The organism is Mesorhizobium sp. AR07 (assembly GCF_024746815.1).
GTDB lineage: Bacteria > Pseudomonadota > Alphaproteobacteria > Rhizobiales > Rhizobiaceae > Mesorhizobium.
Window position 1 is genome coordinate 6,440,011 of the sequence record NZ_CP080525.1, and the last position, 55,777, is coordinate 6,495,787.

General features: G+C 58.7%; 57 protein-coding genes and 3 pseudogenes (2 of these 60 running past the window's edge). 36 read left to right on the forward strand and 24 right to left on the reverse strand.

Features of this window, described 5'->3' with window-relative positions; all coding sequences use genetic code 11:
• Both BPNPMPFG_RS31700 and BPNPMPFG_RS31705 read left to right on the forward strand, forming a co-directional pair.
• Positions 1-902 carry the 3' portion of a glycosyltransferase family 9 protein gene (locus BPNPMPFG_RS31700; protein ID WP_258592471.1) on the forward strand. Its footprint begins 202 nt before the window's first position, so 902 of the gene's 1,104 nt are visible here — the last part of the coding sequence; its start codon lies off the left edge, out of view; the stop codon is at positions 900-902.
• Positions 903-1,113: 211 nt separating this feature from the next.
• Complete coding sequence (locus tag BPNPMPFG_RS31705; protein WP_258592472.1) at positions 1,114-1,854, forward strand: polysaccharide deacetylase family protein; 741 nt, start codon at positions 1,114-1,116, stop codon at positions 1,852-1,854.
• A 54-nt stretch (positions 1,855-1,908) separates the two neighbouring features.
• Here the strand turns inward: BPNPMPFG_RS31705 and BPNPMPFG_RS31710 are convergent, their stop codons facing one another.
• Entirely contained in the window at positions 1,909-2,298 is a 390-nt protein-coding gene (locus tag BPNPMPFG_RS31710; protein WP_258592473.1) for a DUF427 domain-containing protein, read from the reverse strand.
• Between the two features lie 185 nt (positions 2,299-2,483).
• Complete coding sequence (locus BPNPMPFG_RS31715) at positions 2,484-2,840, reverse strand: hypothetical protein (RefSeq protein ID WP_258592474.1); 357 nt, start codon at positions 2,838-2,840, stop codon at positions 2,484-2,486.
• 211 nt (positions 2,841-3,051) lie between these two features.
• Here BPNPMPFG_RS31715 and BPNPMPFG_RS31720 point away from each other — a divergent pair, with 211 nt between their 5' ends.
• Both BPNPMPFG_RS31720 and BPNPMPFG_RS31725 read left to right on the forward strand, forming a co-directional pair.
• Entirely contained in the window at positions 3,052-4,680 is a 1,629-nt protein-coding gene (locus BPNPMPFG_RS31720; protein ID WP_258592475.1) for a fatty-acid--CoA ligase, read from the forward strand.
• Positions 4,681-4,887: 207 nt separating this feature from the next.
• A complete protein-coding gene (locus BPNPMPFG_RS31725) occupies positions 4,888-5,673 on the forward strand; it encodes a DUF1499 domain-containing protein (RefSeq protein ID WP_258592476.1) in 786 nt (261 codons plus the stop codon).
• 895 nt (positions 5,674-6,568) lie between these two features.
• Here BPNPMPFG_RS31725 and BPNPMPFG_RS31730 read toward each other — a convergent pair.
• Genes BPNPMPFG_RS31730 through BPNPMPFG_RS31745 form a run of 4 tightly spaced genes read right to left on the reverse strand, consistent with a single transcriptional unit; the run spans position 6,569 to position 9,051 of the window.
• Positions 6,569-6,928, reverse strand: coding sequence for a hypothetical protein (locus BPNPMPFG_RS31730; protein WP_258592477.1), 360 nt, complete (start codon positions 6,926-6,928; stop codon positions 6,569-6,571).
• Complete coding sequence (locus tag BPNPMPFG_RS31735) at positions 6,928-7,341, reverse strand: hypothetical protein (RefSeq protein ID WP_258592478.1); 414 nt, start codon at positions 7,339-7,341, stop codon at positions 6,928-6,930. The genes BPNPMPFG_RS31730 and BPNPMPFG_RS31735 overlap by 1 nt, the downstream gene beginning before the upstream one ends.
• A 55-nt stretch (positions 7,342-7,396) precedes the next feature.
• Positions 7,397-8,161 (reverse strand): metallophosphoesterase, encoded by a 765-nt coding sequence (locus tag BPNPMPFG_RS31740; RefSeq protein ID WP_258592479.1) that lies wholly within the window; start codon positions 8,159-8,161, stop codon positions 7,397-7,399.
• Positions 8,158-9,051 carry a hypothetical protein gene (locus BPNPMPFG_RS31745; protein WP_258592480.1) on the reverse strand — a complete coding sequence of 298 codons (894 nt, stop codon included), beginning with the start codon at positions 9,049-9,051 and terminating at the stop codon, positions 8,158-8,160. The genes BPNPMPFG_RS31740 and BPNPMPFG_RS31745 overlap by 4 nt, the downstream gene beginning before the upstream one ends.
• Positions 9,052-9,321: 270 nt before the next feature.
• On the opposite strand from BPNPMPFG_RS31745, the gene BPNPMPFG_RS31750 reads away from it, so the two are divergent.
• The 4 genes from BPNPMPFG_RS31750 to BPNPMPFG_RS31765 all read left to right on the forward strand — a co-directional run bounded on the left by BPNPMPFG_RS31750 (position 9,322) and on the right by BPNPMPFG_RS31765 (position 14,899).
• Positions 9,322-11,088, forward strand: a complete 1,767-nt coding sequence (locus tag BPNPMPFG_RS31750) for a hypothetical protein (RefSeq protein WP_258592481.1) — start codon at positions 9,322-9,324, stop codon at positions 11,086-11,088.
• A gap of 1,551 nt (positions 11,089-12,639) precedes the next feature.
• Positions 12,640-13,578 (forward strand): nucleotidyl transferase AbiEii/AbiGii toxin family protein, encoded by a 939-nt coding sequence (locus BPNPMPFG_RS31755; RefSeq protein ID WP_258592482.1) that lies wholly within the window; start codon positions 12,640-12,642, stop codon positions 13,576-13,578.
• Between the two features lie 17 nt (positions 13,579-13,595).
• Positions 13,596-13,976 carry an SANTA domain-containing protein gene (locus BPNPMPFG_RS31760; RefSeq protein WP_258592483.1) on the forward strand — a complete coding sequence of 127 codons (381 nt, stop codon included), beginning with the start codon at positions 13,596-13,598 and terminating at the stop codon, positions 13,974-13,976.
• A 323-nt stretch (positions 13,977-14,299) separates the two neighbouring features.
• Positions 14,300-14,899 (forward strand): XRE family transcriptional regulator, encoded by a 600-nt coding sequence (locus BPNPMPFG_RS31765; protein WP_258592484.1) that lies wholly within the window; start codon positions 14,300-14,302, stop codon positions 14,897-14,899.
• A 204-nt stretch (positions 14,900-15,103) separates the two neighbouring features.
• Here BPNPMPFG_RS31765 and BPNPMPFG_RS31770 read toward each other — a convergent pair whose 3' ends face one another.
• Positions 15,104-15,613, reverse strand: coding sequence for a hypothetical protein (locus BPNPMPFG_RS31770; protein ID WP_258592485.1), 510 nt, complete (start codon positions 15,611-15,613; stop codon positions 15,104-15,106).
• Between the two features lie 876 nt (positions 15,614-16,489).
• Here BPNPMPFG_RS31770 and BPNPMPFG_RS31775 point away from each other — a divergent pair.
• On the forward strand, positions 16,490-17,842 hold the full coding sequence (locus BPNPMPFG_RS31775; RefSeq protein WP_258592486.1) for a DNA cytosine methyltransferase: 1,353 nt from the start codon (positions 16,490-16,492) through the stop codon (positions 17,840-17,842).
• A 123-nt stretch (positions 17,843-17,965) separates the two neighbouring features.
• Here the strand turns inward: BPNPMPFG_RS31775 and BPNPMPFG_RS31780 are convergent, their stop codons facing one another.
• Positions 17,966-18,169, reverse strand: a complete 204-nt coding sequence (locus BPNPMPFG_RS31780) for a hypothetical protein (RefSeq protein ID WP_258592487.1) — start codon at positions 18,167-18,169, stop codon at positions 17,966-17,968.
• A gap of 443 nt (positions 18,170-18,612) precedes the next feature.
• Between BPNPMPFG_RS31780 and BPNPMPFG_RS31785 the strand changes: the two genes are divergently transcribed.
• On the forward strand, positions 18,613-19,119 hold the full coding sequence (locus BPNPMPFG_RS31785) for a hypothetical protein (RefSeq protein ID WP_258592488.1): 507 nt from the start codon (positions 18,613-18,615) through the stop codon (positions 19,117-19,119).
• Positions 19,120-19,407: 288 nt separating this feature from the next.
• Here BPNPMPFG_RS31785 and BPNPMPFG_RS31790 read toward each other — a convergent pair whose 3' ends face one another.
• The 3 genes from BPNPMPFG_RS31790 to BPNPMPFG_RS31800 form a co-directional block, all read right to left on the reverse strand.
• Positions 19,408-19,800, reverse strand: a complete 393-nt coding sequence (locus tag BPNPMPFG_RS31790) for a hypothetical protein (RefSeq protein WP_258592489.1) — start codon at positions 19,798-19,800, stop codon at positions 19,408-19,410.
• A 99-nt stretch (positions 19,801-19,899) separates the two neighbouring features.
• Positions 19,900-20,466: a hypothetical protein gene (locus BPNPMPFG_RS31795; RefSeq protein ID WP_258592490.1), complete on the reverse strand. Its 567-nt coding sequence runs from the start codon at positions 20,464-20,466 to the stop codon at positions 19,900-19,902.
• A 130-nt stretch (positions 20,467-20,596) separates the two neighbouring features.
• Positions 20,597-20,749, reverse strand: a complete 153-nt coding sequence (locus BPNPMPFG_RS31800; protein ID WP_258592491.1) for a hypothetical protein — start codon at positions 20,747-20,749, stop codon at positions 20,597-20,599.
• Between the two features lie 245 nt (positions 20,750-20,994).
• Here BPNPMPFG_RS31800 and BPNPMPFG_RS31805 point away from each other — a divergent pair, with 245 nt between their 5' ends.
• Positions 20,995-21,519, forward strand: a complete 525-nt coding sequence (locus tag BPNPMPFG_RS31805; RefSeq protein WP_258592492.1) for a hypothetical protein — start codon at positions 20,995-20,997, stop codon at positions 21,517-21,519.
• Here the strand turns inward: BPNPMPFG_RS31805 and BPNPMPFG_RS31810 are convergent.
• Positions 21,469-21,699, reverse strand: coding sequence for a hypothetical protein (locus BPNPMPFG_RS31810; protein ID WP_258592493.1), 231 nt, complete (start codon positions 21,697-21,699; stop codon positions 21,469-21,471). The genes BPNPMPFG_RS31805 and BPNPMPFG_RS31810 overlap by 51 nt on opposite strands.
• Positions 21,696-22,010 carry a hypothetical protein gene (locus BPNPMPFG_RS31815; RefSeq protein WP_258592494.1) on the reverse strand — a complete coding sequence of 105 codons (315 nt, stop codon included), beginning with the start codon at positions 22,008-22,010 and terminating at the stop codon, positions 21,696-21,698. Before BPNPMPFG_RS31815 ends, BPNPMPFG_RS31810 begins: the two co-directional genes overlap by 4 nt.
• 143 nt (positions 22,011-22,153) lie before the next feature.
• Between BPNPMPFG_RS31815 and BPNPMPFG_RS31820 the strand changes: the two genes are divergently transcribed.
• The 6 genes from BPNPMPFG_RS31820 (at position 22,154) to BPNPMPFG_RS31840 (ending at position 26,171) form a co-directional block, all read left to right on the forward strand.
• A complete protein-coding gene (locus tag BPNPMPFG_RS31820; protein WP_258592495.1) occupies positions 22,154-22,633 on the forward strand; it encodes a hypothetical protein in 480 nt (159 codons plus the stop codon).
• A 28-nt stretch (positions 22,634-22,661) separates the two neighbouring features.
• Entirely contained in the window at positions 22,662-23,015 is a 354-nt protein-coding gene (locus tag BPNPMPFG_RS31825) for a hypothetical protein (RefSeq protein ID WP_258592496.1), read from the forward strand.
• A gap of 907 nt (positions 23,016-23,922) precedes the next feature.
• On the forward strand, positions 23,923-24,042 hold the full coding sequence (locus BPNPMPFG_RS43260; RefSeq protein WP_413776891.1) for a hypothetical protein: 120 nt from the start codon (positions 23,923-23,925) through the stop codon (positions 24,040-24,042).
• A 19-nt stretch (positions 24,043-24,061) separates the two neighbouring features.
• The gene (locus BPNPMPFG_RS31830; RefSeq protein WP_258592497.1) at positions 24,062-25,243 is read left to right on the forward strand and encodes a glycosyltransferase family 4 protein; all 1,182 of its coding nucleotides are present in this window, start codon (positions 24,062-24,064) and stop codon (positions 25,241-25,243) included.
• 461 nt (positions 25,244-25,704) lie between these two features.
• Positions 25,705-26,037, forward strand: a complete 333-nt coding sequence (locus tag BPNPMPFG_RS43265; RefSeq protein WP_413776892.1) for a class I SAM-dependent methyltransferase — start codon at positions 25,705-25,707, stop codon at positions 26,035-26,037.
• On the forward strand, positions 26,034-26,171 hold the full coding sequence (locus tag BPNPMPFG_RS31840) for a hypothetical protein (protein ID WP_258592499.1): 138 nt from the start codon (positions 26,034-26,036) through the stop codon (positions 26,169-26,171). Before BPNPMPFG_RS43265 ends, BPNPMPFG_RS31840 begins: the two co-directional genes overlap by 4 nt.
• Positions 26,172-26,296: 125 nt before the next feature.
• Here the strand turns inward: BPNPMPFG_RS31840 and BPNPMPFG_RS31845 are convergent, their stop codons facing one another.
• Together BPNPMPFG_RS31845 and BPNPMPFG_RS31850 are read right to left on the reverse strand one after the other, a co-directional pair.
• The gene (locus tag BPNPMPFG_RS31845; protein WP_258592500.1) at positions 26,297-27,388 is read right to left on the reverse strand and encodes a glycosyltransferase family protein; all 1,092 of its coding nucleotides are present in this window, start codon (positions 27,386-27,388) and stop codon (positions 26,297-26,299) included.
• 811 nt (positions 27,389-28,199) lie between these two features.
• Positions 28,200-29,537, reverse strand: a pseudogene (locus tag BPNPMPFG_RS31850) (IS5 family transposase).
• Between the two features lie 649 nt (positions 29,538-30,186).
• On the opposite strand from BPNPMPFG_RS31850, the gene BPNPMPFG_RS31855 reads away from it, so the two are divergent.
• The 3 genes and pseudogenes from BPNPMPFG_RS31855 to BPNPMPFG_RS31865 all read left to right on the forward strand — a co-directional run bounded on the left by BPNPMPFG_RS31855 (position 30,187) and on the right by BPNPMPFG_RS31865 (position 31,047).
• Positions 30,187-30,513: a hypothetical protein gene (locus BPNPMPFG_RS31855; RefSeq protein WP_258592501.1), complete on the forward strand. Its 327-nt coding sequence runs from the start codon at positions 30,187-30,189 to the stop codon at positions 30,511-30,513.
• 111 nt (positions 30,514-30,624) lie between these two features.
• Positions 30,625-30,705: pseudogene (locus BPNPMPFG_RS31860) on the forward strand (IS5/IS1182 family transposase); the annotation flags it as partial.
• A gap of 189 nt (positions 30,706-30,894) precedes the next feature.
• Complete coding sequence (locus BPNPMPFG_RS31865; RefSeq protein WP_258592502.1) at positions 30,895-31,047, forward strand: hypothetical protein; 153 nt, start codon at positions 30,895-30,897, stop codon at positions 31,045-31,047.
• A 17-nt stretch (positions 31,048-31,064) separates the two neighbouring features.
• On the opposite strand, the gene BPNPMPFG_RS31870 is transcribed toward BPNPMPFG_RS31865, so the two are convergent.
• Both BPNPMPFG_RS31870 and BPNPMPFG_RS31875 read right to left on the reverse strand, forming a co-directional pair.
• On the reverse strand, positions 31,065-31,253 hold the full coding sequence (locus BPNPMPFG_RS31870; protein WP_258592503.1) for a hypothetical protein: 189 nt from the start codon (positions 31,251-31,253) through the stop codon (positions 31,065-31,067).
• A 49-nt stretch (positions 31,254-31,302) separates the two neighbouring features.
• Positions 31,303-31,632 carry a hypothetical protein gene (locus tag BPNPMPFG_RS31875; RefSeq protein ID WP_258592504.1) on the reverse strand — a complete coding sequence of 110 codons (330 nt, stop codon included), beginning with the start codon at positions 31,630-31,632 and terminating at the stop codon, positions 31,303-31,305.
• 313 nt (positions 31,633-31,945) lie between these two features.
• Between BPNPMPFG_RS31875 and BPNPMPFG_RS31880 the strand changes: the two genes are divergently transcribed.
• Both BPNPMPFG_RS31880 and BPNPMPFG_RS31885 read left to right on the forward strand, forming a co-directional pair.
• On the forward strand, positions 31,946-32,212 hold the full coding sequence (locus BPNPMPFG_RS31880) for a hypothetical protein (protein ID WP_258592505.1): 267 nt from the start codon (positions 31,946-31,948) through the stop codon (positions 32,210-32,212).
• Between the two features lie 408 nt (positions 32,213-32,620).
• Positions 32,621-32,839, forward strand: coding sequence for a hypothetical protein (locus tag BPNPMPFG_RS31885; protein ID WP_258592506.1), 219 nt, complete (start codon positions 32,621-32,623; stop codon positions 32,837-32,839).
• Between the two features lie 339 nt (positions 32,840-33,178).
• Here BPNPMPFG_RS31885 and BPNPMPFG_RS31890 read toward each other — a convergent pair whose 3' ends face one another.
• Entirely contained in the window at positions 33,179-34,087 is a 909-nt protein-coding gene (locus BPNPMPFG_RS31890) for an MBL fold metallo-hydrolase (protein WP_258592507.1), read from the reverse strand.
• 126 nt (positions 34,088-34,213) lie between these two features.
• Between BPNPMPFG_RS31890 and BPNPMPFG_RS31895 the strand changes: the two genes are divergently transcribed.
• The 12 genes from BPNPMPFG_RS31895 to BPNPMPFG_RS31950 all read left to right on the forward strand — a co-directional run bounded on the left by BPNPMPFG_RS31895 (position 34,214) and on the right by BPNPMPFG_RS31950 (position 50,428).
• Positions 34,214-34,804, forward strand: coding sequence for a biotin transporter BioY (locus BPNPMPFG_RS31895; protein ID WP_258592508.1), 591 nt, complete (start codon positions 34,214-34,216; stop codon positions 34,802-34,804).
• Between the two features lie 37 nt (positions 34,805-34,841).
• On the forward strand, positions 34,842-35,867 hold the full coding sequence (locus BPNPMPFG_RS31900) for an NAD-dependent epimerase (RefSeq protein ID WP_258592509.1): 1,026 nt from the start codon (positions 34,842-34,844) through the stop codon (positions 35,865-35,867).
• Positions 35,868-35,998: 131 nt separating this feature from the next.
• The gene (gene rfbA, locus BPNPMPFG_RS31905) at positions 35,999-36,880 is read left to right on the forward strand and encodes a glucose-1-phosphate thymidylyltransferase RfbA (RefSeq protein WP_111542366.1); all 882 of its coding nucleotides are present in this window, start codon (positions 35,999-36,001) and stop codon (positions 36,878-36,880) included.
• Positions 36,881-37,435 carry a dTDP-4-dehydrorhamnose 3,5-epimerase gene (rfbC, locus tag BPNPMPFG_RS31910; RefSeq protein WP_258592510.1) on the forward strand — a complete coding sequence of 185 codons (555 nt, stop codon included), beginning with the start codon at positions 36,881-36,883 and terminating at the stop codon, positions 37,433-37,435.
• A gap of 22 nt (positions 37,436-37,457) precedes the next feature.
• Positions 37,458-38,528 carry a dTDP-glucose 4,6-dehydratase gene (rfbB, locus tag BPNPMPFG_RS31915; RefSeq protein ID WP_258592511.1) on the forward strand — a complete coding sequence of 357 codons (1,071 nt, stop codon included), beginning with the start codon at positions 37,458-37,460 and terminating at the stop codon, positions 38,526-38,528.
• Complete coding sequence (gene rfbD / locus BPNPMPFG_RS31920; RefSeq protein WP_258592512.1) at positions 38,525-39,418, forward strand: dTDP-4-dehydrorhamnose reductase; 894 nt, start codon at positions 38,525-38,527, stop codon at positions 39,416-39,418. Before rfbB ends, rfbD begins: the two co-directional genes overlap by 4 nt.
• A 46-nt stretch (positions 39,419-39,464) precedes the next feature.
• Entirely contained in the window at positions 39,465-40,283 is an 819-nt protein-coding gene (locus tag BPNPMPFG_RS31925) for an ABC transporter permease (RefSeq protein ID WP_258592513.1), read from the forward strand.
• Positions 40,273-41,640 (forward strand): ABC transporter ATP-binding protein, encoded by a 1,368-nt coding sequence (locus BPNPMPFG_RS31930; RefSeq protein WP_258592514.1) that lies wholly within the window; start codon positions 40,273-40,275, stop codon positions 41,638-41,640. The genes BPNPMPFG_RS31925 and BPNPMPFG_RS31930 overlap by 11 nt, the downstream gene beginning before the upstream one ends.
• Positions 41,641-42,003: 363 nt before the next feature.
• Positions 42,004-46,068 carry a glycoside hydrolase family 99-like domain-containing protein gene (locus BPNPMPFG_RS31935; protein WP_258592515.1) on the forward strand — a complete coding sequence of 1,355 codons (4,065 nt, stop codon included), beginning with the start codon at positions 42,004-42,006 and terminating at the stop codon, positions 46,066-46,068.
• On the forward strand, positions 46,058-47,128 hold the full coding sequence (locus BPNPMPFG_RS31940) for a glycosyltransferase family 4 protein (protein ID WP_258592516.1): 1,071 nt from the start codon (positions 46,058-46,060) through the stop codon (positions 47,126-47,128). The genes BPNPMPFG_RS31935 and BPNPMPFG_RS31940 overlap by 11 nt, the downstream gene beginning before the upstream one ends.
• A 73-nt stretch (positions 47,129-47,201) precedes the next feature.
• Positions 47,202-49,448, forward strand: coding sequence for a glycosyltransferase (locus tag BPNPMPFG_RS31945; protein ID WP_258592517.1), 2,247 nt, complete (start codon positions 47,202-47,204; stop codon positions 49,446-49,448).
• The gene (locus tag BPNPMPFG_RS31950) at positions 49,445-50,428 is read left to right on the forward strand and encodes an NAD-dependent epimerase/dehydratase family protein (protein WP_258592518.1); all 984 of its coding nucleotides are present in this window, start codon (positions 49,445-49,447) and stop codon (positions 50,426-50,428) included. Before BPNPMPFG_RS31945 ends, BPNPMPFG_RS31950 begins: the two co-directional genes overlap by 4 nt.
• 116 nt (positions 50,429-50,544) lie before the next feature.
• On the opposite strand, the gene BPNPMPFG_RS31955 is transcribed toward BPNPMPFG_RS31950, so the two are convergent.
• Positions 50,545-51,168, reverse strand: a complete 624-nt coding sequence (locus tag BPNPMPFG_RS31955; protein WP_258592519.1) for a class I SAM-dependent methyltransferase — start codon at positions 51,166-51,168, stop codon at positions 50,545-50,547.
• Positions 51,169-51,385: 217 nt separating this feature from the next.
• Between BPNPMPFG_RS31955 and BPNPMPFG_RS31960 the strand changes: the two genes are divergently transcribed.
• Positions 51,386-52,111, forward strand: a complete 726-nt coding sequence (locus BPNPMPFG_RS31960; RefSeq protein WP_258592520.1) for a class I SAM-dependent methyltransferase — start codon at positions 51,386-51,388, stop codon at positions 52,109-52,111.
• A 94-nt stretch (positions 52,112-52,205) separates the two neighbouring features.
• Here the strand turns inward: BPNPMPFG_RS31960 and BPNPMPFG_RS31965 are convergent.
• The 3 genes and pseudogenes from BPNPMPFG_RS31965 to BPNPMPFG_RS31975 all read right to left on the reverse strand — a co-directional run.
• Positions 52,206-52,475 (reverse strand): annotated as a pseudogene (locus BPNPMPFG_RS31965) (transposase domain-containing protein); the annotation flags it as partial.
• 69 nt (positions 52,476-52,544) lie between these two features.
• Positions 52,545-52,814, reverse strand: a complete 270-nt coding sequence (gene tnpB, locus BPNPMPFG_RS31970) for an IS66 family insertion sequence element accessory protein TnpB (protein WP_258592521.1) — start codon at positions 52,812-52,814, stop codon at positions 52,545-52,547.
• 82 nt (positions 52,815-52,896) lie between these two features.
• On the reverse strand, positions 52,897-53,067 hold the full coding sequence (locus BPNPMPFG_RS31975; RefSeq protein WP_258592522.1) for a hypothetical protein: 171 nt from the start codon (positions 53,065-53,067) through the stop codon (positions 52,897-52,899).
• A gap of 493 nt (positions 53,068-53,560) precedes the next feature.
• Here BPNPMPFG_RS31975 and BPNPMPFG_RS31980 point away from each other — a divergent pair, with 493 nt between their 5' ends.
• Positions 53,561-54,259: a class I SAM-dependent methyltransferase gene (locus tag BPNPMPFG_RS31980; RefSeq protein WP_258592523.1), complete on the forward strand. Its 699-nt coding sequence runs from the start codon at positions 53,561-53,563 to the stop codon at positions 54,257-54,259.
• Between the two features lie 119 nt (positions 54,260-54,378).
• Here BPNPMPFG_RS31980 and BPNPMPFG_RS31985 read toward each other — a convergent pair whose 3' ends face one another.
• Positions 54,379-54,963, reverse strand: coding sequence for an ABC transporter ATP-binding protein (locus BPNPMPFG_RS31985; protein ID WP_258592524.1), 585 nt, complete (start codon positions 54,961-54,963; stop codon positions 54,379-54,381).
• A 134-nt stretch (positions 54,964-55,097) separates the two neighbouring features.
• Positions 55,098-55,777, reverse strand: partial view of an ABC transporter permease gene (locus BPNPMPFG_RS31990; protein ID WP_258592525.1) — the 3' portion only. It continues 112 nt past the right edge of the window; the window shows 680 of its 792 coding nt (coding positions 113-792); its start codon lies beyond the right edge, outside the window; its stop codon occupies positions 55,098-55,100.

Genomic DNA, 55,777 nt, shown 5'->3' on the forward strand with positions numbered 1-55,777 from the left:
GTGCCCGCCTGCGCGGCACCACCCTGCAGCGCGGCCAGGAGTTTTACGCCATGCTGCGGGCGTTGCGCCGCTTCCGCTTCGACCTGACGATCGACCTGACCGATTCAAAGACGTCGCGCGTCATCACCGGGCTGGTCAAAGCAAAGACCCGCGTCGGCTACAGTCCGACCGAGAGGCCCTTGCGTCGGCTGGAGCGGCAGCCCGCCAACGTCTTTGCCAAGCCATTTGGTTTTGGTGGCGAGCATTTTGTGTACCGCTATCTTTCACCGCTCCAGGCGCTTGGCGTCGGTCTGCACGTAACTGTTCCAAGCCTTCAACCGCTGCCGTTCGAGACCGCGAAAGCGTTGGCGCTGCTGGGTAGGCATCATCTTCACCCAAACGCTTTCATCGCCGTGCATGCCGGTGCAAGCTTCGAGGGGCGACGTTGGCAGCCGGAGCGGTTTGCCGCGGCGATTGGCGAGATTGCGGGCGAAACCGGCCTGGACGTCGTCCTTGTGGGTGGCCCGGACGAGCGAGAGATTGCCGAACGTATCGTCGCCGAGACAGCGTCGCCTGTCGTCAATCTCGTTGGAACGCTGTCGCTGGAGACCTTGCTGGCGGTGCTGAAACAGGCCCGGCTGTTTCTCGGCAACGAGAGCGGCCCGATGCACATGGCTGCCGCAGCCGGAACCCCGGTTGTCGGGCTCTTCGGCTTGACGCCGCCATCGCAGTGGGGTCCCGTTGGCGTGCCCTGCATCGCGCTTCAAGCACCGATGCCTTGCAACTGCGTGGCCAGCGACCTGTGCGGCCGGCCGGATTTCGGCAAGGCCTACTGCGTCTGGCGACTCGAGGTCAAACCTGTTGTCGACGCGGTGCGAGAACTCCTCTCGCGCACCGATGTGAAGCTGGAGCGCGCCATCTGAGAGACTGTTTCGAAATTCGCTCTGGCGAGAAGCAGTCTCTGAGGTCATGCGTCGCGCGCGGGCAACCGGTATAGCCGTGCGATCAGCTGTTCACCGTGCTGACGGTCAAATTGTCGCGCCGGGCGCTTTTCTGCTATGCATCATCCCGATTTCCGCCTTCAAGCGGGTCTTGGTATGCCTGCTTGAAATTACCGGTCAGGAATTCGGTTTGATGCGCCTGCTGCAAAGAAATCTCTGCGTGATCGCCATGTCGCTGGCGGTGGTGTCCAGCGGCCATGCCGCACCGCTCGTGGAGCCGACGCTGCACATCAAACCGGATGCAGGCGGACCCGGCCGCGTCGCCTTGACGCTCGACGCCTGCGGCGGACAGACCGACGACCGGATCCTTTCGGCGCTGGTGGAAAACAAGATCCCGGCCACTATTTTCGTGACCGGCATCTGGCTGAAGCGCAACGCCACCGCCGTCGAGATCATGCGGGCGCATCCCGACCTGTTCGAACTGGAAAATCACGGCGGCCGTCATATCCCGGCCGTCGACACGCCGCAGAAAATCTATGGCATCCGCAGTGCCGGCAGCCCGGACGCCGTGCTGGCCGAGGTCGAGTCGGGGGTTGCCGCCCTCGCCAGGACAGGCGAGCCGGCGCCAAAATGGTTTCGTGGGGCAACCGCCGAATACAGCCCGTCGGCCATCGCCATGATCCGCAAACTTGGCTTCAAGATCGCGGGGTTCTCGATAAACGGCGACGGTGGCTCATTGCTCGGCGCCAAGGAAACCGCGCGGCGCATTGCGGCGGCCAAGGACGGTGACGTCATCATCTCGCACATCAACCAGCCGACCCATGCGGCCGGCGAAGGCGTGGTGCAGGGGCTTCTGGCGCTCAAGGCCAGGGGCCTGACCTTCGTGCGGCTCGACGACGCCGACGGCGTCGGCAATCACGGCACCACGGACTGACCGCGGCGGCGGCTCAGCCCGGCTGAAAATTGTTTCAGCCCGGCTGAAAATTGTTCAGCCCGGTTTTGCTTCGATGGTGACCTTGCTGGCGTAGAACGCGCCGTGGTTACGGATTTCAGCCATTTCGTCGAAAGGTCGTTCGTAGGCCCACATCGCATTCTGGCCGGTCCCGCCGGCCGGCAGCACGCTCCAATAGCTGGCATCGCCCTTGTAGGGGCAATGGGTCGAGTGCTCTGTGCTGCTGAGCTTGCCGAAATCGATGTCGGCGAACGGAATGTAGAAGGCTGTTGGATAGGGGGGCTCGGTCAGCACCTTGGCCTTCGCTGACGAAGCGATAACCGTGTCTCCAACGCGTACGGTGACGGTGCCGACATAGGGCACGATGGTGATGATCTTGTCGGGATTGCGTTGGAAGCCGGGTGCGGGATTGGCGATCTGATCCATGTGGGGGTCTCCTTGCCTCGGCTTTAAGGTGTGTCGCGCAGGCGCATTGCGCAAGACCTGCTGTCGCGAAGCGCAAGACCTATTGTCGCCAAGCGACACTCAAACCACTTGCCCAGGCGTGGCTGCCCGATCTCACCTTTTTGAAGATGGCCCAGTTCTTGAAAGACGGCCCAGTCTGTCGAGCGTCAGGCGGCGGCCTTGAACGCATCCATGAGCCCGGCATAGGCGGCTGCGATACCGGCCACCGGGTTGCTGCTTCGCGACACGGTCTCGACCTTCAAGGAGCCACCGCCGGTCGGCAAGGTCAGCAGCAGGAACTGGCGATTGCCGCCGTCGCCGACGGATGCGGCCGCGACGTGCTGGCCTTCGCCCTGGCTCTGGACGCACATTTTGAACAGCAGCGTGCCGCCGACCGCTTCGAGCGCGCCGCCGACGACTTCAACAAACTCATCTTCGGAAACAGTCTTTGTATCCGGCGCCAGATCGGCCAGACTTTCGGCAAGCGAATTTTCGAGGGCCTTATCGTCGAGTTGCGCGTCCATGCGAACCTCTTTCAGTCGCCAATCGCCCCCCTTTGCCCGTTAACGAAGCTTAACGCCGACGATGGCCGGATTGTGGCGGTTTTCTCGGTCATTTCGATCAATGCCGCGCTTGTCCGTGCTGGTGGCTGGACAATCCGCCGGTTCGCACCACAATGGCACGCAAAGCTCGGCGGCACGAAAAGCTCGGCGCAAAAGCATAGGGGAGGAACGAATGCTGGGACTGATGCAGGAATGGCCGCTGCTGTGCCACAAGCTCCTGGACAATGCCGAGCGACAGCATGGCGTGCGCGAGATCGTGTCGCGCTCGATCGAGGGGCCGATCGTGCGCACCACCTATGCGGACATCCATCGTCGCGCCCTGAAGGTGGCCCAGCGACTGGAACGCGACGGCTACGGGTTGGGCGACCGCATTGCCACACTGGCCTGGAACACCGCGCGTCACATCGAGGCCTGGTACGGCATCATGGGGGTTGGCGCCATCTACCACACGCTCAATCCGCGCCTGTTTCCCGAGCAGATCGTCTGGATCATGAACCATGCCGAGGACAAGGCTGTTTTCGTCGACCTGACCTTCATGCCGTTGCTCGAGAAGATCGCCGGCGCCGTCAAGTCGCTGAAACAGGTGATCGTGCTGACCGACAGGGCGCACATGCCGCGGACGACACTGCCGAATGTGGTCGCCTATGAAGACTGGCTTGATGAGGCGGATGGCGATTTCGCCTGGAAGACCTTCGACGAAGGCACCGCCGCCGGCATGTGCTACACGTCGGGAACCACCGGCGATCCAAAAGGCGTCGTCTACAGCCACCGTTCGAACGTGCTGCACGCCATGATCGCCGCCATGCCCGACGCCATGGGCCTGTCGTCACGCGATACGATCTTGCCGGTCGTGCCGATGTTCCACGCCAATGCCTGGGGCCTTGGCCAAAGCGGGCCGATGATCGGCGCCAAGCTGGTCATGCCCGGCTGCAAGATGGATGGCGCCTCGATCTACGAATTGCTCGATACCGAGAAGGTGACCTTTAGCGCCGCCGTGCCGACCGTATGGATGATGCTGCTGCAGCACCTGGAGGAGACCGGCAAGAAGCTTCCCTATCTGAACAAGGTGGTCATCGGCGGCTCGGCCTGCCCACGCGCGATCATGGCGAAGTTTCAGCAGAACTACGATGTCCAGGTCATCCATGCCTGGGGCATGACCGAGATGTCGCCGCTCGGCACGCTGTGTACCCTGAAGCCGGAATATGCCGGCCTTGAGGGTGAGGCACGGCTCGATGTCAAGCAGAAACAGGGCTACCCGCCCTTCGGCGTCGAGATGAAGGTGACCGACGACGACGACAATGCACAGCCATGGGATGGCAAGACGTTTGGCCGCTTGAAAGTGCGCGGACCGGCCGTTGCCCGCGCCTATTACGGCGGTGCCGGCGCGGAGCAGTTCGACGCGGACGGATGGTTCGACACCGGCGACGTCGCTCATATCGATGCCGGCGGCTACATGCAGATCACCGATCGCGCCAAGGATGTCATCAAATCCGGCGGCGAATGGATTTCGACCATCGACCTCGAGAATCTGGCTGTCGGCCACCCCGATGTCGCGGAGGCAGCGGCCATCGGGGTTCACCATTCGAAATGGGGCGAGCGGCCGTTGCTGGTCGTGGTTGCCAAGCCGGGCAAGGAACCGACCAAGGCTGATATTCTCGATTTCATGGACGGCAAGGTGGCCAAATGGTGGATGCCGGACGATGTTGCCTTCGTCGGCGAAATTCCGCACACCGCCACCGGCAAGATCCAGAAGATCACCTTGCGTCAGCAATTTAAGGACTATCGCTTGCCGACGGATTGACGGGAATGTTGCGTCTTTCGGCTTCAAGCCGCAGCCAAAAGGCTCTAGAGCAATTCAAGGAAAACTGTGAACCGGTTTTCCCGGGAAAAGCGCGTAGCGCTTTCCCTTGCGGAATTGCGTCAAAACAAAGAGATAGAGCAGTTCGTCGTTTCCGTGAACGATGGACCGCCTTAAGTCTCCGTTCGGGTTGGGGTGGTGCGGCAATCGATGGCAAGTATTCCTGAACGGCAGACGTCGAGGGCGGCCGGCTGGTCGCGGCGCACCGCGGCCTTTTCGGCGGTGCTGCTGCTGACCGTCTTCGCCGGCCATCGCTTCGACCTTGTCGAAACCCCCGTTTTCCTGTGGGTGCTGGGCATTGTCGCGCTGCTGGCGGCGCTGGCGCTGTTGTTTGCCGGGTTTGCCTTTTCGCGGTTATGGAACTTTGGCGACCTCGGCGGTCGCGCCCTGACGGTGGGCTCCCTTTTGGCGCTGCTGGTGCTCGTGCCCTTTGGCGTTGCCGCCTACTGGGCGACAATCTATCCGCCGCTCAGGGACATCTCGACGGATTTCGACGATCCGCCCGCGCTCGACGTGAGCGACCGGACGAAGGATATGAATGTGCTTGCTCCGTCGACACCAGGCGAGCAGCGGTTGCAGACCGAGAGCTATCCGCTGGTCAGCGCTCGCAGCTACGATCTGCCGTTCGACACCGTCGTGGATGCCGTCGAAAGCGTGCTCGACCGGCGCAATTGGGATCTTACCGAACCTTATCCGGACCTCAGAGGGCAAAGCGAGGTGACGATTGCCGCCGTGGCCAAGGGTTTCGTCCTCGGTCTTCCCGCCGACGTCGCGATCCGCATGACCGACGACGGGGACACGATCATCGTCGACATGCGGTCGGCGTCTCGCTACGGGCGCTACGACCTCGGCGACAATGCCGCGCGTATCGTCGATTTCCTAGCCGAACTCGACCAGGAAGTCGCCGGTCAGGTTGGCGCGGCTCCGGCCGAATAGATCCATTTGCAGTTTTGAAGCCGCATGGGCGCAATCCCTGTTAAACCGCAAAATACAGGGATCTCGACCGCAAAACCCAGTCGGCGACGATTTTCCACCCTGAATTGGTCCGTAAATTCAAGGGATACAGAAGAGTTCCCCAACAGGGAATGTTTTCTGGGTAAGAGGGAAAGAAACAGGAATATCAGTTCCATTTGCTCGATGTCCGCTACCGGCGAAACCTGCTGCGAAGGGCATCATCCGGGCGCGCCGAAGCGATTTGAAGGTAGTGTGCTGAGAGTTCTGCAAATTCGCTGAGAGATGGCGGCCATGGCAGGCTGGTGATGTTCAACGTCACCTGATTCCCGTGAAGGAACGCCACCATGACCAAGATAGAAGGTAATCCGACAGCGAACCGAAGGAGTTCCTGGGAGGCTCCCTCGACGTGGCTGATGCCCGAGGTCACCCCAGGCCGAAGAGCTTTGATGTAGACCGGAGGAGAGAACCAGTGCAGAGCCATTGGGGGGACTATCAGATATTTTGGGATCACGAGGAAAGTCTGCCGCCGTCGAGAGGATGCCGAGCGCCCTCAGGATTCTGATCCGGTCCATAGCTTCGGTCCTGCCGACGCTTTGATGAGCGCCTGCCGATCTGCTCGGGCGATGTCGCACCGGTCAAGATGTCGCCGATGCGTTCCTGTGCGAAGTCCGCCAGTTCCTCAGCCTCGGTCAATGTCGCGGCCCTAGCATCGAGAAGAGCTCGGCAAAGACGGCCTGCATATGCCTCGGGTCGTCGGCAGCCGTATTGGTCTGATACCAGGAATCGGCGGCTGCGCATTCGGGGCAGACATCGGGACGTCGCCCACGGCCCTCCGTCCTGCATTCGGTGCAGAGCCAGCGCCATTTCTTCTCGTTCGTCATTCCAGCACCTCGTCGCCAGGCTCCGGAGGCACGTCAGGAGCGCCGTCGATGATCGCGAACGCGCGCTCCGCCTTCAGGCGGTCCAGGAACACTCGCGTCAGCTGCGTCACCCGCTCGTACTCTCGAATGCGGGATTCCAACAGCTGCTCGGAGGTCTGACCGGACATCCCGGTTCCATCGGGAAACACGATCTCATGCTTGGCATCCGGGAGCCGGACCAGCACGGCGAAAGAGTCACATTCCCACCCCGCCCACATGATCGGCACGACGGCGAGAGCGTCGTAGCCAACGTCGCCGAAGCGGTCGTGCATCTCGTCGGCAAGCATTCGCAGTTGGCTGCGGTCCAGGTCCGTCATCACATCCCCGCCGACGGCGGCGCGGGCACGCCGCCTTCGGCATGGTCCTCACAGCGGGTCAGCAGCCAGGCACCGCCCTGAACGCGGAAAACGCCGGGCCTGCCGCAGACCTCGCAGGTCCCAGCCGCACGGGCTTCGGCTGCGCTATAGGCCGCGTGGATTTGAGTCTCCGCAGCGGTCGCGACGCGCTTGCCGAGGCGGTAATAAATCCGCAGGCCGCCCAGTTTTTCTTTGATCTGGAGGAGAGTGAAGTCCCTTTCCTTGCCCTTCGGGTTCACCCGTCTGACGACGGCGAAAAACTCCCGAAGGATCGGGAACCACCCAGTGTCGCACTCGAATTGCTTTGTCACGATCCCGGGGAATTCGGCTTTGATGGCTTCGTATTTCCGACTGTGCTCGGTCTCGACGGTCATCGTCAAATCTCCAAATCGGTCCGGTTGTAAAGTTTTCGCAAAAACATTACAGCGCTCAAATCTCAACGACTAAGCCGGGGTCGAACCTCGGATTCTCGTTGCCGTATCCACGCGGGTTGCAGCCCACACGCGTGTCGCGCACCCGGTAGTCGAAGGAATCATGGACGTGGCCGTGCACCCACAGCGCAGGCTTGTGAATCTCGATCATGCCCGACAGGTCTGAAGCGAATGCACCGTTGAGCGCGCTCTGCCCGTAGCGCTCATGGACCGAATTCCGGTGCGGAGCATGGTGCGTGACGACAACAGTTGGACCGTCAAACGGAGACTGCAATTCCCGCCGGATGTATGCCGCCGAGGCTTCATGCAGTTCCCTGGCTCGGCCTGCCGTGAACGCCTCATGCGGCGACTGCGTCCACGTGATTGCCCGGTAGTCTGTGAGCATGCCCTCCGCCGTCGCCATCGCCCAAGCCAGGTCGCGGGGGCTGCGGCTATCGAGCGCGAAGTCCGTCCAGAGCGTCGCCCCGACGAACCTGACGCCGCCGATGACGACGCTGGAGTTCTCAAGGAAATGCACGTTCGGCAGCCTGATCTGCCGCGCGAACGCCAGCTGTTCGACGACCGAGTAGCGGTAGAATTCGTGGTTCCCGGCAACGAAGATCGTCGGCATGAACGCGGCGATCTCGCGCCCGATCCAGTGCATGGCATTAGATACGCCGTTGGTGACGTCGCCCGCTACGATGCACACGTCCGCGTCCGCCGGCGGGATCGGCAGCATGTCCTCGTAGTCGAGGTGGAGATCGGAGAGGACCCATAGCTTCACGGCTTCGCCCTCCCAGCCTGGCGCTCTCGGAATTTCACCGCCCCGTCGCGCGCGGCGTACTGCGAGGCCTTGTTCATGAGCCGCATGCAGATGTCTTCGATCCGCTGCTCCGCATGCTCGATCGTGTAGTCGGCCTGGCGGACGAATTCTTCGGCTGCGACCGGTTTGAAATCCTGCGCGTCTACGCCGACGTCGATAGAGCCTGGCATGCCGAGAAGCTTGCCGTGACTGTGTCCAAAAGCCTGGTAGGCACCCCGATGCTGCGCATTCCACGCATAACCCGCGTAGTGCGAAAGCATGATCCTTTGTCCGTCATGCATGATCTCTGCGGCATGCGCGATCTCGGCCCATTGCAGCCGCTGCAAGGATAGGAGGATGTTGCCTTTCTTGTCCGTGTCGTGATTGCCGACGATCAGCTTCTTCGTGCCATTCAAAGCGTAGAAGATTTGGGCAACCCTGCGCTCGTCCAGCCCCATTGCGAAGTCGCCCAGATGCCAAACGGTGTCGCGTGGGTGGACGATGGCATTCCAGTTGTCGATGAGCGTCTGGTCCATCTCGTCGACGGACGAATAGGGACGATCACAAGCCTCGGGTTTGAGCATGAGTGCATGACCGAAATGGGTATCTGCAGTCAGGAAGGTACACATAGGAGAACTCCTCGAAACGATAGCGTATGTCTGCGTGCCGCAAGGCACGCGGGTGGGCTGGGTCAGCCCGCTATTCGGTTCGGGATCCTCGTCATGATGTCGTCTCCGTCTGATGCTCATTTTTAGCACCAGAGATCTAAGGAAGTGCGATCGGACTACAGGGCTCGCCTGAGGGGCGTCAAGTGTCCTTGGCGCCTTCGTGCTCAGGAGTGTCCCGATCACGCGCTTCGTGGCTTTGATCAACCGTCTGCCCGGAACCACATCCTCGGACGGAGCAGGTGTGACCGCGAAAATAATTATCGCGCCCAGTTTTGTTGACGAGGAAGTGCGGGTCCTTGGATGAACTCTTCGAGATTTGTCAGGTCGCCATTCTGATCCCTCTGCCGGCTATTGTGGCCGTCCGGTAGACGCCGAACCCTGATCCTCATGAATGGGATCGGTATGCAGGGTTCGGGTGGTAGGGCGCAGGCGTTCAGTGCCGCGTTTGCTGCTGCGCGTGCCACCAGATCGGCCTTGCTAGCCGACGAGCGCGAGCAAAAGAAGCGCCGGAAGGCCCGCAAGCGCGCCGTCATGCCTGACGGTCTGACCGAAGCCGAACAACGCACCTGGCGCCTCAAGGAACAACTCCGCTTCGAAGACGCGAAAAAGTTCGCAGAGAACGCCCGTTTCGAAAGCGGTCTCGTCGACGAGCGCCTCCGGGAAGGCTTCAAGCTCCTGTTCCCCCGAAAGATCTGCGGGCGCTGGCGCGAAGGCGTTTGCGAAAAGGGCTTGCGTAGCGTCGCTTTCGGACTCCCCGGGCAGATGCTCGTCGCGTCGACCCACAAGCGCGGCGATCTCCGGGTGTCCTGGGATAAAGCGGCTCTCGGCGTCGAGAGCCGTTCCAAGCTGCTGTCGCTTGACCTGCCGTATCTCGAAGGCAACAAAACCTTCCTCTCATTCTGGCGCATCGACCTCGACATGTCCTGGTCGTCAATCGAGTCGTTCAAGGACGACATCCATCAACTCGTGGGCTGCAAGATCCCGTTCGCGCCGCATCTCGTCGCGGGAGACGAACTCCGCGATGGCACGTTCGTGAGGCCGCACCTCTATTTCTTCTTGCCTCCGGGCGAGGCCGTCTGGAACGACCCCGAGGATCCACGGTGCAACATGTGCACGGTGAAGTTTTTCGAAGGCGTCTACTACGGCATCGTAGACGCGCTGAAGTCGATCAAGGCTGACCCGGGCGCTCCCGCGACGACCCAACGCGGCAAAAACCCACTGTCGCCGCTCCTGCTCGGTTTCACGATGAACGACCGCGAGTTCATGTCGATGTCGCGTTGGGCAGGGTGGGTCGACACTTCTCTCAACCGCGATGCACTCGTGCGACATGCCGCGGCGGAAAACGCCGGCCTCGACATCAAGACCTCAAACCAGTTCTTCACCGCGGTCCAGAAGCAGGCATACAGTCTCCTGCGTCGCTGGTACTATAACTCCGACCTTCGTCTGCGCGCCCGCGACCAGGGCGGTATCGCGGATGAGCTGCATCAGGCCCTCGAGCCTGTCGCGCAGGAGATGTCCGCGCGCATGTGCAGCCACATCTCTGAGCATCAGGTGACCCTGATGGTCGCCCGGGTCTCGTCCTACGCCGCTGGCGCGTTTGATCCAGCAAGGCTCGAGAAGGACATCGTCCGGAAAGCTCTCATGCACATCGTTGACGGCCTCACGACGGTCAGGGAACGGCAGCAGGTCGCCGCCGAATATGCATCGAAGGAGAAGGCCGAAAAGACGCTCCGGCGCCTCGTGGGCGCATGGGATTCTCTTGCCGTAGAATCCTTGCACGTCTCGAAGGCGGCGCTGGCCCGCGAGGCCAAGGTTTCCCGTCCGACCGTCTACGCGAGATGGGCGGAACTGCAGGCCGTCCTTGAGGTCCGCAACGGGTGTAAAGTTCGGTGTATAGATAAAAAGCTTCCCACTGGCACGGCCATGCCTGGATTGAAGGGCACGGCACTGCAGGACAGGAGGCCTCTCGGAAAGCTACATGGCCAGTCCGAGCACCCCATGGCCCAGACCAGAACGATGGCGGAAATCCAGCCCTTCGTGACTCGGAAACGGGAGACCGCATTCCGCATCTCTCGGGACGTCCTGCACGAAACCCATCCTGGCGCCGTCGGTCCAGCATGGTGCGGGGCTCAGTGGCTCGACGAGGAAGACGACGAGGATGCAATGCTGATTGCAATGCAGGAATCCTTCCCCGCGGAAGACTATGTCGCCGCTGCCGAGTGGCTCTGTGAAGATCCTTAGCACACCACGCCACAATGAGCATCGCGGAACGTCGCGCCTACAACCGCGCCAGGGTCGCGGAGAACCGGCAGCGCCGGCGCGAAGCCCCGCTATCGTTGAACCTGATCCGACCCCCCCGACGTGAGAGCTGCGCTCGCTGATGCTGCTCTGGCGATCAATGCGCCTGGGGCGGAAGAGATCTGGCGCGTCTTGATGGCCGCGTTTCCATCGAAGCCAAGTCTTACGATGAGCGCGAAGCTCCTAGTTGGGGCTTGTCGAGCCCGGGCTTTCGACGAGATCCTGGGGGACCCTGCATTACCCCCATCAAACCATGTTCATGGCACTATGCTGGCGGAGAGTGACGACGACCGACACGAGGCAGGGATGAGGCGCTGATGGCGCTGTCCAAGCATCTGACGGCGAGACCTGGTACATCTCAGCTCCTGCAGATCAGCGTCGTGACTAGATGTGCCGAAAGAAAGCCAAGAGCCGGGAGCGGCAGAGATCGCTGTGGACCGCGGAGAGGTTTCCCACACCGATGCGAATGTTCGGGCCGCCCTGGCTGACGTAGCGCAGCTCATTCTGGCAACCGACGCACCCAGGGCGGACCAGATACGAACTGTGCTCGGGAAGTATTTGAGGCACGACCGGACGTGCCGCTGACCGTGTCCTCCAGGGCGAAGACCGGAGCGCTCAGGACGAAACTACTTAGGCTCCCAGCACCTCATCTTAAATTATCCTGATGCGCGGCAGGCTCCCTTTGTCGCTTGCATGCGCATCCGCTCTCATGAGTCACGTAGAGACGGCTCGTAGAGGCGAGGAGAATGCCGAGACCGGAGAATCCAAGTGAGGCCGCCAAAAGGGAACGCCAAGCACGCTACAGACAGCGTCTTGAAGACCGAGGCCGTCCCGAATCGTCTGAGGTCGACGTTGCGCTAGCTGCCGCGACGGCGGCTTACGTCAACGCGGTGAATGCGATCCCCGTAGGGCAGGGCGATTTCCGCACAGCTCTGAAAGCGATCCTTCGGGGCACTGTCGACATCCTAGTTCGGCGTGGATGCTCGTCGGACGAAGCGATTGCTATGGTGCGCTGGCGCGTGTCGCGGGAAACTCGCCCGGACATCGATGCGCTCATTTCGGCTTCACGGATGCCGCAGCGGCTCGGATTGGGGGAGGTCACGTGAAACGGTCTTCTCCCCGTTACTTGGTAGAACCGAATCCAAAGCCCCTCGATTCTCTACGAGGCGGCCATGGCCGATCGGCTGACCGCTGCTCTCGACGCGCGACGTCATGTCGCCCGGCTCGATCCTGATCATGCCAGGCGGCCAAGGCGTAGGCTTGGCACGGAGCGACATTGCCCTCGGTCATCGTCTCGCAGTGACGAGCGCGGCTTCGCGAAGGGCGGCCCAATGGGCGCTACGGCGATCGCGCTTGCGGCTCGCTACCGCCGTCAAGTCCCGACAGGTATCTGACGGATCAGGGGGATCTCTTCGAATGAGCGCAGTGATTCATCCTGGTCTTTTGCATGAACTCAGCAAATCCTTGCGCCACGAAACGAGGTGAGACGGGTCGATGCGAGGAACGGAATCGGAAGAACTCAAACGGGGACGGGCGCTTTCGCGGAGGACAAGAGACATCGCGAAATCGTATGGTCTCGATAGTCGTGCCGCGCTGCAGCGTTGCGTTTGCGAGGCCGTGTTGTGGGCGCTCCAAGACGTGTCCGCGCATGATTTCGTCGTCAAAGGAGGGCTGCTAGAGGATCAGCGTGTCCGCGAGACAGACAATGCCGACATCTCATATTTCGTCCCGCGAACCGTGAAGGAAATCCAATCCGACCTTTCGTTGGCTGCCGAGCAGCTCCGGAATTACGGCATCCTCTGGTCACTCGCCGAGTTAAAGATTCTCGAAATGAACGGCCGGGTTCATGGTTGCCGTGTTCCGGTACGCGCGGCCCTCGGTGACACCCGTGTCGCAACGCACGTGGATATCAGTTTGGGCGACCTGCCTGTCGGAGCGGTTCGCCGCCTGTTTGGGTCAATTTTCAAAGGGCCAGAATTTTTGGCCTGGGCGCAACCGCTTGAAGCACAAGTTGCCGACAAATTCGCGATCATCGTCACCAACGGGGTGGCGAACACCCGGCTGAAAGACTACCGGGACCTGTTGCTGGCCCGATGGAAGGGGCTGGACGACACCAAGATTGCTCGAGCTCTGCATCGCACGATCCGCGAGCGAAATGCCGATACAGGTCTTCTTCTGGGCATTCCGGACGGGTTTGGTTTTGAGTTCGCGGATGCGAAGAAAGCGGAATGGAAAGCCTTTACCCAGGACGGCGGTGATTTCCTCGACGTCGTCTGCCAGCTGCGGCGCTGGTACGCCGAAATCTCCGACAGGCTTTATAAACTCGCCGCGGCCGGCCCGCTGGAGCCGCGTAGCCACGTCCAGGCGCCGGGTCTTGAGATGCCAAAATGCAACGTCATCGAGCTGTCGGCGTATCGCCGGATGCGCGCGTGAATCGCAGGAGAATTTCGATGGCCCGCTCAAACCGTAAGCCCGACTCTGTGCTGCCCGTCGACGAGGAGCCCGAGGTCCCTCTCACGAACTGGACTCTGGTCCATCATTCTGGCGTCGGCTATCGCCTTGCCGGATATCGGGAAGACTCCGCCCAAGGACGGATGACGTCGAAGGTTGTGGCCTTTGACCTCAGTGCAATGATGGCGACGACGAAGTCTGGGCGTATCTATCACCTCCGCGGTGACCAGGATCCCGATGCTGCTCTCCTGGTTGTAAAGGCATACATGGCAAGGTGGGGCATCGGCGTCCGCGACATGGCGCTGGCAGATGTCGAAGAACTTGAGCAGGGGCTTGGGTCAGCGATGGGCGTCACCATGAAGATGCCGACGCTCAATTGAATTCTGATCCGGGTGAGGGGGGCGGCGCTACGCATAAAGCTCGTCCCATTCTTCGCCCATTACCTATCTGAACGCCGACAATTCCCATTCAACATGCCCCATTCGAACTTGGTCCCAAGGTTCTCGGCGCCAATTTCCTCTTTCGTCTGTCGAGTGGCTTCAAGCGCTCGCCGTCGTCATGGGTTGTTCTTTCTCATGGGATTATCTGGCTCGTCCGGAACCGCGGCGACCCGCTGAACCGCCTCTCGTTTATGTTTGGCGCCTTGTCCCAGGCTTTGCGACATCAATGATCATTCTCACAGGAGCCACATGAGGGGATCACGATGGTCGAAAAAACCGAGCGCGTAGTGCATTTTTGGGCACTTATTTCCGAAAATGGGCGCGGCCCGCACGTCGCGGGAATGGACGCTTTTGGAGTGATGTGCACGTCGACGGCCCTGGTCGAATTTGACCCTATTGCAGGGACTGCCAAGACTGCATCGGGCCGCCCGTATCGTCTCGATGGCCCGCCTGAGCCCGACTACGGTCTCGCTGTCGCGCATGAGCTTTGGTCGCGTGTCTACAATCTGGAGGGTTCCGACATTAGAAGCCTGTCGCCGGACGAAGCGGTGGCACTGATATCGAAGCGCGGAAACAAGTTTTTTGGGTGTTCGCCCAAAGCCTATGGCCGCGGAAATGTTTTCCGAGATCTCGATCTACCCAATCCGGATGTCCTGATGGTCAAAACCGACGCCGCGATCAGTATCGCTTCCCTGATTCACGAGCGTGGCCTCTCCGTCGAAGAGGCTGCCGAGATCGTCGGGATCGAGGCCCATCAGCTGCGTGGGATCATTGAGCGAGGACGGTTTGACGATGTGAGCGTCGAGCGGCTGGACAAGATCGTGGAGGCATTGGAGACGCATGCGCCAGGGACGCAGCCGTGATCGGTCATGAGCGTGAAGCCAAGACGTCATGTAGCAAAGGATGCATGTTTGGCCCATGGACCACGTCGATCATCTGGAGCGTATGGTAGAGCTCGGTATCAGCGCCGGTCACAGCGAGCGCGGCTGGAATCGATTCAGCCGCGTTCACTATGAGATCGGTTCGAGGTGGCTGGGCGGCCAAGATGGTCGCCCAGCCGGCCGGTATCAATGCATCACCGCCGAGTTTATCATCGCCTTTGCCCTCGACAGGACGCCGTTTTTCGCGAACCATTCGTTCTCATACTCGATGCGGAACACCTGCGTGCCGAGCACGACGTCGCCTTCGAAGCCTCCATCTTTCAGAGGTGTGACGACGCAGTCAATGCCTAGGCCGTTGCCCTCCATCCACGCGCAATAGGAAAAGATTTCCGGCTCGTATTCCCAGATGGATGTCGGGCTACCGGAGCTGTCTTCCGAGGCCTCCTGCTCGTCTTCCGTGAGCCTACCGACCACTATGTAGCCGAGGCGTTTTCCGGCGGCGATACAGGCGAGCCTTGCCCCCACGAGCGTGGGCCAGTCACCATGCCAGATGGCTTCCTGGTTGGTGAGATCGAAGAGATAGCCTTCGAATACCCCTGCCGTCCCTCTGACAACACAAATCTCCACCTCCTCGTCGAGGCGCAGTGTGTGCTCGTCACGCCCGTAATCGTAGGTCCAATTGTAATTCCCTGGCATCGTATACTCCTTACTTGCCTGCTGGGTCGAAGAACGTTGATGTCTGCAGCTGCGCCGCAGGTCATTTCCGAGACATTTCCGGAATGACGGGCATTTTTAGCAGACTATTTCGCCATATTCAACACGTACAAATACATATATCGAGATATTTAAGATAGTTGCACAAAATAGGAAATAAATACTAATAGATGATGGTCGTAAGAATTAGAATATACTTATCCTTTATTTTGTATTTCCAATCCTAAATCTGTAGGATTGAATCCTTGTGCGAAGGGTTCGTTGATGCCGTTTGGAGCGGGGCCATCGAAGGCAGCAAGGATTCGGACGCGCTTCGTCCGCGACCGGCTTCCGTCGTCAGTAGAAAATTATTCCTGATGGACTCGCTACATCCGCCCTTTCGACGTCCGGTCCGGGGGATATTTCTCAGCTGTGACGGTCGGCATGGGCAACTTAGGCTCCTGGCGGCGAAGTGGCGGGCCACAATCGTTGGCAGTCGACCGGGTCGTTAACCGGGGATCCGGAATTCCCAGATCCCTGCTCGCCTTGGGTTCGGCATCGTTGACCGTAAGCGATACGCCTTGTCGCACGGAAGATGTGGCAAGTGGATGGACCGCCTATCCGATCATGTGGATCGACCAAGTGACGCTTGACGGCCAAGCGGCGGAACGTCCGTGCCTATCTGAGAACCTCTTCATGGCGTCCAAATTGTTGCACAAATACAACGGCAAGAGGGCTCGCCAAAAATTTCCCGCGCCAAATTTGTTGACCAGCCCCAGTGTTTGCTGAGATCGGTCAACCATTTGTTTAAAAACGCTTATTTGACCCGAAGATGAATCCAACGAACCCTTGAAGGCACCGGCAACAAGGGATTTTCGAATGCGGGTCTTTTCCACTTTCTCAGGCATTTCAGCTGCAAGCGTCGCATGGAGACCACTGGGCTACCGCTTCGTCGGTTTTTCGGAGATCGAGCCGCTCCCCTGCCATGTGCTCCACCATCGCTGCGGAGCAAGCCAACCCAGGCGACTGCCGATAGGTGACGTCAAGCGCGCCAAAGCAGTCGCCGGGCTTCCAGAGGCAGGCATTCCGAATCTTGGTGACATCAGCCAGATCACGGATGAGGATCTGCAGGCGCTTGGGCCTGTCGATGTATTGGAGGGCGGAACGCCCTGTCAGGACTTCTCGGTGGCGGGTCTGCGCAAGGGCCTGGCCGGCGCCAGGGGAAATCTGACGCTCGCGTTCTGCGACCTAGCCGAGCGGATGCGTCGCGTCAACAATCTTCAATTCATCGTTTGGGAGAACGTATATGGGGTCCTATCGGACAAGACGAACGGTTTCGGCAACCTCCTCGCGGCGCTCGTCGGGGAAAGTCGCGCACTGGTCGCGCCAGGGCAAAGGTGGACGAACGCGGGTCACGTTGCTGGACCCGAGGGGGAGGTCGCATGGCGGGTCTTTGATGCTCAATATTGGGGCGTCCCCCAACGTCGCCGTCGCGTCTTCGCTGTGGCAAGTGTTGGAGACCGACAGATCGATCCTCGAGCCATATTGTTTGAGCCCAAAATACTGCGCCGGCATTCTGAGGCGAGCGGAAACCTGGGGAAAGGTGCTCCCTCTGGTAGTGACCGAGACACTATTGTCGGTCCGCTAGCTTACGCGCTCTGTGACGACTATGTGCCAAAAGCTTCGCCTGACCTCGCCTATAGCCTGCTCGCCGGGTCGGCAACAGGCACCGGACACACCCCGTGTGTCGTGCACAGGCAGGCAATTGCGAATACGGCGAATCCAGAAAATCGGGCCGTAGGTATTGATGCGCCTTCAATCGTCGCAGCAATACCGCCCTCAGCGGAATGCGACAGCAGCCTGCCGCCGAGCGTCACGCCTCCTGTCATGCGAGCGCCGGCCAACGGCGCCTCGCGGCGCTGCCGTGGGGGAACACGTTCCACTGCAAGCGGGCGCCAACGCCAGCGTCGACCCAGAGATCGGCGGCAGGCTGGGGTGGCTTCGGCTGAGGCGCCGTGGATCGTTCGGCGTCTCCTTCCTGTCGAATGTGAAAGGCTGCAGGGATTTCCAGACGGTTGGACCGGTGTGCCGTTTCGCGGTCGCAGAGCGGCGGACACGCCCCGCTACCGCGCGATCGGCAATTCCATGGCCGTGCCCTGCATGCGTTTTATTGGCGAGCGGCTGCTGGAGTGCTGGCTGAGCGAAGGGCATGGCCCGCGAGGCGTCGTATGACCCTGGGGTTCGTTGGATCGCGACACTTATGCCGCAGGCCTAGACCATAGATCACCAGCGCGACGTCCAAAAGCGCTGGTGAATTACGGAACGCAATAAGCGCCCAAATCGCAGCTCCTACGTTTAGGACGGCAAGGACGTCGGGCGACACGGCACGATGCGGACAGTCTGCGCGGTAATGAGCGCCGTGGCTTTCTTCGCCGACAAGGCGGCGACCGCGATCATCAACCCGACAGCCGCCGAATGCGATGCCGCATCCGTGCCTTCAGCGAGCGCCAACAACGCACGTGCAGTTGCTTTCAAACCTTCACCTTCCCGCTCGATCATGAGTGCGCGCGACAAGAGAGGGCGTACGGTCCTTGGATCGGGCGAAGGGTAATCGTTTGCGATTGCCGGCTTTGTTCGGCGGGCACGGGTCCCCCACCAGGCTTTCGGCGACCCAGCGTGCATGGACGACGGCTCAGTCACGAGTTGCTCCCGGCCTGATCATTCGTCCCCCCTGGCTGTCGGTGCGAACTCGTTTCAAATTTAACGGATCTTCGAATGCATGATTCATCTCGTCACCAACATCCCGTTTCCGGATCTGGATCTCCTGCGCCCCCACTGCTAAGGACGCTGCGCCCCGGGGATGTTGCGACATGGCCGCCGCCGGGCCGAGATTCCTCCTCTATCGTAGATCAGAGACTGTCCGTAGCTGCTGAGCCGCGGCCGACTCGCGTGTACCGTCACTTCGACGGAGCGCGGTCCCTAGCCAACAATAGGAGATCGAGATGGCTACCACCCTTACCAACCGCGTCGCGACGATGACGATGGGCTATTCGACTGAACCCTGGAAGCCGGAAGGCTCGCGCCGCCCGGATTCGTCGCGGGTCCCCGTCGGCTACGACGTCCCGCTGCGCGAACTGCCGCCTGAAGTACAGGCACAGTTCGTCGAGTCCGTCGACAATCCTCCCGAGCCTTATGCAGTCCGGACGTCCGGACTGGACGGCGACGAGGCGGTCGTCGAGTTCGACTTCCGCCTTTCGGACGAGACCGCACGGAGGCTGCGGATCAAGCCCTTGGCAAGGCTGGTCGTCGCAGGGCACGGCCCTGACGCCGGATACCCCGGCCGCGTCAGCATCCACTGGTCGTCGCCGAAGTCTGGCAATGATCGTCTGTTCTCCGGTTCGGAGACCCAGTTCTGCACGGAGGGGACGTGGGTTGAGAGGGCTGACGAGGCTATCGGCCAGCCCGGACGTACGCTGCTCGAGCTGCTCGAAGGCGCACTCGACGGCTAGCGTCGCCGCGTTTTTCAGGCGGCTCCATGACATACCATTCCGCGATGATTTCGCGGAATGGTACTCGGCGTACCTGGAGACAAGTAGCCCACGTTTGCGCTGACAGATGCCAAAGCCCCGCCCTGGCCGGTAGGGCTTCTTTGGCCTCCAGATGGAAATCGTACTGGCAGCCCGTCTGTCGAGCCACAACGAGCTCGCTGGCGATGCGATGGGAATCTCAGCCGCTGCGCTTGAGACGGTCCCGGATCTCTACGTAGTGGTCGCGCTCTTCTTGGTGTGATGCGGTCCTCACAGCAACCGACCTTCTTCCACGCCGAAGGCCTCTTTGAGGTCCCATTTGGGACCGCACTTGTCCACTCGGCGTTCGACATCGAGCTCCCGTTCATGGATCACGGTAAGCGCATGCGCCACGTCGGCCAGCACCTCGGTGCTGTTCCCGCCCTCCTCGCGGTAAAGGGAAAACCGGTTGTCGATCGCCACGGTCATGTATGCGATGCACTCTTTGATATGGTCGAACGCGGCTTGGCCGTAGAGACGGTCGTCCTCGTCACCGTTGCGGTCGGTCCAGCCGCCGCTCGGAATCTCCGTGGCGTCCAACCGAAGCTCTTCGGAATCGTGCAGTCCTACCGAGATCACACCGTAGAGCGCGATGCGGCGTCGGCGAAGTTCAGTGTCAGTCATGTTCACCTCCTCATTAGGGACTTCGTTGTCGAGGTTCCATACGAGGTCCCCATATATGCGCTGTGCTGGTCGGCTGCGCCGCATAGGTTGGGACACCGCTCAGGCTGCGTCGAGATCGTTGAGGATGTCACGCGCGACATAATCGCAGACGTGATAACCGAGCGCCGCCACGCGCGCGCCATCGCTGGCCTCCCAATCCATGAGGCCGATTTGGTACAAGTGGTAGACGGTATTGCCTGCGCCTCCCGAAACTCCGCGAGCCCCGCGGACTTCGTTCCAGGCCATCGAATGGCCTCCGATGGATTCGATTTCCGCCTGCGCAGCCTTGACCGTCGTCCCTTGTGCGAAGACCGCGCCGGAGTTCCCATTGACGACGACGTAACCTTGCGGAGCCGACGCCAGATCGGCGAGCGTCTGCAGTGCCTCGCCGACGGCGTTGGCGGCGAGCACCCACCGGAAATTTTGCTGAAAGCCGTCCGTGCACGCTTCGAGGAAGGCCTCGATGGCCGTATCGGCGTCGTAGTAGTCATAGATGCCGGGACTATCCTCTTCCTCCTTGATGGCGTACTCGATGACCCTGGCGGCGAATTTGGCCGAGCCTTCGTCATCCGGCAGATATCTGCCCATCAGTGCGATGATGCGGTCGTTCAGAATGTTGGTATCCATGCCATTCTCCTCGTTTTCCGTGCCGGGATGTCCCCGTATATGCGGCGCTCGTCGGCTGCGCCGCATTCGCTGGGATATCGCTCAGGCGGCTTCGGACGTGCTGTAGATGCTGCGTAGATGATCCTCTGCGCTAACGCCGAGCGGCATCGTGGTCGCGGGTCCGGTCATAGTCGCCGCTCGAGTTGCGCGTGCGGATCTCATATTGGTTGACGCGGGACTGCCCGACGTGCGGCAGCAGGTGCTCGGTCCGGCCGACGGTGACGGATTTCAATGACTTCGCCATGGTTTCCTCCTTCAAATGTAAGCCGCAGTGCACTTCCGATAACGCAAGGATTATGCGTAATGACGATCAAGGCAAGCCTGGTTCAGAATTTATTTTGATACTTGCAAAGTGCAATTTGCAACTTTCAAGCTTCTTAAGATGCCTGTAAACAAATTAAATTTCGAAAATCTGCATGTAGATTGCAGAAAACTCCGGCACGATTGGTAGCGGGACCTAATCACCGACAATTTTAAGGAGTTCGTTCGATGAAAGCTGCTGTCCGTCTCGCCCTGGAGGCTGCCGAAGCCATCCTGAAGGCCATCCTCGCGATCATCGCCGCGTTCTGTCGGCTGCTCGGGGTAGCGTCGCCGTCAATGCCCCAACCGCCGAGACCGACGACCACGCCGGAGGACGTCGCCGCGGCCTACCGCGACGAGTACACTCGCGAAATCGCGAACGATCATGCGCACGCCTCTGACGTCGGAATGGCGGTGCATCAGTACGCCGCTGCAATTGACCCAGCGATCCGCGGAGCCGTCGATATTTCCGGGTTATCAGCAGAGCAGACGGACTGGCTGCTCGGCCTTAGGGAAGAGGACCTGCAGCGGTTGGTCGCCGCGGGGCCGAAGGCGTGCGAGCTTGCCGTCTCGGGAAAGAAATGCGGCGTCGTCGGGTTGCCGATCCCGACAACGCCGCAGATCGAAGGACCGAGGACCGTGAGGCACCCGGCGCGCGACTTGCTAGTGGATCGAATCCGTGATCATGCCGCTCGCGTGAAGCTGGTCACGTAACGCGTTCCAGGCCTCCTCGCGTTTCTGCAACTCGCGCTCGCGCAGGCGAGCGATAGCCGCGTCAGGCGACTGGCCGCCGCGGATCGCACGATAGTCCCGGAGCGCGCGCTCCGCCTCAGGGACCTCTTGCAGAAGGTCCCTGAATTCTTCGTACAGCTTGTCGATTTTCGCCTTCTTCATGCTGCCATCCGCTGACGATCGATGTATGCCTGCCGTTGCTCGAGCGCGCGGCGCAGCTTCGCGTTCTCGGCCCGCTCAACGGCGAGATCGCGGACTGCCTGCCGGGCGATGCGGCCAAGGGCTTCGGCGTTGCCGAGAGCGGCCGACACGGCAGCGTCGTACGCCGCCTGTTCGCGAGCCTCACGGTCCTGGCGGACGCGCTCCATCGCGTTGGCGTGTCCCGTGAAGAGGACGGCTCCAATCCCGACGCCGAGCGCGGTTGCCTGAAGCCCGACCGCTGTTCCGACGTCCATTCCCCGATGCTGTGCCATCACGAAAATCTCCTGTTCCCGAGCCTCGCATAGAGGGATCCAGGAGGGATCTAAAGGGGTCGATCGAATTGAATCCGTCGGCGATTAGGTTTTTGCAGCCGGCCGCACAACCCTTGTCTGCAGACAATGATGAGGAGGGCGTTATGCAACAGGGTTTCACGAGCAATCTTGAGGTGACGCGGGTCGAGAAGGACGGCAAGACCGTCGGACGGCAGCACGAAGAGACCACCTTCATGGATGCGACCGCAGGACTGTGCGGCGTCGCAAGGACGCTCGCGCTCGAGGCGCGCAGATATTACAGCAACGGCATGCGCGCCCGCGCCGTCGGCCCAGACCAAATGCTTGATCTCCAGTGCAATGCCGGGCATCGCATCGAACAGATGTCAGCGCGCCTGTTTAAGCTCGACGGCAGGACGGCGACGATGGCGGACCTATCCGACGACGTGCGCCGGATCGACGCCGACGCTCTCTCGTTGCCCAGGCTGCGTGATGAACACCAAATTATTTCTGCCGCAGGACGTCGATTTTCTCGAGGAGTGGCGGGAGAAGACGGCCGAACACCGCAGCCTGAATTTGGCGGAGCGTTTCCTGCTGCACCATTCTGTTGGCCGGATCGCCGCTAACGAGATTCGGGAGTAGGCCAGTCGGACCATGTCCGAAGGCTGGTATGACCCGATGCCCCGACGCGACCTCAACGAGACCGTCTCCAAGATCAAATGCTTCGAAGACGAGCGCGACAAGGCGGTCGCCCAGGCCGACACCGCAGCCTACACGCGAGACGCTATCGTTGCACGATGCAGGGATCAGGAGGCGCAGCTTGCCGTCGAAGGCCGAGTGCTTGGGATGGACGTCCAGTCCGTCGACGGCGTGACCACTGTCAGCGTATCCGAAGTCATCGAACCCGATTTCACCGTCGGCAGCCGCATTCGCTGGATCACGGTGACGACATCCGGCACCGATGCAGCCACCGTCATTCGTCGGCATCAGGAGACGGTGGACGGATAGAATTCTACGACCAGGAAAGCGAGGCAGCATGACCGTTACCTCCGTCGACGACGAACCCGAGATCGGGTTGATGCACTGGACGCTCGTCCAACACAACGGCGTTGGCTACCGCCTCGTAGGGGCACACGAAGACACCAGCATCGGCCGCATTTCCAGCCCGATCGTCACGAACCGTCGACGAGCTGATGACACGAACCTACGCCAAGTTTTTCAATTATGCCGCCGGTTTTCTGGCCGGCAGAAGCGCGGCCACAGTGCATTCGCGATGTTCGCGTCAGATTCCTTCGGCCCGTTTTTCCCTATCGATACTTCTCTTCCGACGACATGCCGCCGCCGTCGGGTGGGCGTCCCGATGGTCCGGTGGAGGAAGACCCGGACGAGGGAATTAGCGTGCTGCGCATCGCGATCGAGAGGAACGATCTCGAGAAATAGGTGTTGTGGCCTCAGGTCACGCTTTGTCGGAAGCATAGAAAGCACGTCGCCCATGAGCGTAAGCGATTGGGTGGCCGCTTTCCACCATGCGCTAGACGGAAATCTCACGGGCCTGAAGGTCCCCGTCTACTGTCTCAGCTTGCATCGATTTGCCGTTCCTAAATAAGCATTGCATAATTTATTTGGTCGACTTAAGCTGTTAGATCATAAATAGAAAATGGTGGGCTTTTCTGGGTGGGGTGTAACGGATGCTCGCGGGGATGTTCCGCGCCGTAATTGCGCACGGAAGAGTATTTTGTTGCGACATTGTCCAACGCAGCTTTGATCAGCGCGAACAAACGGCGGGGGCATTTTTTTGACCCTGTCCAAGGTTTCGTCGATTTCGGTGATCGTCAAGTTTTACAACTGACCGGAGTCGCCGAGGCTGAGCCTCCAGTCGCTCGCCAGCCAGACCGAGCGCTACGTAGAGGTCATCATCGCCGACGATGGGTCGCGTCCAGACACGGCCGACATGATCAAGGCCCTTGCTCGGTCTGCATCGGTCCCGGTCAGCTCCAACGCTACGCCGTCGCGCTCGACAATCCACCGCTCCTGATCGTGTCGGACATCGGACCATGACCAGGATTTACACCGACTGGACCAACAGCGTCTCCAAGGTCCACAAGATCGCGATCGCGGTCTTCGACTTGGCCGAGGCCGGCGGCATCGAGCGGGATGCCGCGAGGGTGGCGCGTGCGTTGATCGATCGCGGCCACGACGTGAGATTGTTCAGCACGTCGGCCGGGCCGCTTGCCGAGGGCATTCCGACCACCATACTTCCCGCCCGGGGACTGACCAACCATAGCCGGATGGCTACGTTCGCGAACGATCTTGAGGTTATCGATCGTCGCAAGCAGTTGGTCGTCGGCTTCCAGAAGCTGACCGGGCTCGATGTCCTCTATTGTGGCGATTGGTGCTTCACCGAGCGACCGCTGCCGTTCTGGAAACGACTGTTGCCGCGCTACCGGGTTATGCGTCGGCTCGAAGGGGCGTGTTACGGGCCGCGGTCGAACACGGTCCGGCTAATGCTCAGCCAGCCTCAGGCCGATGCCTATCGGCGGGCGTGGTCGATCGCGCCCGAACGCATGGTGGTCCTACCGCCCACACTCGATCCCCGCCGTCTCCTCGCCTCGCCAACGGAATGCGAGCGCCTGGAATTGCGCCGATCCCTCGGCGTCAAGGAGGGGCAGAGCGCGTGGCTATGGATCGGCCTGCAGCCAAAGGTCAAAGGCCTGGACCGCGCAATAACCGCACTGTCGCTGGTTCCAGACGCGCTGCTGGTGGTCGCCGGCGTCGATCCGATGCAGAAATGGGCTCGCCGGATGTTCGAAGAGGCCGGCAGGCGCGGTTGCCGCGACCGTATCCTCCCTGTCGGCAGGGTCGACCATTCGATGCTCGATCGTCTTTTCGGCGCTTGCGACCTGCTCGTTCATCCCGCCCGGCTGGATGTGACCGGCACGGTCATCGTCGAGGCACTCGCTGCGGGCCTGCCGGTTATTACGACGGCGACCTGCGGTTACGCCGTGCACGTCAGCGCGTCAGGTGCCGGCATCGTGCTTCCGCCGGATGCGTCGGCGTCGATGATCGCTGAGGCGGCGGTCGCCTCCAAGTACAAGCGGGCGAGCTTCAGCAAACTGGCGCACGGGTATGTCGGGAAGACCGAACTGACTACCGGAATTCACCACGCTGCAACCAGGATCGAAGAATTCGCGAACCGGGGCTCCGCACTGCCCTTGGAGACAGCAAGCGGGCGATAGCTTGATTTTAGCAGGCTGATGCGAGCAGCCCCGAAAGTCGCGTTCACCGAGCGCGGGTTGGCATGGTGCGGGATCGATCTGAGGACGATTGAGCGTGCAAAATGCATGGTCTGTTCTCGTCGCCCATAGAATGGTCGATTCCCCGATGTTCCAACGATGTCTGCGGTTCCCTTCGGCTCGATCCGGCCCGCTTCCTGATGAGCTCGGGCACGCCTATCTCGACTATTTCACCCATGAGAGGCGCGGCCTGCCTCGCCTGTCCCGGGCGAAACGCGCATATCTTGAATCTGTCTATGGTCCGAAGGCGCAGAAAAGCCCGGGCGATCGGCTGCGCTCGCGGATCTTCGCTTTGCGTTATCGTTGGAAACTCGAAGCGACGACCAGATCTGTCACATCGACATCGAGTCTCCGCCCTCAAGGTCCTCGATATCGGCTGCGGTGACGAGCGCGCTCTTTGGACGATGAAGCAACTGGGTTGTGACGTGGTCGGTGTCGCGTTCGACGGCGAGGCCGCTGTCACTGCCCATGAGTTCGGGCTGGATGTCGGGCTTTGGTCGCTTTACGAACGGGGCTTTGCGAGGGCGACCTTTGATGCGGTTATGATGGGTCATGTCATCGAGCATCTGCCTGGCCCGAAGACGACGCTGCGGGAATGCCTCAGTACGCTGAAGCCTGGCGGCCAGCTGCCTATGCTGACCTCGAACGCCGATCCTGGGGGCCAAAGACATTTCGGTCGCGAGTGGGTGGCTTCGACGCGCCGCATCACCTCAACATCTTCACGTCGTCAAGCATGACCGATCTGCTTAGGTGCGTCGATTTTTCGGATCCGGTGGTGGAAACCACGCCGGCTGGCGCCGACCGTATCGACGTGATGAGCCGACGAATCCGCAAGACCGACCATGGCGGCATCCTCGAGCCGTCCGGGTAGCTGGAGAAGCGATACGGACGCGTTATGCCGCTTGTCGAAAGACTGGTCAACGCCGGCGGGGGTGCTCGCGGCTCGAAGTTAGTAGTGAAAGCCAGAAAGTCCTTAGGGTGAATGCATCGCTATCGTTAGGATCGCCGCCAATCTCGCATTCTCCGCTCCCATCGTCGCAAGACAGAATTGAGCAAGACGCGCGGCAGCGGTCGATATGGCATGGAGGCATTAGCAAGCTGTTTGCCGAGTATGGTCGCGACGGTAGCGTATGATCGCTGCAGGTGAACGGCCTCCACCCTCGCGCTGTCGATGTTCTTGGCCGGGTGCGCGGCGACTTCCGCGATCGCTTCGCGCCACGCCTGCGGGGTGTTGGCCACCAGTGGCGCCGGCGCGAGATCGCTGTTTCGGTATGGCCAGGCCGCCGAGTAGACCGCTGGAATGCCGTGGCCGAGGAAATCAACTGCCTTGATGTCGGACTTTGAATCGATGAAGGCCTGATGGTTGTCCGAATGGATCGGCAACGGCGCGACCGCCATCGTTTCGCCGACCGAGGCGAGAAATCTCCGGTAGTCGGCGAAGACCAGTCTGGGGACATGCTCGACCTGGCGGAACGAGGACCGGATGTGGTCGGGAAAGCGCCCGATCAGGATCGCCGTTAGGCCGAAGTCGTTCGCGACGGCGGCAATCGCCTCTGCAAGTCCCAGACCCTCGATTTCGACCATCGGAAGGTCGCTCGAAACCCAAAGCAGCTTCGTAGCCGGGGCGGCCCATCTGCTATCGTTCACCGCGACAGGCTCGAGACCGTTTGGAACGACGATGCTGCGATCTCCAAAATCTATACCGATCGCTTCTTGGAGCTCGGTTGCGAGCTTTTGATTGGGCGTCAACACGGCATCTGCATGAGCGAGGCACCAGGCGATCCTGCGGCTGGTCTCGTGCGTGTCGCGGTGCTGGTGAGCCGGCAGCCGAGGGATCAGGTCGTCGATGTCATAAATGAACCGGAGGCTATGACGCGCTAGAAAATCGAGCTGCGCTCTGCTGATATTCCTCTGCACAATCGCGGCATTGAAGTGATCGAAACCACGCCGCCCAATAGGCGCCAAGTCACGGTCCAGCAAGACATAGTCTGCTATCACCTTGGTCCTGGTCAGCGCATCGAGCAAAGGCGCGAGACGTATTTGGCAAATCTCCGGTTCGCTGGCGAAAACGGCCACACTGAGGTTCATCGTCGCTGACCACGTTAAGATGGCTCCGGTTATTTCCGGAGGAATGGCAATGGGTTACGCTTTTTAGTGGGGTTGTGGCAACGGGACGCCGCGCCATGCTCGTGGCACCAAGGCCAATTCCCATGGGTTTTTCTCAAGACCAGCTTCTGGCGCAACCGACCTCCAGTGTGGTCGATTGCAATGTCGCCTTTCAGGCGACGGCAAGGCTGACCGCTACGGCGGAGAAGGCCGCCCCCCATATGGGTCGTTCCATGGGGCTCCGCGACCTCGACGTTTCTAATCGTGACGGTCCTCGTGCTTCCTCGTGCTTGAAGCGCACCAGCGCCTCAGGCCCGAATTTGTCCTCGATCACGGCGAACCCCGTTCCGAGACTGTGATCCTTGAGTATGTGGATCGCATCCCAAATACCAGTCCATCGCGACATGAGTGCGCGGGACGTTTCCCGCATGAGCAAAACAGAACGTCAGCGAATTCTAGAAGTAGGCTTTAGGGAGCGGATGCGAAGACGGGTTCCTGGCCAAAAAAGCATTCGCAAGGGTACAATTCGAAATCGTCCGTTTCGAAGAAAGAAGGAAATCTAGGCGTGGTCGCAAGCGATCACAACAGTTTTCCGCTGAATTCTGAAATTGCTAAGATGGGGCGGCCGGCGCGCGCTCGGAATGGAGCTCCCAGACGATCATCTGTCAGCGTTGATTGCTGTTGCGCTATCTACTCTACCGTTATGCTGGATCTTCGCACCAGATCGGCACGCGATTGATCTTAATCGCCACCAAGCGGCGGATACGTAGTCGGCCGTGAACAATGAGAGGGATCAGGCTTCGAGTTCCTTGGGGCGACTTTGGAGGGCGGCGATGAGAAGCCACAAAAGAGCCTTCAGCCACCTGAGCACGAGGGAGAAGTTGTAGCCTGCGGCGGCCAGGATGGCGTTGACGGCGTCGCCCTGCTTGCCGGCGAGGTAGTTGCGGCCCATCCGGTGCTCGGCCTTGATGTGGCCGATCACGGGCTCGATGGCGGAGCGGCGGCGCATCTGGCGCTTGATGAGCGGGGTGACGCGGCGTTTCTGGCCGCTGGTGAAGACTCTGAACGTGTGGCTCTGCGGTGCGTTGTGGCCGCGATAGCCGGCGTCGGCGAGGATGCGGCTGATCTCGTTGCCAATGGCCTTTTCCATGTCGGGGATGACGCTTGCGAGCGTGTGGCCGTCATAGGGATTGCCGGGAAGCGCTTTTGCATGCAGGGCGAACTGGCCGCCCTTCGAGCGCTTCAGCCGTGGTGGCCACCGACACCTTCACCCCGAACTCGTAGGGCGCATGCGCCTTGCCCTTGCCGATGCATTCCACCTCGTGCGCGTGCAGGCTGTAGATCTTGCGGCCCCGCTGGCGCTGGCGCTGCTGGAGAACGGTGGCGGCCTGGTAGAGCGGCCATTTGAAGAGCGCGTCCAGTTCCGCATCGCCGGCGATCTGGCGGGAGATGTCGCGAAGGGTCCGGCCGAGATAGGTCTTGAGCCTGCGCAGCGCCTTGTTGGCCCGGTTGAACTGCTTGGCGTGGGCATAGCGCTGGTGCTTGATCAGCGCCAGCTTGCCGACCCGCACATAGCTCTGGCGCAAATTGAGCCCCGTCTTCTGGCCAGCCGCACCAGCCGTTCACGCGCCCGGTGGATGAGCTTGGCGTCGGTCGGGAACATAACGTTCTTCGGTTGCACGGTGGTGTCGACGATGACCTGGCACGTGTCGGCCGGCTTCATCGCCCCGGTCTTGACCGCAAGGCTGAGGCTTTCCTGCAAGAGCGCCATGATCCGCTCTTCGCCCATGCGGCTGCGCCAGCGCGTCATCGACGAGCGGTCGAACGGCAGCGTATGGTAGAAGAACGCCTCGCCGGTGAGATACTGGAAGTAGGGGTTCTCCACCCAGCGCTCGCACAGCACCTCGTCCGACAGGTTGAAGGTGTGCTTGAGGATCGCCAGCCCCGCCATCAGCCGGGTCGGCAGCGGCGGCATGCCAGGGCCGTCCGAATAGACCGTGCCGAAACGCTCCTCCAGAACCGGCCAGTCGATCGCCTGCGCCAGCCGTACCAGCTCGTGCTTCATGTTGATGATCTGATCGAGCCTGGAGCGGAACAGGTCCTGCTCCCCCGTCTCGCGTGGCCTGGACACTCGCCGTCCCCTCGATTCGCCGCCGCCGAACCGAGTGAATCACGCTCCGCAGCACAAGGGAATCGCAAAATCGAATTGCACGAAAACAGCGCCCAAACACCACAAATCCGGCATGCAATTCCAAAGCCGTCGTCCGCCTTAATCAGGATGCCAGATCAACGGCTTGCGGATAGTTCACGGCCGACTACGTAGGCCGACCGCTTCGCGCCCGGTGGCACGAATGACGGCCACACCCGGGACAGACTGGAAATGGCAGTCACTCCTTCGTCGACTGCTTTCCCAAAGAATCCCTTCTCAAACCAAGTTCAAGCCCAAAATTCCCATATGCGATTCCCCTGCCCGGGACAGGGATAGAAATGGTCCTGTTCATCAACCGGATCGCCTCAGCGGCAAGTCATCTGGCATTGGGAGCCGGGGCACGAACCGCTGGACTGGACGCTCGAAACGAAACGAGCCCGCCCACCTTTCGGCACGGTGGGCTCTCCACGGTCCAAAAATTGCTTGGGTTCCCGGACCGGTATAATCCACGTAGCCGAAATGGTTCCGGCAATCAAGCCGGACACCATTTTGGCTTGATCCGCTATCGTTGAAGTGTCAGCCTTGTGTCCGCATCAAGGTTCCGGCATGCTCAACGCCGCCGGAGGAGAAGGTGGTAAGACTTTTTTTGGCCGCGTTGCTATTCATCGGCGCCTATCCGGCGCTGGCTAACGATCAGGCCGACGCTCTATCCGACATTGAGGCCAACTGCAAAGCCGAATGGGCTACCGACGATTCGATGCAGGAGTACTGCATCGGCAGACAGATCGACGCGATCGATGCCGTCGCGAAGATTCATAAATCCTCTCTCAGCGTCGCCGAGAAAGACATGCTCAATCAGTGCCTTTCGCAATGGACAAAGGATTGGAGCATGGTGAATTACTGCTATACAAAGCAGCATGACGCCTACGTTCGGCTCCAGGAAATTGAGCACCGATAGCTGGGGTTTCCCCGCTAGATGGATACGCCTAGGGTGGTGTGGACTCTTAGAATTCCCCTTTTTGATCGGTTCGTGATTCAAGACTGCTTTTTTGGAGCAGCCTTGCGCGTGATGGATCGGTCGGTGTTGAGTGACGCGGCGTGGGAGCGAATGATGCCGCTGGTCATCGGGCGTCCTGATCAGAAGGGATCGGCTCTGAAGCGCCGTTTGACGAGCAGCAACAGGCAGATCAAGGCCGCTCGCACCGTAACAGGTCGATCACTTTCTTCATGTCCTGGATGACGTCTCGGGTTCCGTAAACAGCGCCGACCTCCCGTATTCAGTACGATGAGTGAGATATTGCGAGAATCCGGGTTTTCGGTCTGGCCAATCGCAGCATTGATGTTCATCGCAGCCGGCGCGATTGGCCTGGCATTCGGGCACCTGGAGTTCTTTGCGCATGACCGCTTGCTGAAGCCAATCGCCACCCACTTTGGAAGGCGCAAGGTCGCCGCTGACAATAGCATCCAAACCCTGCCCGCATTGGCGACCTGACAAAGGCGGGCTCGCGGTTAAGCTATCTCGTACGCGCCGTTGAAGAAGCCGAAGGCGTTATTGGCGACGATGGTCACGTTATTGTAGTCGCCGATCAGAACGCCACCGCCCGACGCGATCTCGCCCCGGATGTCCTTGCCTGTGCCCTCGTCGACACCGTATCCGGCGCTTCCACGGACAGGAGGATCCGGGAGATTGATCTGCAAGCTGCCGGTTCCTGAGCCGGCTCCCGGCAACGCCGAGCGCATAACGCCCTTAGAACCTTAGCCCCTTGCTGTCGATGCCAGGGACCTCGGTATAGCCGAGGTCCTTCAACTGCTGCTGCAAGCGCTCGACCGTTTCTTTATCCACAACCACACCGGCAGCAATGAGTGCGGCAGGTTCTGCCGCTGCCGGCCGGCGACTTGTGGCCGGCGTTGGCGGCAACGATTTCATAAACCTTGAAAGGAACGTCATGTCGAACGAATAATGCACCGCGTCTAGCAGCAAACCCTTTGGCTTCTCAGCAGGACGCTTACCGTGGCGATCGTTCTTGTAACGGCCATCATCCAGGTCGAACGCGACTCCGATCACTGATGTCGACATTTCGGCACTTGTGCGACCTCGGGATAAGTTCCCTCGGCTGAGTTCTGCATCTTGACAGCATCTAGCGCGCCCATCGTTCGTGATCGCATGTTTTCAATCAGCTGCGCCACCATCGCCCTTCGCTTCGCGATGCCTGAAGCCAGCGCGCACCACATCATTGAGTTTGCGTTTCGGACCGTGTTGGACGAAGCTGACCACCGCAACGCCGAGATAAGAGGTCGCCAATGATCGATTGCACGTGCCCAGGTTGGTCGGCTTAGGCGAATGCCTTGGGAGCCGGGTGTCGCGCATGTGTCAACGAGTCTGGGCCATTATGGAGCAGTTGGAGATGCAGGGACGCTCGATGCGCGAGAAAGCGGGGATGATCCTGCTGGTATGCCATCACTTAGAGATGAAGGCGGGTGACATCTTGCCGATGAAAACTATCCTACACCTGGCCGCAACAATGTGTGATCTTTGCGCCGAGGAGGTCGCAGAGGGGATTGATCAGGCTTTTGAATACGGTTGGGTTGCTGGAACCAGGAAGGGATCGGCCATGCTGACGGAGGTGGGTCTGAAGCATACCCGGGCCACTGGTTGAGCGATCGCAATATGGGAAAACAATGTGGGACGTCGCCGAAAAGCGATCATATCTGCCGCGAGACGGTCTGCCCTGGCGCGCTTATTTAGTTCAATGTCGGACAGCCTCAGGGCGGGGTAAAACAATGCGTATGCAGGTTGGGCCTGCCGAGCAGGAGGGGACTTCTCGAACAATCTTCTATCGATCTTTGATTGCTGGCGATGTCAGATCCGATCGATGCTGATAGCATCTATGCCGACGGCTCGAGGTACCTTGATGGAATTGACGATCGATGAAACTCCAGGCAGTGATAAACGGACACCGCTGATCGCCGCCGGCTAGCGGTGATAGGGTGGCTTTGCGGTTAGGATCGACCGTTTTGACCATCTATGTGGCGGGGTCGAGCAGAAATTCACTGAAGCCGCCGTGATGCTTGCCTATGTGTCGCACCTGATCGTCCAGTCGACTGGCGTGTGGGTCGTCAGCATTCACCCCAATGGAGAGAACGCGGGGAAGGGATTTGTTCGAGTGCTGGCGATTAGGACCACGCTTTATGGTGGCCAATATCGACAGGGCGAGCACACAATCATCGTGAACCCAAGCTCGAGCCGCGGAGACGTTGTCGCCAAATTGACGGTCGCCGGGTGATTGCGGAGTACAGAGGCGGTGCGATCAAATTCAAGCCAAGCCGGCCAAAAAAGCCGTCTACCAACGGCCTTGCGGAACCGGTAGGGCAACTTATAGTCCGAGCCTGCGAATTGAACGCCAAGTGGCAGTCCTGCCTTATACACCCCAAGTGAGCGGATCAACGTCAAGCTTTCTCCTCGATGCAAGATAGCGGGAATTGAGATCGCGCTTGCCCTTGCTGATGGCGCTATAGTTTGCGTTCCCGGATAGAGCGGATACCTACACTGGCGGTGCAGACTTTATATTATTTTTTTTGAAATCGGTTTGCCGGCTGCAGCAGCTCATCTCGCCCGATAATCCCTACACGACAAGTGTGACTAGGTTGTGGATGGTTGGGGCGCCATCGCTCTCTACAATTCCGCGCGCTATGAGATGCTCGATATGGGCAAGCACCGACAGTCCGGCAGCACCATGCAGCCGCGGATCGGTATCGCGATAGATCGTCTTGACCATGTCCGCAATAGACCGGTCGCCGGCTCTTATCCTCTCCAGGATGGCGCGCTCGCGCATCTTGCGATGCGTCTTCAACCCGCGCATGAAACCGCGCGGTGCTGTCACCGGCCCGCCATGTCCCGGCAGCAGCAGGCGGTCCCCGCGTTCGATCAGCCGGTCCAGCGAGGCCATATAGTCGGCCATCGCCCCATCCGGCGGCGCGACGATAGACGTCGCCCATGCCATGACATGATCGGCCGAAAACAGGATCCCGGTTCCGTCCAGCGCGAATGTCGCGTGATTGGCAGTGTGGCCCGGGGTCAGAACCGTCCTGATCGACCAGCCGTCGCCGTCGACCACCTTGTCGTCGGGCAATGCGATATCGGGAACGAAAGCCGTGTCGGCACTGGCATCGAGCGCATTGGTCTCGCCGATATGCAAGGGTCTTGCGGGGCGATGCGGTCCCTCTGCCACAACGGCGGCGCCGGTGCGCTCCTTCAGCCGGGCCGCCAGCGGGGAATGGTCGCGGTGCGTGTGGCTGACGAAGATATGGCTGACCGGCCGGCCGGCGATCACATCGAGCAGGGTTTGCAGATGCGCCTCGTTATCCGGCCCCGGATCGATCACCGCCAGCGTATCGCGGCCAACGATGTAGCTGTTGGTGCCGTGAAAGGTGAAGGGGCTTGGATTGCGGGCCGTGATGCGCTGGATATCAGGCGCGACACTCACCGCCTGGCCGTAGGCGGGATCGAAGCCGGTTTCGAATTTGAGAGCCATGGCAGGTGCATCGGTGCTTTGTTTGAGGAGGCGGCAAAACCGATTGCCGCATAACACGCAAGCCAATATATAGGAGAACGCGGGGCCGCGAACATGAGATAGCGGCAATCGGATTGGGGAAATACGATGGCAATTGCAACAACGATGCGTCCGCTTGTGTCTCTGGCTTTGCCGCAAAAGGGCGCGGCGCGGCTGGCAACGCAGCTTTTCCTGGCGATCGCCGGAACGCTGCTGCTGACCCTGTCGGCCAAGACCAAGGTGATGCTCGGGCCGGTCGACATTTCGATGCAGACGCTGGCCGTGCTCCTGATCGCCGCCGCCTTCGGCATGCGTCTCGGCGTCGCCACCTTGCTGCTCTACATGGCGGAGGGCGCGATAGGCTTTCCGGTCTTCCAGAGCACCCCGGAAAAGGGTCTCGGCATTGCTTACATGCTCGGCTCTACCGGCGGCTATCTCTTCGGTTTCGTGGTCATGGCGGCGATTGTCGGCTGGGCCGCCGATCGGGGCTGGGACCGCCACCCGATCAAGCTTTTCAACGCGATGCTGGTTGCCGAAGTCGTCATGATGGCCATGGGCTTTGCCTGGCTGGCGCTGCTGATTGGTCCCGAAAAGTCGTGGCAGTTCGGCGTCGTGCCGTTCATCGTCGGCGATCTGATCAAGGTTGCCCTGGCGGCAAGCCTGGTGCCGGCCATGTGGTCGCTGCTGAAGCGCGGCTGAACCCCGGGAGCGATCGAGGACCGGACAGGTGCTTCGGATGAAGGTTCTGGTCACCGGCGCAGCCGGCTTCATAGGCTATCACGTATCGAAGCGCCTGCTGGAGCGCGGCGACGAGGTTGTCGGCATCGACAGCGTCAACAGCTACTACGATCCGCAGATCAAAGAGGCGAGGCTGCGGCTGCTGGAGGAAACGAGCCGCAAGACCAATGCAGGATATCATTTCATCCGCGGCAATCTCGCCGACAAAAGCGTGGTCGACGGCTGCTTTGCCGACCACGCATTCGACCGGGTGATCCATCTCGCCGCCCAGGCTGGGGTTCGTTATAGCCTGGAAAACCCGCATGCCTATGTCGAAAGCAACATTATCGCCTACACCAACATGCTCGAAGCCTGCCGCAGAAGCGCCGTTGCGCATTTGACCTATGCCAGCACCTCGAGTGTCTATGGCGCCAACACCGATATGCCGTTTTCCGAGCACCGGCCGGCCGATCATCCGCTGCAGTTCTACGCTGCGACCAAGCGCGCCAACGAGCTGATGGCGCATAGCTACAGCCATTTGTTCGGGCTGCCGACGACCGGGCTTCGCTTCTTTACGGTGTATGGTCCCTGGGGGCGTCCGGACATGGCGCTTTTCCTGTTCACCAGAAGCATTCTTGCCGGCGAGCCGATCAGGCTGTTCAACAACGGCAACCACACGCGCGACTTCACCTATGTCGATGACATCGCCGAAGGCGTCGTCCGGGCTAGCGATAGCCCGGCTGCCCGCAATGCCGCCTGGGACTCCAACCGCCCCGATCCGGCCACCAGCAGCGCCCCCTGGCGCATCTTCAACATCGGCAACAACAATCCGGTGAAGCTGGCCGCCTATGTCGAGGCACTGGAAAGCGCGCTTGGCAGAAAGGCCATCATCGAACTGCTGCCGCTGCAGGCCGGCGACGTGCCCGATACCTTTGCCGATACATCGGCGCTGGAGCAGGCGGTCGGCTACCGCCCGACGACGACGGTGGCGGAGGGGGTCGGGCGGTTTGTGGATTGGTACCAGGCGTATTTTGGACTGACCTAGCTGAGGTCACATCTCGGCGCGAAATAGTCCGGCCGTTTGTCCAGCGCCGAGATTGACAAGCCATTGCATGGAACCTAAGCACGAGCAGTTTATGTCAGGGCTGGGGGTTTCGGCATGTCAAGGAGAACTTCTTGAAAGGAATTATCCTTGCTGGAGGCAGCGGGACGCGGCTCTATCCGCTAACGTTGGCAGTCTCTAAACAAATCCTTCCGATATATGACAAGCCGATGATCTATTATCCGCTGAGCGTTTTGATGCTCGCGGGTATCCGTGAAATTTTGATCATTTCGACGCCGCGGGATCTGCCGGTTTTCCGCGAGTTGCTTGGCGACGGATCGAACTTCGGGCTTGAGCTGTCCTATGCCGAGCAACCGCAACCTAACGGACTCGCGGAAGCCTTCATCATCGGCCGTGACTTCATCGGCAAGGACAGCGTGTCGATGATCCTGGGCGACAACATCTATTTCGGCGAAGGCCTGTCGCAGCTCTGCCGTGCAGCGGCATCGCGCGAAAAGGGGGCTTCGGTGTTCGCCTATCATGTCGAGGATCCCCAACGCTATGGTGTCGTTTCCTTCGACAAGGTCACCGGAACCGCTCTGACAATCGAGGAAAAGCCAGCCCAGCCGAAATCCAACTGGGCTGTCACCGGTCTCTATTTCTACGACAACGATGTCGTTGACATCGCCCCCGCGATCCGCCCGTCGGCGCGTGGCGAACTCGAGATCACGGCGGTCAATAACGTCTATCTCGATCGTGGCCAGCTGCATGTGCACCGGTTGGGGCGCGGTTACGCCTGGCTCGACACCGGTACCCACGACAGCCTGCACGAAGCGTCCTCCTTCGTGCGCACGATCGAACATCGCCAGGGCATCAAGGTTGCCTGCCCGGAGGAAATCGCCTTCGAACAGGGTTGGCTGACGGCGGACGATGTCCTCCGGCGCGCCACCCGCCTGGGAAAGAACGAGTATGCAGCCTATCTGCGCCGGCGTGTCGTCGAGCGGTTGGAGGAGTAAATGCTGGAGGTCAGGCCCCTTGGCATCGAAGGCGTGCTGGAAATCATTCCGAAACGACATGGCGACGCCCGCGGTTTCTTTGTCGAAACCTATCATGCCGAACGCTTTTCGCAGGCCGGCATAGACTTGCGTTTCGTACAGGACAATCAGTCTTATTCCGCTGCGGCGGGCGTCCTGCGCGGGCTTCACTACCAGCTTGCGCCGCGAGCTCAGGACAAGCTGCTGCGTGTCACCCGGGGTGCGCTGCTGGACGTAGCAGTCGACATTCGCCGTAGCTCGCCAACCTTCGGAAAATGGGTTGCGCTCGAAATTACCGCTGAAAAGGGCAACCAGATTCTGGTGCCAAAGGGCTTTGCGCATGGCTTCGTGACGCTCGTGCCGGACACCGAAGTCTTGTACAAGGTGACTGATACCTATTCGCCCGAACACGACCGCTCGATCCGTTTCGACGATCCTGCCATCGGCATCGACTGGCCGTCATTGGCTGGCGGGTTCCAGCTTTCGGACAAGGATCTCAAGGCGCCGGTGTTGGCCGCCGCCGAGGTGTTTGCTTGATGGGTTGTATGAGGACAGCAGCATGAATTTTCTAGTGACAGGCGGTGCCGGCTTCATCGGCTCGGCGGTGTGCCGGCATCTGTGCGCCAACCCGGCCTATCGCGTGACCAATCTCGACAAGCTTACCTATGCGGGCAATCTGGCCTCGCTGCGGCCGATCGAGAATGCACACAATTACCGTTTTGCTCATGCCGATATCTGCGACGAGAGGGCGGTGCTCGAGATTCTGCATCGGGACGAAATCGACATCGTCATGAACCTTGCTGCCGAAAGCCATGTCGACCGCTCGATCGACGGACCCGGCGCCTTCATCGAGACCAACATCGTCGGCACCTACAAGGTTCTGAATGCCACCCTGGAATATTGGCGCGGCCTTCCGGACGACAAGAAAAACCGCTTCCGCTTCCATCATGTCTCGACCGACGAAGTGTTCGGCGATCTTCCTTTCGACGGCGGTCTGTTCGTTGAGGAAACACCTTACGCGCCGTCTTCGCCCTATTCCGCCTCGAAGGCGGCCTCGGACCATCTGGTGCGGGCCTGGCACGAAACCTACGGCCTGCCGGTTGTGCTTTCCAATTGTTCGAACAATTATGGACCGTATCACTTTCCCGAAAAGCTCATCCCGCTGGTCATCCTCAACGCGCTCGACGAAAAGCCGCTGCCGGTCTATGGCGCCGGCGCCAATGTGCGCGACTGGCTGTTCGTCGAGGACCATGCGCGCGCGCTGGAACTGGTCGCCACCAAAGGCACGCCAGGCGAGAGCTACAATGTCGGCGGCAATTCGGAGCGGACGAACCTGGGCGTCGTCGAGACGATCTGCGATCTGCTCGACATCAGGCGTCCTCGGGCCGGCGGCAAGAGTTATCGCGATCTGATCTCTTTCGTCACCGATCGTCCGGGCCATGACCGCCGCTATGCCATCGACGCATCGAAAATAGGCCGGGATCTCGGCTGGGCGCCCAACGAGAACTTCGACAGCGGCCTGGCGAGAACCGTGGACTGGTTCCTGGACAACAAATGGTGGTGGGGGCCGATCCGCGAAGAGCGCTATGCCGGTGAGAGATTGGGTGAAGCGCGCAAGGGGGCCGCGTGAGGCTGGTTGTCACCGGACGCGAAGGCCAGGTCGCGGCAAGCCTTCTGGAGGCAGGCCAGAAGCGCGCCGGCGTGGAAGTCATCGCCATTGGCCGTCCGGAGCTCGACCTGGCAAACCCCGACACGGTCATCGACGCCATTGCGGCCGCGAAACCGGATATCGTCGTGTCGGCTGCCGCTTACACCGCCGTGGATCGGGCCGAGGATGAGCCCGACCTGGCTTTTGCGGTGAACGCTGTCGGCGCCGGCAAGGTGGCCGAAGCCGCAGCGCAGCTTGACATTCCCGTCATCCATCTTTCGACCGACTATGTCTTCGATGGCAGCGCTTCTGGTGCCTATATCGAAACCGACGCAACCGCACCGCAAAGCGTCTATGGTGCCTCCAAGCTCGCCGGCGAACAGGCGGTGGCAGCCGCCAATCCGCGCCATCTGATCCTGCGTACGGCATGGGTCTACAGCCCGTTCGGCAAGAATTTCGTCAAGACCGTGCTGCGGCTTGCCGCCGCCAGGGATGAGATCGCTGTAGTGGCCGATCAGTGGGGAAATCCCACCTCCGCGCTTGATATCGCCGACGCAATCCTGCATGCCGTGGCGATGCTGCATGGCAACAAGAACTTCGGCGCGTTTGGCGTGTTTCATCTGGCCGGTTCGGGCGAGACCAACTGGAGCGGCTTTGCCCGCCATATCCTGGACACAAGCCGCGTGTTGGGTGGTCCTTGGGCGCGGGTGCGCGATATTGCTACGATCGACTACCCGACCAAGGCGCGACGCCCCGCCAATTCGAAGCTATCGAGCGCGAAATTCGTCTCCACCTTCGACTGGGATGCGACGGACTGGCGCGCTTCCTTTGAGAAGGTAATAGACCGCCTTGTAGGCAGCATACCGAAATGAAAGAATGCGAGGAACAAGTGCGGCTCAAATCAGCTCCGATTGCCTGATGCAACAGTTTCATGCTTTCCCCTCGGAAATGGTTCGCAGCTTCTGTCGCAATCGTTCTCTCATCGGAGCTTCAATCAAGCGCGAAATCGTTGGGCGTTATCGAGGATCATTGCTTGGAATACTTTGGTCTTTTTTTAACCCGCTTCTGATGTTGGGAATATATACTTTCGTGTTTGGTTCGATTCTCAAGGCTCGCTGGACGGTTGAAGGCGGATCCGGTATGGAATTTGCCCTTGTCCTTTTCGCAGGATTGATGACGTTCAATGTTTTTGCGGAGTCCATAAACCGGGCGCCAACTTTAATTGTTTCCAATCCAAACTACGTGAAGAAGGTCGTTTTCCCGCTAGAGATCTTGCCGTTCGTCATCATTGGATCAGCGGTGTTTCATCTCTTGATTAGCCTCGGAGTTTGGCTTCTGGCTTATGCTTTTTTTTACGGCGTGCCTCCGGCAACGGTGCTCTACTTCCCGCTGGTACTCTTACCCTTTTTGATTTTCATACTGGGTTTGAGTTGGATGCTCGCGTCGCTGGGGGTTTTTTTACGTGACGTCTCGCAGTTCATAGGTATCGTCACCACTGCGATGATGTTCCTGTCGCCCGTGTTCTACCCTGCGAGCGCGCTACCGCAAGGCTATCGTCCCTTGCTCTACCTGAACCCGCTGACGCCTGCGATCGAGTATTCTCGTGACGTACTCTACTGGGACAAACAGCCGGATTTCACGCTCCTGACCATTTATCTGGTGGCAGCCGTATTGTTTGCTTGGCTCGGCTTCGCTTGGTTCCAGAAGACGCGGAAGGGATTTGCCGATGTCCTCTGATATCTCCGTCAACGTCCAGAATCTGAGTAAATGTTATCAGATTTATGACCGCCCCCGTGATCGTCTTAAACAATTTGTGGTGCCTCGCCTGCAGCGCCAAGTCGGTATGCAACCGCAGCAATATTTTCGCGAGTTTTGGGCGCTCAAAGACGTGACACTGGAGGTCAGGAAGGGCGAAACGGTCGGCATTATAGGTCGCAACGGCAGCGGAAAATCGACGCTGCTGCAGATGATTTGCGGCACTCTTAATCCAACCAGTGGCGAGGTCCACACTACCGGAAGAGTCGCGGCCCTCTTGGAACTTGGCTCTGGTTTCAATCCGGAGTTCACGGGTCGTGAGAACGTACATATGAACGCCGCGATAGTAGGTTTAAGCCCGGATGAGATTGAGGCCCGCTTCGATGACATTGCCGCTTTTGCGGACATTGGCGGTTTTCTTGAGCAGCCCGTAAAAAGCTATTCGAGCGGGATGGTCGTGCGGTTGGCATTCGCTGTCCAGGCCATGATCAACCCTGATATCCTCGTGGTGGACGAGGCCCTGGCTGTCGGTGACGAGAAGTTCCAGCGCAAATGCTTCACGCGGCTAGAGGAATTGAAGGCCAGAGGAACATCAATCCTATTTGTGTCACATTCAGCGCCTAGCATCATCGAACTGTGTGACCGGGCGCTAGTGCTCGATCGAGGCGCGCGGATCATGTACACATCGCCTCAGCAGGCCATACGTGCATATCAGAAGATAATCTATGCACCGGACAAGGACTACCAGCATCTTGTCCAGAGCTATGTGGCGGCCGATCAAAGCGGCGAGGCACCAGCCATCGAGCGCGATTTTCCTCGGGCCGTAGAGACGTCCGAAAAGGCCGCAGCCGAAAACGCCGCAATATTCGATCCCGGTCTCATTCCGGAAACGACCTCGGTCTACCCGATTCAGGGCGCGGAGATCGAAAACATTAGCATATTGGACGAGAACAATAATGCTGTGAACGTCCTGAACGCAGGATCCGTCTACCAGTTTGAGATATCTGGAAAGTTTATCGACAATTTTTCTGGCGTGTACTTCGGGATGCACATTCGCAATGTATCAGGAGCGGTTATCACAGGGCAGAAGTATCCCGAAGATGGCAACTTCATCAGGGCCGTTCAGGGCGGGAGCGCGTTCACGGTCAGGTTCTCGTTCAACATGAGCCTGATCCCTGGTGTGTATTTTGTCGGCGCGGGCGTATGGTCTGCCGAGGAGCCAACCTGCGCCCATCGAATAATGGACGCGATCATGTTTCGTGTCTCGGCGGTCGGAAAGCCTATTTCGTTTGGGTATGTAAATTTGAGCGCGAGTGAACCTCGCCTTGAAATGGTATAAGCCAAATATGACAGATCGTGCGTTACTTGCGGTCGGAGACTCGCATTTGGAGGCACTTAAGTTGGCGGCCGAGCTAAATCTTGTGGATGTGACAGCGAGTGATTTTTGTATAGTTCCTGGTGCGACAGTGATCGGACTCAGAAATCCAAATTCGTCAACGGACGCGGTCAATCTCTTCAAATCGTTCCTCAGACCGGCCCCGGTAAGCTATTTTGATATCAGCAGGGCAGTGCTGGACCGCTCATCACACGTCGTCCACGAATTCCTCAGAAATTCAGATCCTCGGGACCATCACCTTGATGATTTGAAAACGGTCGTAATCTGGGCTGAAAAGTGCAGCGCATACATGGTCGGTGACCTGTGATGTGTCCGCAGAATGACAAGGGCAAGAACAACAAATTGCGCCTAGAACATCTCGAACGTTTGGCTGCCGAAGGGCATACGCTGGTTCATCATCTGCAATGGAACAGCTACCTGTCGAACCGGTACAAGATATTGTACGTCAGTACGCCCAAAGTCGCCTGCACGTCTCTCAAGTGGTGGTTCGCGTCTTTGGAGGGGTATGCACAAGCGTTGCATAGCATTGCGGATAGCGAGGAGAGCGATCCCGCTCTCGTTGTCCACGAGTCCCACAAGGTGGCGCCGCACGTCACTGGTTTGAAGCTGGATAATTTGTCAGAGGCGCTGTCCTCGGAATCTTACTTTCGGTTCGCCGTCGTTCGAAATCCTTACGAGCGGCTATTTTCTGCTTGGCAGTCAAAGCTTTTGCTCCGGGAGCCGCGCCAAGCGCGGTTCTATACTAACACCGAGTTCTTCCACTATCCTGTGAATGACGAGCGCGATATTGCCCCGGCATTCGAGGCATTTCTTGAGCATCTCGCAGCCAACGAAGCTCCGTCTTACTGGGATCATCATTGGATGCCCCAGGCAGATTTGCTGCGTCCTGATCTGATCAATTATTCGCTGATTGCAAAGATCGAGCAGGCGTCGGAGTTAAGCAAAGCATTGGTCAGCTGGATTGGCCAATACGCTCCGGATCCCTTTGGCGTTCGACGGGCCAATGAGAGCCTTATTCCCTACCTCCCCGCTTTTTTGACACCCCGAAGCGCTGAACTGGTTGCCAGTCTATATAGCGCAGATTTCGACATCTTCGGTTATGAACGAGTACCCCCCTCTCAACGGAAGGCGTTTTCCTCCGAGCAATTGGATGTCGCCCTTCAGGCCATTGGCCTCATTCGAGGGCGTCATCAGGAGTTGAATCAGCGCGCCATCAGGATAAGCACACTTGGAACGGCGTTTGCTGCGCGCGAGGGAGAGATTGTCGATCTCAAGCAGACGCTTAGCGAGCTGAACGGCCAAATTGCGGGGCTTAATTTAGCGGCTGACGAACGCCTGGCGGAAATCTCTGACCTCAATCAGACCGTTGCCCATCGTGACCACCAAATCGCCAGCCTGAGCGAGGCGGTTGGCGAGAAGAATGACCTGATTGCCGATCTCAATCAGACCGTTGCCGATCGCGCCCGGCAAGTTGCCAACCTGAGCGAGGCGGTTTGCGAGAAGAATGACCTGATTGCCGATCTCAATCAGACCGTTGCCGATCGCGCCCGGCAAGTTGCCAGCCTGAGCGAGGCGGTTGACGAGAAGGATCATCTTCTCACCGATCTCAGCCGAACGGTCGGTCAGCGAGACAGTGAGATTGCTGGCCTGCACGACGTTATTGGCCAGCGGGACTCCATCAAAAGAGACGGAGAGATTCTTGTGCTTCGGCAAAGGCGCGCAAAGAGGTATTGGAAACATCTGTTTTCTGCGATGCGTGGACGCGTCTCCAAGTCACCTGTCAGCATTATTGGGGGGAGCTCGCTGTTCGACGCGGACTATTATCGATCCGTTTATCCAGACTTGCGGGATGTCGACCTCGATCTCGCAACTCACTATTTGATCCACGGTTGGAGAGAGCTCCGAAATCCATCACCGCTGTTCAACACAGCGCAATATCTGTCCGACAACCCCGATGTGGCGAGGGCAGGCGTCAACCCGCTCATTCACTATCTCATGTACGGCAAACGGGAGGGCCGGGCACCAGCGCCGGTCGCTGTCGCCGAGACTGAGCCTGACAATACACCGGTAGCAGCGGACCACGGCTCTCAGCTACCTGTGTGCCGGACGACGCTGTCGAGTGAACAACTTGCCGCGGAGGTCGAGGCCATCCAGGAGTCAGGACTGTTTGACGAGCCCTTTTACATGTCTATGTACGCCGACCTGATGATCTCCCCCGACGCGGCAATTAGGCATTACTGCGAGCGCGGCTGGCAGGAGGGAAGGAATCCGTCCGACGAATTCGACACCCAATTTTATCTCGCTACTTATCCCGATATTCGCAATTCGGGCCTGAATCCTTTCTGGCACTACGTCACGGCTGGATGGACGGAGAACAGGCATGCTTTGCCGGATTTGGCCACCCGCTACGAGGACGACATCTGGTTCGGAGCAATCGAGAGCGATATTAAGCCGCTGGCTTTCTATTCGACACCAGTTTGGGATGGTTTGCGAGGAGGGCAGCCAGCCTTCAAAGGGCATGCCTATCCCTTGTATCCTGGAACCGAGCTTGGTTATTACGCCCCAGCTGATTGGCACGTGCTGAAGCGTCATGCGCAAATGGCTAGGCATCACGGCATCCAGGGCTTTGTTTTTGATCTCGATATTGCCAACTGCGGAACGGGGTCACTTCCGATTGAGCACATACTGGCTCACGACGATATCGAGATTGGATTCTGTCTCCAGTTAGAGTTCTCGCCGGACGTTCCGATGGCGCAACTTGCGAAAACGCTCGCTTCGGCTTTCTCAGATCGCCGGCAGATTCTTGTCGAAGGCCGGCCCATCATAGTGGCCACAGCCGCAGACGCTGATTCTCTCCTCGGCATGCGTCTGGCTGAACTGCGACAACTGGTTGTTGACGAAGGCATGCCGAACCCGTTCGTGATCGGTCGGTTAGCTGGTTGCGACGACGAGATGACGTTGACCAGTTCCTTTGATGCCATGCTCAATGTGCCAAGACCGGAAGAGAGCGGCGCATTCTCGCCCGTGGACAAAAATGGGACCAACACGGTTCCGTATAGCGTGGTCGCATCGCATGGTGTCGCTCGAGCTGAACAAGATCGAGATGCCGCCTTTCCGATCTACCATGCGGTAACTACTGGGCACGATGACACGCCCCAGGGTTCAGAGCACCCGCTGGTCTACACGCGGTTTTCCATCGGCGATTATCGCCGCTGGCTCGATGCCGTCATCGACATGACAAGAGCTTCGCACACGGCCGACCGGCGACTGCTGTTTTTGAATGCCTGGAATAATTGGAGTTCAGGTAGCGTCCTTGAACCTGATAAGGCAGGAGGCTTTGCGCGCCTGAACGAAACGGCGCGCGCGCTCGTCAAGCTGGGGCCAGCGCTGCGTATGCCCAAGGTATCCGTTATTGTGCCAAATTATAATCATGAGCGATTTCTACGCCGTCGCCTCGACAGCATCTATCAACAGACTTACAGGAACATAGAAGTAATTCTGATGGATGATTGCTCTTCTGACCAGAGCCAGTCGATCTTGGAAGAGTATTACATGAAAAATCCTGAAATAACGAGGAAGATTTTTAATAACGAGAATTCCGGAGGACCTTTTCACCAGTGGGCCAAGGGTCTGAAGTGGGCTACCGGCAATTTGGTCTGGATTGCTGAAAGTGACGACTTCTGCGATGAGAAGTTTCTCGAAGTTCTAGTGCGCTGCTTTGATGATGAAGCAGTGATGCTGGCGTACGGCGAATCAATTTTTGTTGACAGAGCGGGAGCGCCTCTCGCCAATAACTTCCACAATTACTTGGATGATCTAAAGTCCCCGCAAAAGTGGGGTAGACCATACGTGGAGACAGCTCACAATGAGGTGAAAACGGTTCTGGGAATTAAGAATACAATTCCCAATGCAAGTGGTGCGATCTTCAGGCGACCGATAAGCATGCCATTGTTGACGGACGAGACTTGGCTATCCATGCGTGTCGCTGGAGATTGGGTGTTCTATCTGCATCTCATTCGCGGCGGAAAGATTGCCTTTACACCTAAAGCTGTCAACTTCTTCCGCCGATATCAGGGAAGCACCGCCGAGCTTACTTATAGAAGCGAGCGATTCTATCGCGAAGTTGGCCTTGCGAGTCGTGCAGTTGCGGCCTTGTATGACGTGCCGTGGAGTGTCTTAGAGCGCTGCCGCAATGGATACGAGGCCGTTTATTGGACAATGGTCGGTCGGAGCGCTTATGAGTTTGAAAGCTGGTACAACTACGGAACAGTTGTGCAGGCGCGCGATAGTCGTCTGCCGAATATTATGGTCTCCACCATGGGCTTCTTTCCGGGTGGGGCCGTAAATATTGCCTATCAGAATGGCGAATGAGTTCAAACGCCAAGGCCATTCTGTTCTTCTCCTCAGTGCCAATCTGAACCCACGTGAGGACGGCGTTCGCCGAATGTTGCGAAATGACGTACCGCTTGTCGAAGCCTCCGAAGTAGGAGACGCCGGGGTGCTCATCAACGATTTTGGCATCGAAGCGCTGAATACCCATCAATGGCACATACAGAAGTATCCAATGACGGTTCCTAACGTGTTTGACGGACTGCGCACACACGTCGCGTCCCTGCATGGCATGATTGAACATGGGGAAGCATTTGAGGTCACTGAAAAGCAACTCAGTAGTGCGGACCGGAAAGTCACTACCTGGGTCTATACCGCCGACAAGAATCTTGGGCCTTTCGTCAAGTTGGGGCTTTACGACAACGATCCAACCAAATTCATAAAGATACCCAACGGCATGCAGCCGCCGACCATATCGCCAATAGATCGTACGCAACTCAATATCCCAGCGGAGGCCTTCGTACTCTGCTGCGTCAGCCGCGCGATTCCCGACAAGGGCTGGGCTGAAGCGATCTCCGCAGTGGAAAAAGCACGCGCCAACTCGGGGCAGGATATTCGGCTTATCCTCGTCGGCAATGGCCGTGTGTATGACGAATATTGCCATAACGGTGTGCCCGATTTTGTGTACCTTGCCGGATTTAGCGAGAATTCCGTTGGATACTATGCCGCTTCGGATGCGGGCATTATGCTAACCAAGTTCAAATCCGAGAGCTTTCCTCTGACAGTCGTTGACTGCCTATTCGCTGGCAAACCCTATATCGCGACCGATGTCGGGGAGATCAGAAACATGTTGTCGATCGAGGACTCGATTGCCGGGTCCGTTATCGAACTCGATAACTGGGAGGTACCGGTAGATCAGGCGGCAGCGGCCATCGCCAGATTGGCTTCGGATCATGAGGTATACCGATCTGCGTTAGCATGCGTCGAGAAGCTCGCCAATCGATATAGGATCGACGTCGTTGCGTCTCAATATGTCAGGCTTTTCGAAGCAGGCCGCAACAATCGTCGGTTAGGTGACAGAACCGGCGAGAAATTTGATTAACATGACAGCTAGTACGGGGCGTATCACTGAGTGGCTAAAGATCCCAGGCCGGATCCTGTTGGTTGTGAGAGCTTTGCTTGAAGCTGTCCGGCCTGCACTGGATTTTTACCGCGGATCGTGGCGCATTGCCGTGCGTCGTGTCGTTGGTGTCTTCATGCGGGAGGGGTTCGGCGGCATTGTTCGTCGCGCGCATATCCTGGTTGGCAGGTCGGTGGGGTACGGCAATGAGCAGTTTTCGCCCGCTCTCATCTATGGAAAATTGCATCCTCTCGCGCCGGATTTCCGGCCGCTTGTGTCGATTATCGTCCCCAACTACAACCATGCGCCGTATTTACGAGAGCGACTGGAGACGATCTATCAGCAGACCTATCAAAATATCGAGGTGATCTTGCTCGATGATTGCTCCAGCGATGAGAGCGTCACAATTCTGCGAGAGTTTGCCAGCCGCTATCCCGAAAGAACCCGCTGCCGGTTCAATAGCAAAAATTCAGGCGGTGTATTCAAGCAATGGAAGAGAGGCCTCGAACTGGCTGCGGGAGATCTGGTCTGGATCGCCGAGAGCGACGACTATTGTTCGGAAAGTTTTCTAGAGGAACTGGTGCGCAGTTTTCAGAACCCAGGCGTCATGCTGGCATTCAGTCGCAGTGAGTTTGTGCGCGGCGTTCCCGCCGAGACCATTTGGACGACATCGGAGTATTTGCGCGATCTGGGTCCAGATATTTGGGGGCAGCCCTTTATCCGGTCAGCCCATGCCATGGTCGTGGGCGGCTGGGCAATCAAGAATATCGTCCCCAATGTCAGCTCCGCCTTGTTCCGACATCCTGGTCAACTGACGCTCTTTAACGACCCAGAATGGCGCGGTTTGCGCCTATGCGGCGACTGGATATTTTACATCTCCATCATACGCGGCGGATTGGTGGCTTATAGTCCACACGCTACAAATTATTACCGGCAGCATTCAAAGAATACGTCCGTGGATGCCCAGAAGGATGATAATTACTATGCAGAGCATGAGATCGTCGCGCGACACATTGCTACTCTCTATCACGTAGAACGCGACGTTCTCGATATGCAGGAGCGACATCTCTACCGCCATTGGTGCAGCCAGCGAGGGGATGATCGGCCAACCGATTTTCAGCGGCTTTATAGCCCAGATCGCGCGTGGCGACTGAGGACCGAAAGGCTTCCCAATTTGGCTATGGCTGTCTACGCCTTTACGGCGGGGGGCGGAGAAACCTTTCCTATCATGTTGGCCAACCTGCTCAAGCAAAAGGGCTATCCGATAACCCTGTTCAACTGTCGCGAGCAACCAACTCAGCAGGGTGTTCGTGGCATGCTGTCGCCAACCATCCCTATACTCGAGCTGGACCGGTGGGAGCACGCTGCTGCAGCCTTTTCGGATATGGGCATCGAATTAGTGCACTCGCACCATGCCTGGGTGGACGTCTCCTTGGCCACACTACTCCTAGGTTATCCCGCCATACGGCACCTCGTCACTACGCATGGCATGTATGAAATGATGACATCTGAACAGTTGGAGAGCCTGATGCCAGTATTGCAGCGGCGCATTGATCGGATTGTCTATACTGCGGAGAAAAACTTAAAGGCCTTCTCCCCCGAGTTTCGCCAAGACAAAGGCTTCCATCGAATAGACAATGCGCTACCGGCGAAGCATATCTCGCCGATATCGCGCGCCGAACTGTCGCTATCGCCGGAGGACTTCGTCTTCTGCTGTGTTGCGCGGGCGATTCCAGACAAAGGATGGGAAGAAGCAATTCGGGCGGCAATATGGGCCAACGCGCAGTCAGGGCGCCGAATCCGGCTCCTGTTGATTGGGGAAGGGCCGGAAGCCGATCGGCTGCGCCCGCAATACGACAATGAGTGTGTCCGGTTCATCGGGTTCCGCCCGAATATAAGGGACTATTTTGCGGCAGCCGACATTGGCTTGCTGCCGTCCCGATTCAAGGGCGAAAGCGCTCCACTGGTGCTGATCGACTGCCTGTTGTCTGGAAAGCCAGTGCTCGCCAGCGATGTGGGCGAAATTCGGTCAATGCTCGACTCCCCGGCAGGGCTTGCCGGCGAAGTATTCGAACTGAGCGATTGGCAGATTGACGTTCCTGCTCTGGGGGAAATAATGCGCCGGCTTGCCAATGATGACCATGTTTATAAGGAAATTTTAGATCGTGTTCCGGTTGCTGCTGTCAAATTTGAAATGTCCCGCATGTTGCTGGAATATGAAGACATTTATCGCAACATTTTGCGTAGTTCTAGCGGTGGCAACTTTCACGATGAATCGGAAATTGTTGGAGAAGCCTTGTGAGTCGAGCAGACTACGTTGAACCAGGCACGTTCAAACGGTGCCTCGTCCTAGGTGGACGTGGTTTCATCGGCTCTCACTTGGTTGAAGCACTACTCTCGCGCGGATACGCGGTTCGTTGCTTATATCGCCCACGCGGAGTCCTCCTTAATGAGAGGCGTCCGGTGCATCCTAATCTCGAAATTCTAGAGGGGGACTTCAGTAACATCGCTGACGTCGCCCGGGCGTTGCAAGATTGTGAAATTTGCTTTCATTTGATTTCGACCACCTTACCGAAATCGTCGAACGCCGATCCGATGTTCGATATCGAAAGTAACGTCGTCGGCACAGTGCGTCTTCTGACCCGCGCAGTTCAGTCTGGAGTTAAGAAGATCATTTTTGTGTCGTCGGGTGGCACAGTCTATGGTGTGCCTCAACAAACTCCGATTCTGGAGACGCATCCTACGGATCCCATAGTCCCGTACGGAATTACGAAACTCGCGATAGAGAAGTATCTACACCTGTTCCATTTTCTCCATGGTCTAGATTATACAGTTTTGCGATTAGCCAATCCCTTCGGTGATGGGCAGCGCGTTAATAACAGCCAAGGCGCCGTCGCAGTATTCCTCGGAAAAGTTTTGCGTGGCGAACCTGTTGAGATCTGGGGGAATGGTTCGGTTGTTCGTGACTATATTTACATTGAGGACGTCATTAGCGCATTGTTGGCCGCTATGGATGACGCCGGCGGAAAGCGCGTTTTTAATATCGGATCAGGCCAAGGGCATAGCTTGAACCAAGTGCTCGACGCAATAGAAATAGCAACTGGCCGCTCGGCAAATCGAACCTACCTGCCCGGCCGTGCCTTTGACGTCCCCGTTAGCGTGCTAAGCATAGAGAAGGCAAGCCAATTTCTAGGTTGGACACCGAAAGTGAGTTTCGAGGAGGGCCTCAAAAGATTCGCAATCTGGGTATCGGATCATGAAAGAGAAACTAATGGTCCTTGAAATAGGCAAATTGCCGCAGTGCGTTTTTTCGCGCATTGAGCAAACTATCTTTTCTCAGCACGCGGGAAAGCAAGACACTGGCGGCGAGCATAGGGCGGGGGAGCAAAACAGAAACGTCAGATATAGATTGATTTTTCCAACATCGCCAATCTTGATGGTTCGAATGGCGCCTGCAAGCTAACGTTACCAGTACGCCTCTCCGGGGTCATAAGCGCAGCAGCGAAACCGCCCCATATCTGGCCTTTGAGGTCGGGTCGGTCGAAAAGAACGCCGGGGACAAAATCCAGATCGAGTTCGTGCAGGTAAGGGCTATCCGACCAAGGGGCGTCGATGATGCCTTTGCGGACATCTGGGTTGCAGCTATCGTGCAAGAGAATGATGGTGGGCCGCGTCTTTGGGATATACCGCAAGCAAGTCGCAATGTCGGCCTTTACACCGTCTTCTGAATGGTCGCCATCAATCAATATGAAATTGATCTCCCTGTCGGACGCATTTATGCGGTCGATTACAGGCAGAAGCGTTACAGATGAATTACCGGTGACGAACTCGACATTCGGCAATCCAGGGAAAGACCTGTCATCAATGTCAAATGAATAGACCTGACGGCTTGCGGCGGAAATTGGACGCAAACTACCACCGAGGAAAGTGCCGATCTCAATGCTGATGTCGGGCTGAAACCGGCTCAGCACATACATCAAGGCAACTCGCTCGCTGAGCTGCATGTGCCAGTCTTTGTTCATGGCGGGGTCGAACAATGTATTCTCAAGTGATCCAGTCACGAGTCATCCCTTTTCACTGCGGTACAACGTTCGAATATCACGAAACCCCGACCGAGAGGAACTGCCATGGACCGCACTTTCGCGAGCCAGCTCGCAAAACCCCAAAGCCCTTGCCCGACGTGACACTGAGGAGCATATATACGCCATCGCCTGGTGCCGGCTCTTCCGAGGACAGTCAGTGATTAACTGGATCAACAATTCTTCTTTTGAAATCGACGGCTACCGGCTCACGCTCGACTGGGCTGCGGGGGGGAGTAAGCGGGCTTCTTCTGATCGCGATTTTACGATGATGAAGGGGCGCGACTTTATCGACCACTACACCAAAATGGTGAACACCGGGATCGAGAAGGTCCTGGAGGTCGGCGTGTATCAAGGTGGCTCTGTCGTCTTTCTGGACAAGCTTCTGCGCCCAAAGAAGTTCTGCGCCATCGAATTATCGGAACAGGCGATTCCGGCGCTCGACAAGTATGCCCGGAACTCAGGCGATCGGGTGAATATCTACTACGGCACGTCCCAGGACAATGCGCAGGCGATCGAGAAAATCATCAGGCAGGATTTCGATGGCCAGGTCGACTTCGTCGTCGACGACGCGTCGCATTGGTACGAATATTCCAAGGCCACATTTATGGCCGTATTCCCCCATGTGAAGCCCGGCGGCTATTATTTCATCGAAGACTGGTCTTGGAGCTTTCAGCCGGATTTTCAAAAACCATCGAATGGCTGGTTTAACCAAAACTCGCTCGCAAATCTCGCGATCGACCTTATGGAAGACATGGTCAATTCCGATGCGATCGATAGCATCGAAGTCGTTCGTCAGATGATAAAGGTTAGGCGCAGTAGCGCGCCAAGCCGGCCAGTGTTCGAGACGACTGCGCGCCGGTCACGTCAAACGAACCTCCTCTAACCCACCTACCGCTGCCGGCATTGAGTGGGCGCCGCTAGCGTAACTCGGTACCGTGGACAGTTTGCCTGAAACCGCGCCGTCGAAGGAACCGCGTGCCACAGTTGGGCCGACGTTTGGCAGTCTTTGCCAGACGTTCCGTGGGGGCAGCCTGCTCGTTCTCCTCCTTGTCGGCCGCCTCGATCTGCTCGGCTTCCTCAAGCCCCAGCAGTAGCTGATCCTCGGGGAGCGTCTCAGCTTCGGCCGAAGCGGTGGCGCTGCAATTCCTTGATGATCTGGATAAGATGGCGTTCTCGACGTCGCGCGCCGGGACCATCGCCTTCAGAGCGCCCGGATCGTCGGGAGGCGGGTCAGCCGTCATCGCCATGACCGGATCAGACCATATTCGCAGACAGCCCGCGACAGCGGAATCCAGGCTGATTCACTTCGTCGCGGGTCAGCCCGCCTGGGCTGGAACGCGGGTCCGGTGCGCCTCGTGGACCCGCCGCCAGTCCAGCCCTTCCAATACCCCGGACAGTTGCACGGTCGTCAGCCGCATCACGCCGTCCTGTACTTTCGGCCAGCGGAACTCGCAGTCCTCCAGACGCTTGGCATAGAGGCAGACGCCGGTGCCATCCCAGAAGATCAGCTTGATCCGGTCCGTCTGTTTCGCCCAGAAGACGTAAACCGCGCCGCTGAACAGATCGGCGCCCATCGTCTCGCGCACCAGCGCCGCTAGCCCCTCCGCTCCTTTCCGAAGTCGACTGGCCTTGTCGCCACCATGACCTTGACCGCACCTGTCGGCCCAATCACGTCGTCACCTTCAGCGCTCGGATCACTGCGGTCACGGTCTTCGCATCCGCACCCGGGCCAACGCGCATGGCGATGCTCTCGATCTCAAGCTCGATCACGCCCGCGGCGCGGGTGGCTTTCCGTTTGCGCTGCTTCGATGGATGCCTGGCTACAGATTCCGGCGCCACAACCGCCGGCTCGAAGGCAGGAGAATCCTGCTGCGCCGAAGCAGCCTGTTTGCGCGCTTCGCGCCGCCAGGCGAAGATCTGCTACGGCCTGAGGCCACACCGGCGGGCACCTCGGAAATGATTGCGTTCGGCTCCAGCGTTTCCGCGATGATCCGCGCTCTGTCATTCCATCGACCACTGACACCGATCGCCAGCACCGTTGATCGCCTCGAAACGTCGAGGGTTGCCGCTCCGGGTCAAACGCGTAAGTCAAGTCCAGACACAAGCCGATCTCCGATCGCAATGCAGAGCCGGCAACCTCACAGATCGCGACCACTCCCGAAAGGTGGTCCCGAAACACCGCTTACATTTGACCGGCTGGTCCATTTGTTCAAGCAGTCGGCGGGTAAGGCCAGCCAAGCGGAAATCAAGTGTATCTCTACGACGCTCTTCAGCCTTGATTCGCTCAAGAATTTAAGATTGACAACCAGGCTGCCGTATCTCAGGTCAGGGAATGACCATTTCTAAGAACGTTGCGATTATATCTGAACTCGCGCACCTTTCCAGCCGCGTCGACATATGGGCGTCGTGCGTCAACAAAATCGATGCACGTACGCTTCTAGAACTTGGAGTTTGGAGGGGCGAGTTCGCCGAGAGCTTATTGAAGGCCTGCCCGGCGATTGAACGGTTTTATCTGATCGACCCTTGGCGGAATCTGGACACGTGGAATAAGCCATGGAATGTAACCGATGAAACATTCCGGCTGGTTTATGAAGAAGCATTGAACCGAACGCGGATCGGAGGCGACCGGTGTGTTAGTTTGCGCGGAACCACGATGGAGGTCATAGACGAAATTCCAGATGGTTCGTTAGATTTCGCTTATGTGGATGGTGATCATACGCTGCGTGGAATTTCCATCGATCTGATTAAAGCATACCCCAAAGTTCGCCCGGGGGGTATCCTCGGTGGTGACGACTATACTCCGACGATCTGGCAGCATAGCGAGGAGTTTGAACCGTCTCTCGTGTGCCCATTCGCAGCGTACTTTGCTGAAAGTCAAAACGCTCCGTTGATTATACTGCCATTCAGCCAGTTTGCCATCCTCAAGCCGCTGGAGGGTGAGATGAGCACCTTTCAAGTGATCGACACGACAGGGACCTACGGCTCTCGGAATCTGATTTCGCAGGTCAAGAGGCGGGAAAGTCAAACGTAGGTCGACTCTGCCCTACCAACGAGATTACTCTTCGTCCCAGATATGCTGTGGTGAAGCGTGACGAGCATCGGCATCGACTGCGTCGTCTGTGCGTTTTCCGGCTATGGCATGGGATTGTTTCAGAACGGTCGCGAAATGAAAGACTCCACGCGACCACTTCTAAGTGTTAGTTTTTTGGTGCATACGCGCTGGATCAGCTTGTCATCGTGGCTGGCCAGGACGATGATGCCGGCCTTTTCCGCCAGTTCGTCCATCCGTCGTTTGGCTTTTTCCTGGAACGACGCGTCGCCGGCGCCGATCCACTCATCCATCAGCAGAATTTCAGGCTCAAGCGCGGTCGCTGCCGCAAATGCCAGACGTGCCGCCATACCTTGGCTGTACGCCTTGAACGGCAGGTCGATGAAGTCGCCCAGTTCGCTAAAATCGATTATTTCTTCCACCTTCTCTTCGATCTCGGCCGCCGTCCAGCCGCTGATCAACCCCCTCAGCACGATGTTTCTGCGCCCGGTGGCCTCGGGACGAAACCCTATGCTGATGTTGAACAAGGCATCGACCTTGCCCGCGATCGATATCATGCCGCCCGATGGCTGATAGATTCCGTAGAGAACTTTGAGCAGGGTGGTCTTGCCTGAGCCATTCGGGCCGACAAGCCCCAACCGGTCGCCCGCCTTGAGTTCGAAGCTGACATCGTCGAGTGCCTGCACGACCTGCCTGGTGCCGGAGCTCGCAATGTTGCCGCCGAGAGCGCTTCGACGCCGGCCAGGCGCCGAAAGCGTCAACTTTTCGAACAGGCGATAAACGAGGCTGACATTGTTCAGTTTGATGGAGGTCATGGAATTCAGATCAGGAAAACGATGCGCTTGCGATAAAGGCCCAGCAGCAGCAACGCAAGCGCCCAGGCGCCCAGACAGATGTAGCTTGTCACCATGAAGGCATGCATCGGAAATATGCCCGCCGTGATTGGCTCGCGCACGCCCTCCAGGAAATAGGTGAACGGGTTCCAATGATAGGCATATTTTTGAATGCCCTCTTGCCCGCTATAGACCCAAAAGACCGGTGTCAGGAACATGCCCACCCGCATCATGTTGCCTACGATGAACTCACTATCGGGAAAGAAAGCACCCAGGAAAGCGAAAACCGTGATGAAAGCAGGAGTAGCCAGCACTATGAGCAACAGACCCGGCAACGACAGCAGCCAACTCATGTTGATCCCGTAACCGCTCAGCAGGAGAATAAGAATGCAGCCCGCCATCGAATAAGCAGCCCGGATGATGCATTGCATCGTCAATCGCATTACATATACGAACAACGGCAGCGTCGTGCCTTGAATGAAGCTCGCTTCGCGCTGGAAGAGCGACACGCTCATGCTGATGGTTTCGCTGAGATAGAACCACACCAGCATGCCGATGGCTACATGGGCTATGTAACTTGGGTTGCTGGCATCCTTGGTCACGAAAACAAAGACAAATGTGCCGACGAAAGCAAAATAATTGACCAGCATCCAAAGCGGGCCAAGCG

Coding starts and splice junctions, on each gene's coding strand:
- BPNPMPFG_RS31705 (WP_258592472.1), top strand. CDS start 1,114: ATGCGCCTGCTGCAAAGAAATCTCTGCGTGATCGCCATGTCGCTGGCG.
- BPNPMPFG_RS31710 (WP_258592473.1), bottom strand. CDS start 2,298: ATGGATCAGATCGCCAATCCCGCACCCGGCTTCCAACGCAATCCCGAC.
- BPNPMPFG_RS31715 (WP_258592474.1), bottom strand. CDS start 2,840: ATGGACGCGCAACTCGACGATAAGGCCCTCGAAAATTCGCTTGCCGAA.
- BPNPMPFG_RS31720 (WP_258592475.1), top strand. CDS start 3,052: ATGCTGGGACTGATGCAGGAATGGCCGCTGCTGTGCCACAAGCTCCTG.
- BPNPMPFG_RS31725 (WP_258592476.1), top strand. CDS start 4,888: ATGGCAAGTATTCCTGAACGGCAGACGTCGAGGGCGGCCGGCTGGTCG.
- BPNPMPFG_RS31730 (WP_258592477.1), bottom strand. CDS start 6,928: ATGACGGACCTGGACCGCAGCCAACTGCGAATGCTTGCCGACGAGATG.
- BPNPMPFG_RS31735 (WP_258592478.1), bottom strand. CDS start 7,341: ATGACCGTCGAGACCGAGCACAGTCGGAAATACGAAGCCATCAAAGCC.
- BPNPMPFG_RS31755 (WP_258592482.1), top strand. CDS start 12,640: ATGCGAGGAACGGAATCGGAAGAACTCAAACGGGGACGGGCGCTTTCG.
- BPNPMPFG_RS31760 (WP_258592483.1), top strand. CDS start 13,596: ATGGCCCGCTCAAACCGTAAGCCCGACTCTGTGCTGCCCGTCGACGAG.
- BPNPMPFG_RS31765 (WP_258592484.1), top strand. CDS start 14,300: ATGGTCGAAAAAACCGAGCGCGTAGTGCATTTTTGGGCACTTATTTCC.
- BPNPMPFG_RS31770 (WP_258592485.1), bottom strand. CDS start 15,613: ATGCCAGGGAATTACAATTGGACCTACGATTACGGGCGTGACGAGCAC.
- BPNPMPFG_RS31775 (WP_258592486.1), top strand. CDS start 16,490: ATGCGGGTCTTTTCCACTTTCTCAGGCATTTCAGCTGCAAGCGTCGCA.
- BPNPMPFG_RS31780 (WP_258592487.1), bottom strand. CDS start 18,169: ATGATCGAGCGGGAAGGTGAAGGTTTGAAAGCAACTGCACGTGCGTTG.
- BPNPMPFG_RS31785 (WP_258592488.1), top strand. CDS start 18,613: ATGGCTACCACCCTTACCAACCGCGTCGCGACGATGACGATGGGCTAT.
- BPNPMPFG_RS31790 (WP_258592489.1), bottom strand. CDS start 19,800: ATGACTGACACTGAACTTCGCCGACGCCGCATCGCGCTCTACGGTGTG.
- BPNPMPFG_RS31795 (WP_258592490.1), bottom strand. CDS start 20,466: ATGGATACCAACATTCTGAACGACCGCATCATCGCACTGATGGGCAGA.
- BPNPMPFG_RS31800 (WP_258592491.1), bottom strand. CDS start 20,749: ATGGCGAAGTCATTGAAATCCGTCACCGTCGGCCGGACCGAGCACCTG.
- BPNPMPFG_RS31805 (WP_258592492.1), top strand. CDS start 20,995: ATGAAAGCTGCTGTCCGTCTCGCCCTGGAGGCTGCCGAAGCCATCCTG.
- BPNPMPFG_RS31810 (WP_258592493.1), bottom strand. CDS start 21,699: ATGAAGAAGGCGAAAATCGACAAGCTGTACGAAGAATTCAGGGACCTT.
- BPNPMPFG_RS31815 (WP_258592494.1), bottom strand. CDS start 22,010: ATGGCACAGCATCGGGGAATGGACGTCGGAACAGCGGTCGGGCTTCAG.
- BPNPMPFG_RS31820 (WP_258592495.1), top strand. CDS start 22,154: ATGCAACAGGGTTTCACGAGCAATCTTGAGGTGACGCGGGTCGAGAAG.
- BPNPMPFG_RS31825 (WP_258592496.1), top strand. CDS start 22,662: ATGTCCGAAGGCTGGTATGACCCGATGCCCCGACGCGACCTCAACGAG.
- BPNPMPFG_RS31830 (WP_258592497.1), top strand. CDS start 24,062: ATGACCAGGATTTACACCGACTGGACCAACAGCGTCTCCAAGGTCCAC.
- BPNPMPFG_RS43265 (WP_413776892.1), top strand. CDS start 25,705: ATGAAGCAACTGGGTTGTGACGTGGTCGGTGTCGCGTTCGACGGCGAG.
- BPNPMPFG_RS31840 (WP_258592499.1), top strand. CDS start 26,034: ATGACCGATCTGCTTAGGTGCGTCGATTTTTCGGATCCGGTGGTGGAA.
- BPNPMPFG_RS31845 (WP_258592500.1), bottom strand. CDS start 27,388: ATGAACCTCAGTGTGGCCGTTTTCGCCAGCGAACCGGAGATTTGCCAA.
- BPNPMPFG_RS31865 (WP_258592502.1), top strand. CDS start 30,895: ATGTTCATCGCAGCCGGCGCGATTGGCCTGGCATTCGGGCACCTGGAG.
- BPNPMPFG_RS31875 (WP_258592504.1), bottom strand. CDS start 31,632: ATGTCGACATCAGTGATCGGAGTCGCGTTCGACCTGGATGATGGCCGT.
- BPNPMPFG_RS31880 (WP_258592505.1), top strand. CDS start 31,946: ATGGAGCAGTTGGAGATGCAGGGACGCTCGATGCGCGAGAAAGCGGGG.
- BPNPMPFG_RS31885 (WP_258592506.1), top strand. CDS start 32,621: ATGCTTGCCTATGTGTCGCACCTGATCGTCCAGTCGACTGGCGTGTGG.
- BPNPMPFG_RS31890 (WP_258592507.1), bottom strand. CDS start 34,087: ATGGCTCTCAAATTCGAAACCGGCTTCGATCCCGCCTACGGCCAGGCG.
- BPNPMPFG_RS31895 (WP_258592508.1), top strand. CDS start 34,214: ATGGCAATTGCAACAACGATGCGTCCGCTTGTGTCTCTGGCTTTGCCG.
- BPNPMPFG_RS31900 (WP_258592509.1), top strand. CDS start 34,842: ATGAAGGTTCTGGTCACCGGCGCAGCCGGCTTCATAGGCTATCACGTA.
- rfbC (WP_258592510.1), top strand. CDS start 36,881: ATGCTGGAGGTCAGGCCCCTTGGCATCGAAGGCGTGCTGGAAATCATT.
- rfbB (WP_258592511.1), top strand. CDS start 37,458: ATGAATTTTCTAGTGACAGGCGGTGCCGGCTTCATCGGCTCGGCGGTG.
- BPNPMPFG_RS31925 (WP_258592513.1), top strand. CDS start 39,465: ATGCAACAGTTTCATGCTTTCCCCTCGGAAATGGTTCGCAGCTTCTGT.
- BPNPMPFG_RS31930 (WP_258592514.1), top strand. CDS start 40,273: ATGTCCTCTGATATCTCCGTCAACGTCCAGAATCTGAGTAAATGTTAT.
- BPNPMPFG_RS31935 (WP_258592515.1), top strand. CDS start 42,004: ATGTGTCCGCAGAATGACAAGGGCAAGAACAACAAATTGCGCCTAGAA.
- BPNPMPFG_RS31940 (WP_258592516.1), top strand. CDS start 46,058: ATGGCGAATGAGTTCAAACGCCAAGGCCATTCTGTTCTTCTCCTCAGT.
- BPNPMPFG_RS31955 (WP_258592519.1), bottom strand. CDS start 51,168: ATGAACAAAGACTGGCACATGCAGCTCAGCGAGCGAGTTGCCTTGATG.
- BPNPMPFG_RS31980 (WP_258592523.1), top strand. CDS start 53,561: ATGACCATTTCTAAGAACGTTGCGATTATATCTGAACTCGCGCACCTT.